General features: G+C 57.1%; 56 protein-coding genes, 3 tRNA genes, 1 pseudogene and 2 riboswitches (2 of these 62 running past the window's edge). Of the genes and pseudogenes, 51 read left to right on the top strand and 9 right to left on the bottom strand.

The window, feature by feature from the left end:
- The 13 genes from kdsB to C1713_RS11180 all read left to right on the top strand — a co-directional run.
- A protein-coding gene (gene kdsB / locus C1713_RS11245) for a 3-deoxy-manno-octulosonate cytidylyltransferase (RefSeq protein WP_102493962.1) crosses the window boundary here: on the top strand, window positions 1-645 show its 3' portion. The gene continues 90 nt to the left of window position 1, outside the view; only the last 645 of its 735 coding nucleotides appear in the window; its start codon lies off the left edge, out of view; its stop codon occupies window positions 643-645.
- 69 nt (window positions 646-714) lie between these two features.
- The gene (gene kdsA, locus C1713_RS11240; protein WP_039981088.1) at window positions 715-1542 is read left to right on the top strand and encodes a 3-deoxy-8-phosphooctulonate synthase; all 828 of its coding nucleotides are present in this window, start codon (window positions 715-717) and stop codon (window positions 1540-1542) included.
- Between the two features lie 9 nt (window positions 1543-1551).
- Window positions 1552-2532: a KpsF/GutQ family sugar-phosphate isomerase gene (locus C1713_RS11235; protein ID WP_009753020.1), complete on the top strand. Its 981-nt coding sequence runs from the start codon at window positions 1552-1554 to the stop codon at window positions 2530-2532.
- Window positions 2532-3089: a KdsC family phosphatase gene (locus tag C1713_RS11230; protein WP_102493961.1), complete on the top strand. Its 558-nt coding sequence runs from the start codon at window positions 2532-2534 to the stop codon at window positions 3087-3089. The genes C1713_RS11235 and C1713_RS11230 overlap by 1 nt, the downstream gene beginning before the upstream one ends.
- Window positions 3090-3106: 17 nt before the next feature.
- Window positions 3107-4024 carry a lysophospholipid acyltransferase family protein gene (locus tag C1713_RS11225; RefSeq protein WP_009753018.1) on the top strand — a complete coding sequence of 306 codons (918 nt, stop codon included), beginning with the start codon at window positions 3107-3109 and terminating at the stop codon, window positions 4022-4024.
- Window positions 4021-4569: an LPS export ABC transporter periplasmic protein LptC gene (gene lptC, locus C1713_RS11220; RefSeq protein ID WP_102493960.1), complete on the top strand. Its 549-nt coding sequence runs from the start codon at window positions 4021-4023 to the stop codon at window positions 4567-4569. The genes C1713_RS11225 and lptC overlap by 4 nt, the downstream gene beginning before the upstream one ends.
- Window positions 4566-5261 carry an LptA/OstA family protein gene (locus C1713_RS11215; protein ID WP_102493959.1) on the top strand — a complete coding sequence of 232 codons (696 nt, stop codon included), beginning with the start codon at window positions 4566-4568 and terminating at the stop codon, window positions 5259-5261. The genes lptC and C1713_RS11215 overlap by 4 nt, the downstream gene beginning before the upstream one ends.
- A gap of 12 nt (window positions 5262-5273) precedes the next feature.
- Window positions 5274-5993 (top strand): LPS export ABC transporter ATP-binding protein, encoded by a 720-nt coding sequence (gene lptB / locus C1713_RS11210; RefSeq protein ID WP_050342779.1) that lies wholly within the window; start codon window positions 5274-5276, stop codon window positions 5991-5993.
- A gap of 139 nt (window positions 5994-6132) precedes the next feature.
- Window positions 6133-7188, top strand: coding sequence for an extracellular solute-binding protein (locus tag C1713_RS11205; protein WP_009753014.1), 1056 nt, complete (start codon window positions 6133-6135; stop codon window positions 7186-7188).
- 80 nt (window positions 7189-7268) lie between these two features.
- Entirely contained in the window at window positions 7269-8369 is a 1101-nt protein-coding gene (locus C1713_RS11200) for an ABC transporter ATP-binding protein (protein WP_102493958.1), read from the top strand.
- The gene (locus C1713_RS11195; RefSeq protein ID WP_102493957.1) at window positions 8366-10030 is read left to right on the top strand and encodes an ABC transporter permease; all 1665 of its coding nucleotides are present in this window, start codon (window positions 8366-8368) and stop codon (window positions 10028-10030) included. Before C1713_RS11200 ends, C1713_RS11195 begins: the two co-directional genes overlap by 4 nt.
- Before the next feature lie 296 nt (window positions 10031-10326).
- Window positions 10327-12030: a sensor histidine kinase gene (locus tag C1713_RS11185; RefSeq protein ID WP_245871116.1), complete on the top strand. Its 1704-nt coding sequence runs from the start codon at window positions 10327-10329 to the stop codon at window positions 12028-12030.
- A complete protein-coding gene (locus tag C1713_RS11180; protein ID WP_102493954.1) occupies window positions 12023-12808 on the top strand; it encodes a response regulator transcription factor in 786 nt (261 codons plus the stop codon). Before C1713_RS11185 ends, C1713_RS11180 begins: the two co-directional genes overlap by 8 nt.
- 43 nt (window positions 12809-12851) lie before the next feature.
- On the opposite strand, the gene C1713_RS11175 is transcribed toward C1713_RS11180, so the two are convergent.
- Window positions 12852-13181: a hypothetical protein gene (locus C1713_RS11175; protein ID WP_102493953.1), complete on the bottom strand. Its 330-nt coding sequence runs from the start codon at window positions 13179-13181 to the stop codon at window positions 12852-12854.
- 180 nt (window positions 13182-13361) lie between these two features.
- On the opposite strand from C1713_RS11175, the gene C1713_RS11170 reads away from it, so the two are divergent.
- The 13 genes and pseudogenes from C1713_RS11170 to C1713_RS11100 all read left to right on the top strand — a co-directional run bounded on the left by C1713_RS11170 (window position 13362) and on the right by C1713_RS11100 (window position 27129).
- Window positions 13362-15080, top strand: a complete 1719-nt coding sequence (locus C1713_RS11170) for a HAMP domain-containing methyl-accepting chemotaxis protein (RefSeq protein WP_102493952.1) — start codon at window positions 13362-13364, stop codon at window positions 15078-15080.
- Window positions 15081-15257: 177 nt separating this feature from the next.
- Window positions 15258-15731: pseudogene (gene tnpA / locus C1713_RS11165) on the top strand (IS200/IS605 family transposase).
- 294 nt (window positions 15732-16025) lie between these two features.
- Window positions 16026-16100: transfer RNA gene (locus C1713_RS11160), tRNA-Gly, on the top strand.
- 4 nt (window positions 16101-16104) lie between these two features.
- Window positions 16105-16179, top strand: a tRNA-Gly gene (locus tag C1713_RS11155).
- A gap of 112 nt (window positions 16180-16291) precedes the next feature.
- Window positions 16292-16368: transfer RNA gene (locus C1713_RS11150), tRNA-Ile, on the top strand.
- A gap of 387 nt (window positions 16369-16755) precedes the next feature.
- The gene (locus C1713_RS11135; protein ID WP_102493950.1) at window positions 16756-17988 is read left to right on the top strand and encodes a tRNA nucleotidyltransferase/poly(A) polymerase-related protein; all 1233 of its coding nucleotides are present in this window, start codon (window positions 16756-16758) and stop codon (window positions 17986-17988) included.
- Between the two features lie 58 nt (window positions 17989-18046).
- Complete coding sequence (locus tag C1713_RS11130) at window positions 18047-18577, top strand: gamma carbonic anhydrase family protein (protein WP_009753006.1); 531 nt, start codon at window positions 18047-18049, stop codon at window positions 18575-18577.
- Window positions 18577-18990: a nucleoside-diphosphate kinase gene (gene ndk, locus C1713_RS11125; RefSeq protein WP_009753005.1), complete on the top strand. Its 414-nt coding sequence runs from the start codon at window positions 18577-18579 to the stop codon at window positions 18988-18990. Before C1713_RS11130 ends, ndk begins: the two co-directional genes overlap by 1 nt.
- Window positions 18991-19069: 79 nt before the next feature.
- A complete protein-coding gene (locus tag C1713_RS11120) occupies window positions 19070-19579 on the top strand; it encodes a cob(I)yrinic acid a,c-diamide adenosyltransferase (RefSeq protein WP_061944620.1) in 510 nt (169 codons plus the stop codon).
- Complete coding sequence (gene polA / locus C1713_RS11115; protein ID WP_102493949.1) at window positions 19576-22200, top strand: DNA polymerase I; 2625 nt, start codon at window positions 19576-19578, stop codon at window positions 22198-22200. The genes C1713_RS11120 and polA overlap by 4 nt, the downstream gene beginning before the upstream one ends.
- Window positions 22201-22203: 3 nt before the next feature.
- On the top strand, window positions 22204-22806 hold the full coding sequence (coaE, locus tag C1713_RS11110) for a dephospho-CoA kinase (protein ID WP_102493948.1): 603 nt from the start codon (window positions 22204-22206) through the stop codon (window positions 22804-22806).
- Window positions 22799-23368 (top strand): lytic transglycosylase domain-containing protein, encoded by a 570-nt coding sequence (locus C1713_RS11105; RefSeq protein ID WP_061944614.1) that lies wholly within the window; start codon window positions 22799-22801, stop codon window positions 23366-23368. Before coaE ends, C1713_RS11105 begins: the two co-directional genes overlap by 8 nt.
- Window positions 23365-27129, top strand: a complete 3765-nt coding sequence (locus C1713_RS11100) for a PolC-type DNA polymerase III (RefSeq protein WP_102493947.1) — start codon at window positions 23365-23367, stop codon at window positions 27127-27129. The genes C1713_RS11105 and C1713_RS11100 overlap by 4 nt, the downstream gene beginning before the upstream one ends.
- A 65-nt stretch (window positions 27130-27194) precedes the next feature.
- On the opposite strand, the gene C1713_RS11095 is transcribed toward C1713_RS11100, so the two are convergent.
- The gene (locus tag C1713_RS11095) at window positions 27195-28949 is read right to left on the bottom strand and encodes an Rqc2 family fibronectin-binding protein (protein WP_102493946.1); all 1755 of its coding nucleotides are present in this window, start codon (window positions 28947-28949) and stop codon (window positions 27195-27197) included.
- 372 nt (window positions 28950-29321) lie between these two features.
- On the opposite strand from C1713_RS11095, the gene dapF reads away from it, so the two are divergent.
- The 8 genes from dapF to C1713_RS11050 all read left to right on the top strand — a co-directional run bounded on the left by dapF (window position 29322) and on the right by C1713_RS11050 (window position 36538).
- Entirely contained in the window at window positions 29322-30161 is an 840-nt protein-coding gene (dapF, locus tag C1713_RS11085; RefSeq protein WP_102493945.1) for a diaminopimelate epimerase, read from the top strand.
- Complete coding sequence (locus C1713_RS11080; protein ID WP_102493944.1) at window positions 30158-31039, top strand: YicC/YloC family endoribonuclease; 882 nt, start codon at window positions 30158-30160, stop codon at window positions 31037-31039. The genes dapF and C1713_RS11080 overlap by 4 nt, the downstream gene beginning before the upstream one ends.
- Window positions 31040-31042: 3 nt before the next feature.
- Window positions 31043-31294 (top strand): DUF370 domain-containing protein, encoded by a 252-nt coding sequence (locus C1713_RS11075; RefSeq protein ID WP_009752995.1) that lies wholly within the window; start codon window positions 31043-31045, stop codon window positions 31292-31294.
- On the top strand, window positions 31291-31884 hold the full coding sequence (gmk, locus tag C1713_RS11070; RefSeq protein WP_102493943.1) for a guanylate kinase: 594 nt from the start codon (window positions 31291-31293) through the stop codon (window positions 31882-31884). The genes C1713_RS11075 and gmk overlap by 4 nt, the downstream gene beginning before the upstream one ends.
- 15 nt (window positions 31885-31899) lie before the next feature.
- On the top strand, window positions 31900-32130 hold the full coding sequence (rpoZ, locus tag C1713_RS11065) for a DNA-directed RNA polymerase subunit omega (protein ID WP_006690137.1): 231 nt from the start codon (window positions 31900-31902) through the stop codon (window positions 32128-32130).
- 1 nt (window position 32131) lies between these two features.
- Window positions 32132-33334, top strand: a complete 1203-nt coding sequence (gene coaBC, locus C1713_RS11060) for a bifunctional phosphopantothenoylcysteine decarboxylase/phosphopantothenate--cysteine ligase CoaBC (protein WP_102493942.1) — start codon at window positions 32132-32134, stop codon at window positions 33332-33334.
- A 59-nt stretch (window positions 33335-33393) separates the two neighbouring features.
- Window positions 33394-33500: riboswitch (SAM riboswitch) on the top strand.
- Between the two features lie 87 nt (window positions 33501-33587).
- Window positions 33588-34772 (top strand): methionine adenosyltransferase, encoded by a 1185-nt coding sequence (gene metK / locus C1713_RS11055; protein ID WP_102493941.1) that lies wholly within the window; start codon window positions 33588-33590, stop codon window positions 34770-34772.
- Window positions 34773-34918: 146 nt separating this feature from the next.
- The gene (locus C1713_RS11050) at window positions 34919-36538 is read left to right on the top strand and encodes a glycosyltransferase (RefSeq protein WP_102493940.1); all 1620 of its coding nucleotides are present in this window, start codon (window positions 34919-34921) and stop codon (window positions 36536-36538) included.
- Window positions 36539-36593: 55 nt separating this feature from the next.
- On the opposite strand, the gene C1713_RS11045 is transcribed toward C1713_RS11050, so the two are convergent.
- The 4 genes from C1713_RS11045 to C1713_RS11030 form a co-directional block, all read right to left on the bottom strand.
- On the bottom strand, window positions 36594-37730 hold the full coding sequence (locus C1713_RS11045; protein WP_102493939.1) for an acyltransferase: 1137 nt from the start codon (window positions 37728-37730) through the stop codon (window positions 36594-36596).
- Entirely contained in the window at window positions 37717-38451 is a 735-nt protein-coding gene (locus tag C1713_RS11040; protein ID WP_102493938.1) for an SIMPL domain-containing protein, read from the bottom strand. The genes C1713_RS11045 and C1713_RS11040 overlap by 14 nt, the downstream gene beginning before the upstream one ends.
- An 83-nt stretch (window positions 38452-38534) precedes the next feature.
- A complete protein-coding gene (locus tag C1713_RS11035) occupies window positions 38535-38837 on the bottom strand; it encodes a hypothetical protein (RefSeq protein ID WP_006690132.1) in 303 nt (100 codons plus the stop codon).
- 274 nt (window positions 38838-39111) lie between these two features.
- Window positions 39112-39480 (bottom strand): IS30 family transposase, encoded by a 369-nt coding sequence (locus tag C1713_RS11030; protein ID WP_245871129.1) that lies wholly within the window; start codon window positions 39478-39480, stop codon window positions 39112-39114.
- 102 nt (window positions 39481-39582) lie between these two features.
- Here C1713_RS11030 and C1713_RS11025 point away from each other — a divergent pair, with 102 nt between their 5' ends.
- The 5 genes from C1713_RS11025 (at window position 39583) to C1713_RS11005 (ending at window position 44615) form a co-directional block, all read left to right on the top strand.
- Complete coding sequence (locus C1713_RS11025) at window positions 39583-40299, top strand: transaldolase (RefSeq protein WP_102493936.1); 717 nt, start codon at window positions 39583-39585, stop codon at window positions 40297-40299.
- A 26-nt stretch (window positions 40300-40325) separates the two neighbouring features.
- Entirely contained in the window at window positions 40326-40784 is a 459-nt protein-coding gene (locus tag C1713_RS11020) for a PTS sugar transporter subunit IIA (RefSeq protein WP_102493935.1), read from the top strand.
- A gap of 34 nt (window positions 40785-40818) precedes the next feature.
- A complete protein-coding gene (locus C1713_RS11015; RefSeq protein WP_212669104.1) occupies window positions 40819-41094 on the top strand; it encodes a PTS sugar transporter subunit IIB in 276 nt (91 codons plus the stop codon).
- A gap of 27 nt (window positions 41095-41121) precedes the next feature.
- Window positions 41122-42486 carry a PTS ascorbate transporter subunit IIC gene (locus tag C1713_RS11010; protein WP_102493934.1) on the top strand — a complete coding sequence of 455 codons (1365 nt, stop codon included), beginning with the start codon at window positions 41122-41124 and terminating at the stop codon, window positions 42484-42486.
- A 77-nt stretch (window positions 42487-42563) separates the two neighbouring features.
- A complete protein-coding gene (locus tag C1713_RS11005; RefSeq protein WP_170950818.1) occupies window positions 42564-44615 on the top strand; it encodes a BglG family transcription antiterminator in 2052 nt (683 codons plus the stop codon).
- A 625-nt stretch (window positions 44616-45240) separates the two neighbouring features.
- On the opposite strand, the gene C1713_RS10995 is transcribed toward C1713_RS11005, so the two are convergent.
- Window positions 45241-45405, bottom strand: a complete 165-nt coding sequence (locus C1713_RS10995; protein WP_245871128.1) for an IS3 family transposase — start codon at window positions 45403-45405, stop codon at window positions 45241-45243.
- Between the two features lie 448 nt (window positions 45406-45853).
- Between C1713_RS10995 and htpG the strand changes: the two genes are divergently transcribed.
- From htpG to C1713_RS10940, 11 genes are all read left to right on the top strand, one after another.
- Window positions 45854-47803 (top strand): molecular chaperone HtpG, encoded by a 1950-nt coding sequence (gene htpG, locus C1713_RS10990; RefSeq protein WP_102493932.1) that lies wholly within the window; start codon window positions 45854-45856, stop codon window positions 47801-47803.
- 10 nt (window positions 47804-47813) lie between these two features.
- Window positions 47814-48485 carry a TerC family protein gene (locus tag C1713_RS10985; protein ID WP_006690130.1) on the top strand — a complete coding sequence of 224 codons (672 nt, stop codon included), beginning with the start codon at window positions 47814-47816 and terminating at the stop codon, window positions 48483-48485.
- Window position 48486: 1 nt separating this feature from the next.
- Window positions 48487-48873: a dihydroxyacetone kinase phosphoryl donor subunit DhaM gene (gene dhaM, locus C1713_RS10980; RefSeq protein ID WP_006690129.1), complete on the top strand. Its 387-nt coding sequence runs from the start codon at window positions 48487-48489 to the stop codon at window positions 48871-48873.
- Window positions 48874-48910: 37 nt separating this feature from the next.
- A riboswitch (FMN riboswitch) is annotated at window positions 48911-49051 on the top strand.
- Between the two features lie 110 nt (window positions 49052-49161).
- Window positions 49162-50265 carry a bifunctional diaminohydroxyphosphoribosylaminopyrimidine deaminase/5-amino-6-(5-phosphoribosylamino)uracil reductase RibD gene (gene ribD / locus C1713_RS10975; RefSeq protein ID WP_102494077.1) on the top strand — a complete coding sequence of 368 codons (1104 nt, stop codon included), beginning with the start codon at window positions 49162-49164 and terminating at the stop codon, window positions 50263-50265.
- Window positions 50266-50274: 9 nt separating this feature from the next.
- Entirely contained in the window at window positions 50275-50910 is a 636-nt protein-coding gene (locus tag C1713_RS10970; protein WP_102493931.1) for a riboflavin synthase, read from the top strand.
- A gap of 222 nt (window positions 50911-51132) precedes the next feature.
- On the top strand, window positions 51133-52347 hold the full coding sequence (locus C1713_RS10965) for a bifunctional 3,4-dihydroxy-2-butanone-4-phosphate synthase/GTP cyclohydrolase II (RefSeq protein WP_102493930.1): 1215 nt from the start codon (window positions 51133-51135) through the stop codon (window positions 52345-52347).
- A gap of 17 nt (window positions 52348-52364) precedes the next feature.
- Window positions 52365-52982 carry a DJ-1/PfpI family protein gene (locus C1713_RS10960; protein WP_102493929.1) on the top strand — a complete coding sequence of 206 codons (618 nt, stop codon included), beginning with the start codon at window positions 52365-52367 and terminating at the stop codon, window positions 52980-52982.
- 12 nt (window positions 52983-52994) lie between these two features.
- Window positions 52995-53459, top strand: a complete 465-nt coding sequence (gene ribH, locus C1713_RS10955) for a 6,7-dimethyl-8-ribityllumazine synthase (protein ID WP_050342840.1) — start codon at window positions 52995-52997, stop codon at window positions 53457-53459.
- A gap of 4 nt (window positions 53460-53463) precedes the next feature.
- A complete protein-coding gene (yfcE, locus tag C1713_RS10950) occupies window positions 53464-54027 on the top strand; it encodes a phosphodiesterase (protein WP_102493928.1) in 564 nt (187 codons plus the stop codon).
- Between the two features lie 6 nt (window positions 54028-54033).
- Window positions 54034-54939 carry an Hsp33 family molecular chaperone HslO gene (gene hslO / locus C1713_RS10945; protein WP_102493927.1) on the top strand — a complete coding sequence of 302 codons (906 nt, stop codon included), beginning with the start codon at window positions 54034-54036 and terminating at the stop codon, window positions 54937-54939.
- Window positions 54936-55670, top strand: coding sequence for a M48 family metallopeptidase (locus C1713_RS10940; RefSeq protein WP_102493926.1), 735 nt, complete (start codon window positions 54936-54938; stop codon window positions 55668-55670). The genes hslO and C1713_RS10940 overlap by 4 nt, the downstream gene beginning before the upstream one ends.
- A 42-nt stretch (window positions 55671-55712) precedes the next feature.
- Here the strand turns inward: C1713_RS10940 and C1713_RS10935 are convergent, their stop codons facing one another.
- The gene (locus C1713_RS10935; protein WP_102493925.1) at window positions 55713-56261 is read right to left on the bottom strand and encodes a beta-class carbonic anhydrase; all 549 of its coding nucleotides are present in this window, start codon (window positions 56259-56261) and stop codon (window positions 55713-55715) included.
- A 152-nt stretch (window positions 56262-56413) separates the two neighbouring features.
- Window positions 56414-56605 (bottom strand): 50S ribosomal protein L28, encoded by a 192-nt coding sequence (gene rpmB / locus C1713_RS10930; RefSeq protein WP_009752959.1) that lies wholly within the window; start codon window positions 56603-56605, stop codon window positions 56414-56416.
- 339 nt (window positions 56606-56944) lie between these two features.
- On the opposite strand from rpmB, the gene codY reads away from it, so the two are divergent.
- Window positions 56945-57671: the 5' portion of a GTP-sensing pleiotropic transcriptional regulator CodY gene (codY, locus tag C1713_RS10925; RefSeq protein WP_009443033.1), read on the top strand. Its footprint extends 104 nt past the window's final position; 727 of the gene's 831 nt are visible here — the first part of the coding sequence; the start codon lies at window positions 56945-56947; its stop codon lies off the right edge, out of view.

The following is a 57671-nucleotide window of genomic DNA, read 5'->3' as shown; positions in this document are numbered from 1 at the left end:
GTCCGTGTCTATGAGCGGGCGGTGCGGGCACAGCGTGTCCATGAGGTTGTCGTGGCGACAGATGATGAACGCATCCGTGCGGCGGTCGAGGAGCATGGCGGTCACGCCGTCATGACGCGCGCCAATCATGCAACGGGGACAGATCGTCTCGCCGAGGTTGCCGCACAGCGGCCGGACTGCGATCTCATCATCAACGTACAGGGCGATGAGCCGCTGATCGATCCCGCCGTGATCGATGCCCTTGTCGCTCCGTTTGAGCATGACGATGCGCTCATGATGGCGACGGCGAAAACGGAGATCACGGATGCGGCGGAGATGGAGAATCCGAACAATGTCAAGGTCGTTACCGACCGTACGGGGAATGCCCTCTACTTCTCCCGTGCGCGCATCCCCTATGCACGCAATATGGGCGCAAAGGTCTATAAGCACATCGGCATCTATGCCTACCGCAGGGATTTTCTGCTCGCCTATGCGAAGATGGCGCAGACGGAGCTGGAGTGCTCGGAGTCTCTGGAGCAGCTGCGTGCGCTCGAGAACGGGTACCGCATCCGCGTCGTGGAGACGGACGCGGTCTTTATCGGTGTTGACACGGAGGAGGATCTGGCGGCGGTCAATGCGGAGTATCGGCGACAGGGGATTGATTGACCTCGGGATATGAAGTATTTATAATAGGAACTATAGTGCAATACGAAGCAGCCGAAAGGAGCCCTGAAGATGAACAAAGTGAAGCTGGCGAATTTTGAGATTGGCGGCGGCGAGCCGCTCGTCCTTCTCGCGGGGCCATGCGTCCTGGAAGGGCTGGAACGCTCACTCATGATCGGACGCGGCATCAAAGAGATCACGGACCGGCTCGGCATCCCCTACGTGTTCAAGGCATCCTTTGACAAGGCAAATCGCTCCGCCTATCACAGTTTTCGTGGGCCGGGGCTCACGGACGGGTTGAAGATGCTGGGGCAGATCAAGAAGGAACTCGGAGTTCCCGTTGTGACCGATATCCATGAGTCGTGTCAGGCGGAACCGGCGGCGAAGGTCGTGGACATCCTCCAGATCCCCGCCTTTCTCTCGCGCCAGACCGATCTGCTGCACGCGGCAGCACAGACGGGTGCGGTCGTCAATGTGAAGAAGGGGCAGTTCCTCGCGCCGAACGATATGCGCAACGTCGTGGACAAGATCCACGAGAGCGGCAGCGAGCGCATCCTGCTGACAGAGCGCGGGGCGAGCTTCGGCTACAACAATCTCGTCGTCGATATGCGTGCTTTGCCCATCATGCGAAGCTTCGGTTATCCTGTGATCTTTGACGGAACGCACAGCGTACAGCTGCCGGGCGGCGCGGGGACGAGCTCCTCGGGGCAGCGCGAGTTCGTGGAGTATCTCGTGCGCGCTGCTGTTGGCGCGGGGGTCGATGGACTCTTTCTCGAGGTACATGACAATCCCGCCGAGGCACTTTCGGATGGGGCGAACATGGTCTATCTGGACAAACTCGAAGAGCTGCTGAAGGATGCCCTCGCCATCTATGAGGTCGTGCGTAAAAAGCTGAACTAGGAGAACGCTATGCAAGAGAGTACCATCCGACAGAAGGCAGTTGAGACGCTGAAACTGGAGGCAGACGCCGTCGCGCGTCTCACGGATCGCGTTGATGATGACTTTGAGGCAGCAGCAGAGGCGATCCTTGCATGCAAGGGGCGCGTCGTCGTGACAGGCATGGGAAAATCTGGTCACGTCGGACGAAAGATCGCGGCGACACTTGCGAGTACGGGAACGCCCGCCTTCTTCATGCATCCAGCGGAGGCGTTCCACGGGGATCTCGGCATGGTGACGGCGGACGACATCGTGATCGCCATCTCGAACAGCGGTGAGTCGAACGAAGTCGTCAACATTTTGTCGATTATCCATCGCATCGGCGCGCGCATCGTCGCTATGAGTGGACGGCGAAAGTCCCAGCTCGGCCGCAGTGCGGACTTTTACATTGACATCGGTGTCGAACGCGAGGCGTGTCCTTTGGGGCTCGCACCGACCGCATCGACGACGGCGACGCTTGCGATGGGGGATGCACTCGCAATGGCACTCATGGCGGCACGGGACTTCAAGAAGGAGGACTATGCGCTCTTTCATCCGGGTGGTGCGCTCGGGCGCAAGCTCCTGCTCACCGTGGCGAACGTCATGCATACGGGCGATGAGAATCCCGTCGTGCCGTATCATACGACGGCAAAGGATGCGCTCTTTGTCATGACGGACAAGGGGCTCGGGGCGGTCTCCGTAGTGGATGCGGACGGCAAGTTCATCGGGCTTGTCACGGACGGCATCATCCGCCGCGCGCTCGCGAAGGACTACACGTTCCTCGACAAGGACGTGGAGAGCATCATGTTCGCCACGCCGCTCACGATTGCACCGGACAAGATGGCGGCGGCGGCACTCTCCGTCATGGAAAAGCATCAGCCGCGCCCCGTCACAGTGCTGCCTGTCATTGACGATGCGGGTGTTCCCGTGGGAATTGTTCATCTGACGGATCTCTTGCGGCAGGGGGTGGTCTGATGCCGATACGAGAAGACGCGATTGCGCGTGCAAAGAAGATAAAATGTGTGATTCTCGATGTGGACGGTGTGCTGACGGACGGAGGGATCTACGTCGCACCAGACGGAAGCGAGCTATTTAAGCCGTTCTTTGCCCGTGACGGGCTTGCGATCACGCGTGCCCGCAAGGTGGGCCTGAAAACGGCGATCATTACGGGGCGCGCCTCGCCCATCGTCGCGAATCGTGCGAAAGAACTGCATATTGACCTCGTCTATCAGGGACGCCTCGATAAGCGCGAGGCGTATGCGGACATCAAGGCTCAGACAGGGCTCTCCGATGAGGCGTTTGCCTATGTCGGAGATGATCTCGTCGATCTGCCGATCCTGCGCCAGGTCGGTCTGCCCTGTGCCGTCGGGGACGCCGTCCCCGAGGTCAAGGAGATCGCACAGATCATCGCCGTGCAGCCCGGCGGACGCGGTGCGGTGCGCGAAGTCTATGAGATCATTTTGAAGACACAGGGGCTGTGGGATTGTGTTCTTGCAGGCTTTTATGAGGACGTTGATGGACTAGCACAGTAGAAAGAGGAGGTGTGGTCATGCTCTATCGCACGCTGATGTTGATGAGCCGCGTTGCCTGCCACACGCCGCGTCCCATTCTGCTGGCACTCGGCTGGGTGCTCGGTAACCTCTACTACCTCATCATCGCCAAGATGCGGCGGCGGGCCGTCGCGCACATGATGCCCGCGCTCGGTATCGACGAGGCAGCAGCGAAAAAACTTGTACGTGCCTCCTTTATCAATATGGCGCGAAATTTTCTCGATATTCTTGCGATGCCCATGCTGAACGAGCGCAATTTCAGAGACTACATCGAGATCGACCATCTTGAGCGCATGAAGGCGGCACTCGCCGAGGGACATGGCGTCGTCGTCCTCACGGGCCATATCGGCTGCTGGGAATGGCTCTCGGCAGCATTTACGCTGAATGGGATGCCCGTCAGTGCGATTGCCAAGCCACAGCCGAACATCCAGTATACGCGTGTGCTCGACGATCTGCGTGCAACGATTCACGTGGAGATCTTCTCGCGCGGAACGAGTGAGCTGATCACGGCGGCGCGTGCGCTGAAGCGCGGCAAACTGCTCGGCTTTCTTGCCGATCAGGACGGCGGCCCCGGCGGTGCCTTCATCGAGTTTCTCGGACGCACGGCATCGACCCCGCTCGGACCGGCGGTCTTTTCCCGCAAGTTCCGATCCCCCGTCGTGCCCGCATTCATCCTGCGGCAGCCGAATGGAAAGCATAAAGTCATTGTCGGGGAGATCATGCGCTGCCCGAATACGGGTGATAGTGACCGCGATCTCCATGAGTTTACCGTGCAGATGACCGCCATCGTCGAGCGGATCATCCGCGAGAATCCGACGCAGTGGATCTGGTTTCAAAAGCGATGGAATACGTCTCCAGAGGAGCAGAAGACAGGAAAGCATCATGTGTCGGCAGGGCAGGAGGAGAAGGTCGGATGACACGGAATAAAATCATCGGCGGCGTTCTGGCGGCTGCCTTCCTCGGGCTTGTCCTCTGGGCTGTGCTTTCCGTGCCGAAGCCGCCCGAACAGACGGATGAACAGCAGGGACCGCGCATCATGTCCTATGAGGACAACACGCTCCATGAGGAGCAGGATGGGCGCACGGTCTGGACGCTTACCGCACAGAATATGAGTGTGGATATCGATACGCAGGACACGACAATGAAGGGGATCGAGGGGACCTTCTACAGCGAGGACGGGAATACACTCTCGCTGAAAGCCGATACGGGGCACATGGACAGCACGACGCGTGACGTTGTCCTCACAGGCGGCATATATGCCGAGACCAGCAACGGAATCACCCTGCGCGCGAACGCCCTGCACTGGATCGCCGCGAAAAAAGAGCTGGCAGCGGAGGGGAGCGCCGTCCTCACACGTGATGATCTGTGCGCGAGCGGGGATCGTATTACGAGCGCGGATGAATTTGAGAAATTTGCCATCGAGGGGAATGCGCACATTATTAAGGGGAGGGACGTAAAATGACGAAGAGGACTATTTGCCGCGGGGGACTGCTCCTGCTTGCGGCAGGCGCGGTCTGCACGGCAGGACTGGCGGCACCGCAGAACGCAGATCCGACGAATCTCACGGCGGATCGTCTGACTTACGATACGCGAACGGGCGTGGTCACCGCCGAAGGCGGCGTACACGTGGATCAGGGCACGGGGAACATCGAGGGTGCACGTGCTACCTACAACACAAAGACGCAGGAGGGCACCATTGAGGGAAATGTTCGCGCACAGCGTGAGGACATGAACCTCTCCTGCGATCGCCTCCTTGCCGCAGGGCAGGAGCATTGGCAGGCGAGCGGCAGCGTCCACATGGCAAAGGCAGGCCGCACCTTTACGGGTCCTCTGGTGGACTATTATCCCACACAGGATGATCACATTGTCGCCTCCTCGGGCGGGACGATCACGAGCCCCGACGGTACACTCTCAGCGGATCATCTTGAGGGATGGCTGAAGCAGAGCCGCTTTACGGGGATCGGAAACGCGCATGTCACGAGTCCCGCGCGTGATCTTGAGGGCGGCGGCGACCGCATGGACTACTATGGTAATGACCCAAGACCCTACGTCGAGCTGGATGGGAATGCGTGGGTATATCAGGGCAACAATACAGCGCGCAGCAATCACATGACCGTCTACCTCGCCGATGACGGCACCGCTGTGACCCAGTGAGGAGCGAGTGCAATGCATCTTGAATCCCGCAGTCTCATCAAGAAGTTCGGCAGCCGTACCGTGGTCGACCGCATCTCTGTGCGCATCGACAAGGGCGAGATCGTCGGACTCCTCGGACCGAACGGCGCCGGCAAGACGACGACGTTCTACATGATCGTCGGTCTGGAGAAGCCGACGCACGGTGATGTCTATCTCTCCGATATCTGCATCACGGACTATCCTATGTACCGCCGTGCCGAACTCGGTATCAGCTACCTCACGCAGGAGCCGTCCATCTTTCGTAAGCTCACTGTCACGGAGAACATTGCCGCTATCTTGGAGACAACAAAGCTCTCGGCAGCGGAGCAGAAACACAAGCTGGATGCCCTCCTCGAAGAGTTCCACATCGGACACGTCCGCGACCGCCGCGGGACGGAGCTGTCGGGCGGCGAGCGGCGGCGCGTCGAGATCGCGCGCTGTCTTGCGCTCGAGCCGCAGTTCATCCTGCTCGATGAGCCGTTTGCGGGCGTCGATCCGCTTGCCGTTGCGGACATTCAGGAGATCATCGAATATCTGCGCCAGCGCGGCATGGGGATCCTCATCACCGACCACAACGTCCGTGAGACGCTCCACATCGTCGACCGTGTCTACCTCCTCAGCGAGGGCAAACTCCTCCTCGAAGGCGACAGCAAGACCATCGCCGAGAGCCCTATTGCACGTAAATTCTATCTCGGCGAGAATTTCAGCCTGTAAAAAATAACCAATCTGTGCATGCAGGTTGGTTTTTTTGTTTCGTATTTTGGATAGTGTTTTTGTTTTGTGGATATACAAATTCGTAGAATATGATAAAATCATAATTAACAGAATCTTACTGCTGTAAGGAGGAAGAAGAATGAAACGGATGAAGAAGTGGCTGTCCGTCTTGGCGGTGGCTGCAGTCGCGGGAACGATGCTTGCAGGCTGTGGTGGCGGCACGGACAAGAAGGCGGCAGGCGGCGAGGAGGAGAAGGTGCTCACGGTCTATACAGCACGCAGTGAGAGCCTAAACAATCTCGTCATCCCAAATTTTGAAAAGGACACGGGCATCAAGGTCAATGTCATTGTTGCAGGGACGGGACCGCTCCTCAAGCGCGTGGCTTCGGAGAAGGGGAACCCACAGGGGGATATTCTCTGGGCATCGGATCAGATGACGCTCGAGTCGCAGAAGGATCTCTTTATGGAGTATGTCTCCCCTGAGGATGCGAATATGATGGAGGCGTTTCGCAATAAGACGGGATACTTCTCTCCTGCCTTTGCTGATCCGACCGTCATGATCGTCAATAAGAATCTGGCGGGGGATATGAAGATCGACAGCTTTGAGGATCTTCTCAATCCTGCCTTGAAGGGGAAGATCGCCTTCGGTGATCCAGCAGCATCGAATTCGGCATTGCAGTCACTGATCGCCATGCTCTATGCCAAGGGGACGAACGGTGACCCTATGTCGGATACAGCATGGGCATACGTCGATCAGTTCATCGCAAATCTCGACGGTAAGATACTGAACAGCTCGGGCGGCGTCCACAAGGGTGTGGCGGACGGTGAGTATACGGTTGGTCTCACGTGGGAGGATCCTGCGGCAACCTATGTGAAAAATGGTGCTCCTGTGCGTGTGGTCTTCCCCAAGGAAGGTGCGATCTTCCCCGGTGAGTCAGTACAGATCATCAAGGACTGCAAGCATCCGGAAAATGCGAAGAAGTTCGTTGACTATATGCTCTCGCAGAAAATTCAGGAAGCAGCCGGCAAGGAGCTGACGGTGCGCCCCCTGCGCAAGGATGTGCCGCTCGCATCCTATATGACGCCGATGAAGGACATTGCACTCTTCCCAAACTATGACGAGGGATGGGTAGCACAGCATAAGAATGAGATCGTTGCGATGTGGAATAAGCATCTCGAGAATTTCAAACAGTAGCAGACAGCCTGACAGGAGCGAATTGCTGCCGCCGCAAGGCGTGTGCAATTCGCTTTTTTCAAAAAAAGGGGGGGAACACGGTGAGTGTATCCATTCATATTGACAATGTCGTAAAAAAATATGGCGATCACACCGTCATCGACGGGCTGTCTCTCGATGTTCGGCCAGGGGAGTTCTTTACCCTGCTCGGACCGTCGGGCTGCGGAAAGACGACGCTGCTCCGCATGATTATTGGCTTCAATTCGATTGAGGGCGGTGAAATACGGATCGGCGACCGTCGCATCAACGATGTCCCGCCGAATCAGCGCAACATGGGGATGGTGTTTCAGAACTACGCCATCTTCCCGCACATGTCAGTGCGCGATAATGTCGCATTTGGTCTGAAGATGCGCGGTGTCAGCGCAGAGGAGATCGACCGCCGCGTCGACGAGATTCTACGCGTGGTGAAGATCGATGCACTGCGTGACCGTATGCCGACGGCGCTCTCAGGGGGGCAGCAGCAGCGTGTCGCGCTCGCACGTGCCATTGTCATCGCACCAGAGGTTCTGCTCATGGATGAGCCGCTCTCCAATCTCGATGCGAAGCTGCGTGTGGAGATGCGCAACGCGATTAAGCAGATCCAGCGGCAGATCGACATAACGACCGTTTATGTTACACACGATCAGGAGGAAGCGCTTGCCGTCTCCGACCGTATCGCGGTCATGGAGGGCGGCGTTGTCCGCCAGATCGGCAGCCCGCAGCAGATCTACCGCCGTCCTGCCGATGTCTTTGTCTCGACCTTCATCGGCCTCTCGAATCTCTTTGACGGGGTCGTGCGGTCAGAGGCCGACCGCAAGTCAGTTGAGCTTCTGCCGGACTACCGCGTGCCAATGCAGAATCTTGCCGCTGAGGCGTTTGACGGACAAGCGGTGGTCGTCTCCGTTCGCCCGGAGGAATTTATCATAACGGAGGGCGAGGGGGATGGCATCCCCGCTGTTGTAAAGAGCAGTGTATTCCTTGGCCTGACGACGCACTATTTTCTCGAAACGGCGCAGGGGCGGGCAGTCGAAGCGATCCGCGGTCAGGAAGACGGTGCCTTGCTCGCCGACGGCACACGCGTTACCCTGCGCGTCAAGGCGGAGCGCATCAATGTTTTCCGCGCTGATGCGGAGACGACGTTGATCGAAGGTGATCTGTCATGAAGGGCGGCGCGGGAAAAAATCTATCGGTATGGTCGATCCTCAGTATTCTCATCCTCGCAGCATTTGGCATCTTCGTCCTCTATCCGCTTGTGCTTGTCCTCTATAAGAGTTTCGTCGATCCATTCTCCGGCGGGGTGACATGGGACTACTTTGCACGGTTCTTCACCAAGCGATTCTATTGGGAGACGATGGTGAACAGCCTCTGCGTCACGGTCTGTGCGACGCTGCTCTCGGCAGCACTCGGTCTGCCCATGGCATATTTGATGCGCAGTGTGAAAATACGTGGGAGCAGTTTTCTCAACATTCTCATCGTCATCTCCTATCTTTCGCCGCCGTTCATCGGCGCATACGCATGGATTCAGCTGCTCGGGCGCAATGGTGTCATAACGCAGCTGGTGAACAGTGCCTTCGGTCTTTCCTTTGACGGTGTGTACGGCTTTGCGGGGATCCTGCTCGTCTTTACGCTGCAGTCCTTCCCTCTCGTCTATATCTATGTCTCGGGCGCGCTGAAGAATATGGACAACTCGTTGAATGAGGCGGCGGAGAGCCTCGGCTGCGGGCGCATCGGGCGGATTCGCCGCATTATCGTGCCACTCGTGATGCCGACACTTCTCGCAAGCTCACTGCTCGTCTTTATGCGTGTTTTTGCCGACTTTGGTACGCCTATGCTGATCGGCGAGGGCTACAAGACGATGCCTGTCCTCGTCTATACACAGTTCATGGGAGAGGTCGGCGGCGACGATGGATTCGCCGCGGCGATCTGCGTCATCATGATCGGATTGACCCTTGCCATGTTCTTCGCTCAGCGGATACTGGCACGGCGGAGTACCTATGCCATGACGGCACTCAAGCCGATGAGTGCAGAGCGTGCGACGGGGCTGCGCAATATCGCCGCCCATGGCTTTGCCTATCTTGTAACAGGGCTTGCGATCCTGCCGCAGGTCGTCGTGATCTATACGTCGTTCCTCCGCAGCAACGGCGGGCAGGTGTTTACGGGCGGCTATGCGCTGCAGAGCTATGAGGCGACGCTCTTTGCGAAGGATAACGATGCGGTGCTGAACACCTATCTGCTTGGGATACTCAGCATTGCCGTCGTTGTCGTGATCGGTGTTCTCGTCGCCTATCTGAGCATGCGTAAGAGAAATGCGGTCAACAATGCGCTCGATACGATTACGATGTTTCCCTTTATCATCCCAGGATCGGTGCTCGGCATTGCCTTCCTCTTCGCGTTCAACAGTCCGCCGATTGTCATTAGCGGGACAATGCTCATCATGATCATCGCGTTCAGTGTACGACGGATGCCGTATACGGTGCGATCGAGTGCTGCTGCCCTCGGACAGATTAGCCCGAGCATCGAGGAGGCGGCGGTGTCGCTCGGCGCATCGGAGATGACGACGTTCGCGCGCGTGACCGTTCCAATGATGCTGCCGGGGGTCTGTGCGGGTGCGATCATGAGCTGGGTGACGATCATCAGTGAGCTGAGCTCGTCGATTATCCTCTATACTAATGCCAATCAAACACTGACTGTCTCGATCTATACGGAGGTCATACGCGGCAATTATGGGAATGCCTCCGCCTATGCGACCATCCTCACGGTCACGTCCATCCTCTCCCTGCTGCTCTTTTACAAAGTGACAGGGCGGCGCGATATCAGTATCTGATCCACTCTTTCTGATCGTGCCGGTCAGACGCCGGTGATACGATTGAAAACGAGAGCGTTGCATTTGCAGTGCTCTCGTTTTATAATATTTCGGAAAGACTGATAAGGAATCACTGATAAAATGAGGTCTGCCAGATTGGCGTAGATTTTTTCGTCCGAACGAGGTGGAAAACCGGACGCAGAGTGGTGCTCTGTGGAGGATTTTCCGCCGAAGTGCGGGCAAAAAAGATGCGTCAAAATGGTTGTACCGAATTTATCAGTGCTTCCATAATATTGGAAGAGAAGGTGAGAGGATACGTGGCACAGTCGGTCCGTTTTCGTGCGTATATCCGCCGCCTTTTCATGCGTTCCATCCTTGCCTTTATCGCACTGATGCTCGTCAGCTATGCTGTGTTTGTCGTTTTATACTATGAAGTCTGCGTTGTTCGTGAGACGGAGCAGGAATGCGCGGCGATCGCAGCGGTGGCGGATGCCGAGTGGCAGCGTTATGATGCGGGGGTACAGAGCCTTGCCCGCATGGAGGATGTACGCGGTGCGCTGGATGGGCAGACGGTTACAGAGGCATACCGCCGTCTCTATGCATTCTCGTTCGCAGGCCCTTTGCGCGCCGATTTTGCCTTGCTGCGGGAGGACGGGACAGTATGCGCGTCGAATCTTTACGCGGTAAACAGTGACAGTTTTGCCCGTCATGATGGTATCCGCAGGGAACTGTTGCGTTTGAACCGGACGCCGGATGCAGCAGTGAGCAGCACGGTGCTTTTGCCGCTTGCCTACGATCAGGGGGCAGTGTATGCCTTTTCTGCTGTTGTGCCTGGCGAGGACGGCGGAACGGCAGGCTATCTCGTCTTTGCCCTGCGGACCGAGGCGTTCCATGCACTCGCCATACGCGGCGGCGCCGACCAGGTTGTACTGATGGACCCCTTTGACCATGTGATTTTCGCAACGGATCGCCTGACAGAAAAGACGCTTGGAAAGTTTACGGCATCGGTGGAGGAGAGCGGCAGAACGGAAATAGATGGGCAGCCTGCCTATGCCGCTGTGCAGTCCTGTGCGCAGGGGCGTGTGCGCGTTGTCACGATGACCTCGCTCTTGCGGCAGCAGCAGCTTGCCGCGACGGGGGCAGTCTTTCTGCTCACGCTCAGTGTGTTGCTCCTTCTCTCCATGCCGGTGCTCACGCGCAGGGTGACGGAGCGCAGCCTGCGCTCTGTCGACGGGCTTCTGCGTGCAGTACGTGCGTGTCGGGACGGCGATATGGGACCGCAGGATCTGCCACAGAGCTTCTATGAGTTTGACGTCCTCTATGCAGACTATAATGCGATGCTTGCGCGCATCCGACGTCTGCTCGCACGCAATGCAGAGCTCGCCGAGCGCAAGCGCCGTATGGAGGTACGTCAGCTTAAGGGACAGTTCAATCCACATTTTGTCTTTAACGTAATGGAGGCACTGCGCTATGAGATCCTCATCGATCCAAAGCGCGCCTCAGAGATGGTTGTCGCCTTTGCCCGCCTGATGCGCTACGGCATTCGTGCGAGCGGGGACATGGCAGAGCTTGCCGTGGACATCCGCTATGTGGAGGATTATCTGACCCTCCAGAAGATGCGCTACGGCGATCGGCTGACCTACGACATCGTGCTCCCTGCGCAGCTGCGCAGCTGCCGTGTGCCAAAGCTGCTCCTTCAGCCGATCGTTGAAAACAGCATTGTCCATGGACTGGAGCAGACGCGTGAACTGCGCCTGCGCGTCGAGTGCCGCGCGGAGCAGGGAGATCTGCTGCTGTGCGTGATAGACGACGGTCCAGGCATGACCTTGGCAAAGTATACAGAGATCTGCGCTATGCTTGCGTCGGCGTCGGCCGAGCCGGAACACATCGGCCTCTACAACGTGCATCGGGTGCTCCGCCTGCTTTACGGCGGTGCCTATGGCGTGACGATTGCGGAGTATAGAAACGGGCTGAAGGTCATCCTGCGGATGCCGCTGCAGCAGAGGGAAGAACATGGATAAAGTTTTGCTCGTTGAGGATGAAGATATCATTCGTCGCGGACTCCTCTATGCGGTGGATTGGCTGAAGGAGGACTGTGTGGTTGTCGGCGAGGCAATGGACGGCATAGACGGACTGAAAAAAATCGATACACTCCGTCCGGATATTGTTATCACTGATGTGAAGATGCCGTACCTCGATGGGCTCGGGATGCTCGAGCAGAGCCGAGATCGCGGCTATGAGGCAATCATTCTTTCGGGGTACGATGAATTCAGCTATGCCAAACGCGCAATCTCTCTCGATGTCGCGGAATACCTGCTGAAGCCCGTGGACTTCGATGCGCTTCATGAGAGCCTTGTACGTGCGAAGGAGCGCCTGCGGAGGAGGGCAGAGACACGGCGACTGGCGCAGGAACATGCCGCATCTGCACCAGTGGAGATTTTTCCCTCGGCGGGGGCACCGGTCGGCAAATATACGGGAAAACTTCTGCGCCGCATTCGCGCGGACTATGCAGAACGACTGTCGCTGCGGGATATTTCCGCCGAGTACGGTGTGTCCGAGACATATCTGCAGAAGTGTTTCAAACAGGATACGAAGTACACCTTTAACGATTTCCTCAACCGCTACCGCATTCTGCGGGCGGCGGAATATCTTCGTGCGGGAGACGGGCGAATCTATGAGATCGGTGCACGCGTCGGGTTTCAGGACTATAAGTACTTTACGCTCGTGTTCAAGAAATACATGAACTGCACACCGGGACAATTTCGCACGCGAAGCGAACGGGATGCGGCAGATGAATAGAAAAAGCCCCGACCCAGTGCAGGGCGGGGCTTTCGCATCGGTTCTATGCGATGTAGCGATAGTAGGCATCCAGCAGAAACAGTGCGCCTGCGATGCCGATGGTGACCATGCTGCCGCGTGTGACGAGCATCATCTGTGTCTCAGTGAGGCGATCTGCCGCATGGCGGCGCGTGTATGTCAGCCCGAGTGAAAGCGTCAGCAGGATGTACATGGTGATCGTCAGCGTATCAAGAGTGTCCCATGCCGCGATGACGAGGATTACGGACATCGCCATCAGAATGAGGAGAACGTAGTCCTTGCCCGGCGGACGCTGTTGTTTTACTTCCTGTTGCGGCGCTGTCTTGCTTTGCAGCTTTTTTAACATTTTTGCCATAAGTATTCGTCCTCTTGTCTATTTATTTGCTGTAATAATGTTAGTATATCATAGAAAAATCTTTATTGCCATATGGTAATTCGGCAGGGATGATGCTATAATGAAAACCATCTGAGGAAGACCGTATCATTGGACACGGGGAGATGAGCCCTGTGCGGGTTTTGTGGAGGGGTTTGAGAAATGTCAGTAGCAAAGAAAATTGTGCTGAGCGTCGGATTCCTGGTGGTTATGTTTGCTGCCTACGGATTCTATGCGAATCATTCAAGCAGTACGCTGAATGAAAATACGGTCAGCGTATTCAAGTGGGCGCATGTTATCAATGTGGGCAGCCAGGTGCAGGCTCTCTCGGCCGACGGGCGTGAGTATGAGCTGATGCGCATTATGGCGCCGAACGAAGCAGAGCGTTCCCGTGCGGAAGGGCTCATATCCCAACTCACACCGAAGCTGAATAAGGCATACGAAGAGTATGAGCAGGCCATCCAGGAGGCACCGTTTCCGAACGAGTCGGATCGTTCACAGAAGCTTGCACGCATCAGCAAACTAAAGGATGAGCGCAAAGAATACGCCGATGTGCGTCAGCGTGCGACGGATCTTATGGATGCAGGCGATCATGATGCGGCAATCACTTTGGCTCTCAATGATCAGTCTGATGTTTATAAACGTATGACCGAACTCTTAGAAGAGGACAAGGCGGACAGCGTACGTCTCGCGCGCGCGGAGATGGCATACAGTGAGGATGTTTTCTCAGCGGTTAAGACGACGACACTGATTGCGCTCGTGATCGTTGTTATCCTGTCGGTTATTACCCTCGTCCTGCTCCTTCGCAGCATCAAGAGGTCGGTCGATACGATTCTGGATGGGGCACGTCATATTGCCGGCGGCGATCTTCGTTCGAAGATCGAGCTGGACGGCGATGATGAATTTGCACATATTGCACATCAGTTTAATACGATGGTCGAGAGCATGCAGAAGATGATCCGCAAGATCAAGACAACGGCAACGGATGTTGCCGGCTCGTCCGAGGAACTGACGGCGAATGCAAACCAGTCGGCACAGGTGACGCAGAGCGTGGCGCAGTCCATCACAGAGGTTGCAGAGGCGGCAGAGAAACAGGTGGACATTGTCCACAAGAGCCATGAGACGGTTGAAGAGTTCCAGAAGGGCCTCGAAGAGGCAATTACCAATCAGCGTCATGCACGTGAGCAGACACAGGCGACGGCAGAGAAGGCGGCAGAGGGAAATGCCTTTGTCCAGTCGACCGTCGAGCAGATGAACTCCATTGCACAGACGGTTCAGCAGACGAGTGAGATCGTCAGCAAGCTAGGTGAGCGTTCAAAGGAGATCGGCAACATCGTCGAAATCATCTCGAATATCTCGGGTCAGACAAACTTGCTTGCGCTCAATGCGGCGATTGAGGCGGCACGTGCCGGCGAGCATGGACGTGGATTTGCTGTTGTTGCCGAAGAGGTGCGCAAGCTCGCCGAGGAGTCGCAGAACGCATCGCAGAAGATCTCTGAGCTCATCCAAAGCATTCAGGATGAGACGGACCAGGCAGTCGCCTCGATGGAGGAAGGACGCCGTGAGGCCGAAAAGGGCAAGGAGAACGTCACGGCAACGGGCGAAAGTTTCTCCGAGATCCTGCAGATGGTGGAGGATGTCAAGAAGGCATCGCTTGTCGTCAGTGATCACGTGCTGCACCTGCGTGAGAATATGGGAACAATCATCAATGGCATGACTGAGGTGGATGCCTCGGCAAAGGGGATCGGCAGCGAGTCGCAGAACGTATCCGCCGCGACGGAGGAACAGGCGGCCGGCATGGAGGAGATCGCATCCTCGAGCCGCAGTCTTGCCAATATGGCAAATGATCTGCAGACAGAGACGGATCAGTTCAAGGTGTAAATGGATGAAGGGAATCCGCGCTGACTTTCAGCGCGGATTTTTTGTATAAAGAAAACCACGCGATAGTCGCGTGGTTGGAAAGAGCTTAAGCGGTGAACAGAAAATCCCCAGTGTGCTAAACTATGCGTAAGCCTGCCAGCCTAAAAATAGTAAAGACACTAGGGAGGAAACAGCATTATGTCGAAACAACAAAATGCCGATACGCATAGTTTAGCACACACAAAGTGGAATTGTAAGTATCACGTTGTGTTTGCACCGAAGTATCGACGAAAAGTATTCTACGAAGGGAAACGGCTGGAAATCCGGGAGATCCTAAGAAAGCTGTGCGCGTGGAAGGGTGTAGAGATCATTGAAGGGGAGATCTGTCCGGATCATATCCACCCGCTGTTAAGTATCCCGCCGAAGATCAGCATATCGAGCTTTATGGGATACCTAAAGGGCAAGAGTAGCTTAATGATATTCTAAAAGTATGGAAACATGAAGTTTGCATACAGAAATCGAGAATTTTGGTGCAAAGGGTATTATGTCGATACCGTAGGAAAGAACACCAAGGCGATTAAGGAGTACATAGCTGACCAGCTGAAGAAGGATCGGGAGCAGGATCAACTGAGCTTGTTTGACCCAAGAGACCCATTTATGGGTGGCAAGTAATCTGTGCATGGCTGGCAGGCCAATAAAAGGCGTACTTGTACGCCGCCAATTACATAAGGGCTATGTCCGAAAATGAAAAACCACCCGCTATGTGGGTGGATATTTATTGTGCAGCACATACGGCATGGCTGGGCTCGCTGTGAGGGAGAGGGGCGCAGCTTTGAGATTGTTTTGCGGGAAGAACTGCGCGAAGGGATGTGCTGCCCATACGATGACGGCAACTAAAATTATTTCTTGACAGAAAACCTGTCTCTTGTTAGAATAGTATCCGTTGATTGACAGCACTGTCAGGATGCGGAAGTAGCTCAGTGGTAGAGCACCACCTTGCCAAGGTGGGGGTCGCGAGTTCGAGCCTCGTTTTCCGCTCCATTCCGCGGAAGTAGCTCAGTGGTAGAGCACCACCTTGCCAAGGTGGGGGTCGCGAGTTCGAGCCTCGTTTTCCGCTCCATCGTTTTTATACCTGCGCTCTGCGCAGGTTTTTTTGAAAGTGAAGCGCAGAAGCTCTTGGGAGATCGCTGATGGAAGCAGTGTTTCCCGGACGGTATGCTCCACTTTGTTTGGGGCCTATAGCTCAGTTGGTTAGAGCAACCGGCTCATAACCGGTCGGTCCTTGGTTCAAGTCCAAGTGGGCCCACCAATCGACATGAGTGCATCACACAGGGAATCGCTGATACGATGAAGTCCGTCAGATTGGTTCAGATTTTTGTTCGGTCAAGAAGACGAATCGGACGCATAGCAAGAGCTATGTGGAGGATTTGTCGATAAAGACCGCGCGAAAAGATGTGCCAAGGCGGAGCCTCGCGTGTATCCGTACTTCTCTAAGTGGTGCTTTTTATTTTAGGAATCACTGATAAAATGAGGCCTGCCAGATTGGCGCAGATTTTTTCGTCCGAACGAGGTGGAAAACCGGACGCAGAGTGGTACTCTGTGGAGGATTTTCCGCCGAAGTGCGGGCAAAAAAGATGCGTCAAGATGGTTGTACCGAATTTATCAGTGCTTCCTTTATGTGCGAGGAGGTGAACGCATGACAGAGGGGGCGTTCGTGGCGGAGTTGCGCGGTGCAGGAGCGCATGTTTTCCGCGTTGGCGGCTGTGTCCGTGATGCCGTCCGCGGTGTGCCGCCGAAGGATGTGGACTATGTTGTCACGGGGCTGACGGAAGCGGAGTTCTGTGTGCTTTTCCCGCGGGCGGAGAAGATCGGCAAGGGGTTTCCCGTCTATCATGTGCGCATTGGCGGCGTACGTTCCGAGGTCGCCTTTGCACGCAGAGAGCGCAAGACGGGGGCGGGGTACCGCGGCTTTGACGTGACGTTTGATCCGACCGTGACCATCGAAGAGGATCTCTATCGCCGTGATACGACGATGAATGCGATGGCGGTGGAGCTGCCGGCGGGCACACTGCTCGATCCCTACGGCGGACAGGCAGATCTTGCGGCTGGGATCATCCGTGCCGTATCGCCGCATTTCTTAGAGGATCCCGTGCGTGCCCTGCGTGCGGCACGGCAGGCGGCGGAGTTCGGGTACACGGTGGAGGAGAAGACGCTGGCTCTGATGCGGGCCTGTGCGGAGGAGCTGCAGCATGAACCGTCTGAGCGTCTGATGGGGGAGCTGCGGCGCGCACTGATGACGCCGCGCCCCTCGGTGTTCTTCCGCGTGCTGCATGCGGCAGATCTCCTCACGGTGACGTTTCCGGAAATCGCGGCACTTGTCGGGCAGACGCAGCCGACGGAGTTTCATCCCGAGGGCGATGCCTATGCTCATACGATGGCGATGCTCGATGTTGTCGCGGAGAGGTCAGACAATATCATCGTTCGTTTCGCTGCGCTTGCGCATGATCTTGGCAAGGGGAGGACGCCGCAGGAGATGCTGCCGCATCACTACAGGCATGAAGAAACAGGGCTTGAGGCACTCGCATCATGGAATCAACGCATGACACTTCCCCATGATTGGAAAAAGGCGGCGGCGTTTGTGATCCGTCAGCACATGCGTGCGCCGCGCCTGACGCATCCCGGAAAGATCGTGGATCTCCTGTTTGGAATTGAATCATCAGGGCTCTCTGTCACGGACTTTAACGTTGTGATTCGTGCCGATCACGGCAGTCTGCCGCGGTATCTCCGCTGCGGAGAGGCATATCTTGCAGCGATGCGCACGGTTACGGGGCGTGACGCGCCGCCTGCATTGCGCGGTGCGAAAATTGGTGCATGGCTGCGTACGGCGCACATCGCCATCCTGAAAAAACTCTTGTTGGAGAAGGAATAAGCGTGTTATAATACGTTTGTATGATGCTGGATGATCTGTACGAAGGAGGCGCGTATAGGTGGACAAAATCATTCTGCCCTATCGCGGGAAGACTCCCGTTATCGATGAAACGGCGTTTATCGCGCCCACGGCGGCCGTGATCGGCGACGTGACCATCGGAGCCGGTTCGAGTGTCTGGTTTGGTGCTGTGGTGCGCGGAGATTTTCAGCCGATTACGATTGGAAAGAACACCAACATTCAAGAGAACGCGACGATCCATGTTATGGGAGATGCACCCGTACGGATCGACGATGGTGTCATCATCGGACACAATGCCGTGGTGCATGCACGCCACATTGGGGCTAATACGCTGGTCGGCATGGGCTCGATCATCATGGGCTACTCCGAGATCGGCGAAAACGTTGTGATCGGCGCGGGGACATTCCTCTCGCAGCATAAAAAGATTCCATCGAATTCTCTTGTGTTCGGCAATCCCGCACAGATCGTACGCGCCCTGCGCGACGATGAAATCGAGGCACTTCAGGCGGCGGCACTCAACTACGCCGACCTTGGAGAAGAGTATAAACGTATCATTGAGGAGATGAAGTAATGGAACGGACATTGGTTCTCATTAAGCCGGATGCTGTCGGTGCCCATCACATCGGGGACATTACGAAGGCGTACGAGGAGGCAGGGCTTGAGATCCGCGCGATGAAGATGATGCAGATGACGGACCGCATCGCACGCATCCACTATGCAGAGCATCTTGAAAAGCCGTTTTACGGAGAGCTCGCCGCGTTCATGACCTCGGCGCCGCTCGTGGCGATGGTACTCGCTGGGGACAATGCGATTGCGCGCGTGCGTGAGCTGCACGGCGCGACGAATCCTGCGAACGCGGCTGAGGGAACGATCCGCAAGCGCTTTGCGAAAAATGGGAGTGAGAACGCCGTTCACGCATCCGACAGTCCCGAGAGTGCGGCGCGCGAGGTGCATATCTTCTTCAGTGAGACGGAGATCTTCTAGAAATTAATTAATGATGTTTGCTGTACCCGATCATACACGGTATGATCGGGTGCATTTATCGGCAGAGGAGGAACATGCGATGAGTGTAACAACAAAAACCGGCGATCAGGGGATGACGAGCCTTTTTACGGGGGAGCGCATCGCGAAGGATGATATGCGCGTGGAGGTCTATGGAGCCGTGGACAGCCTCGGCTCGACCCTCGGAATGGCGCGTGCCTTCGTGACGAGCCCCGAGGTCAAGGAGCGTATCTACAATCTGCAGAAGCAGCTCGGTGTGCTAATGGCGGACTTCGCGAGCCGCAACAAGGCACCGCGCATCACAGAGGAAATGGTCACAGGCATCGAGAAGTCGATCGCGGACATTGAGGAGAGCCTGCCCGAGCTGCAGGAGTTCATCATCCCGGGCGACAAGAAGTCGAGTGCAATGCTCGATCTCGCGCGCACGACGGCACGGGCGGCGGAGCGTCATGCGTGGACCTTGGCGCGGCGCGGCTCTGTGGCAGAGATCGACCTGCGTTATCTCAACCGTCTCTCGGACTATATCTTCATCCTCATGCGCCTTGAGGATCAGGACAAGCCGAACCTGTGAGCAGCGGAATATTTGCCGTCATTGACGGGAGCAGCCTCTTCTTTCGCGCGTTCTATGCGCTGCAGCTCCCGCCGAATGCGCGCGGAATTCATACGAATGCAGTACATGGCTTTGCCATGATGCTCGTAAAGCTCCTGAAGGAGCTGTCGCCGACACAGATCGTCATCGCATTCGACAAGAGCCGTACGACATTTCGCACGGCTCTCTATCCCGACTACAAGGGAACGCGGGACAAAACGCCGGAAGAATTGATCGCCCAGATCCCGCTGCTGAAGGAGCTGGCGGAGGCACTCGGCATTTCGTTTCTCGAACTTGATGACTACGAGGCGGACGACATCATCGGCACGCTCGCGGTGCAGGCGGCGGCAGAGGGCGTGGAGACGCGCGTCATTACGGGCGACCGCGATGCCCTGCAGCTCATTCGCCCGCAGCTCACCGTCCTTTTGACCAAGAAGGGCATCAGCGAGACGAAGGCGTATGATACGGCAATATTCGAGGAGGAGTACGGCTTTCCGCCGATCCGCCTGATCGATATGAAGGGGCTGATGGGCGACAGCTCGGACAACATTCCGGGCGTGCCCGGTGTCGGCCCGAAGACGGCGACAAAGCTTCTGCTCGCCTATGAGAGCATCGAGAACGTTCTCGACCATGCCGCAGAGGTCAGCGGGAAAAAGCTCAGTACGTCGCTCGTGGAGTATCGCGAACAGGCACTGCTCTCCAAGCAGCTCGCCACGATCGAATGTCATGTGCCGGAGCTGCACTACGATGCGGAGGCCTTCCGCATGCAGCCGGATCGTGCTGCGCTCGAGGCATTCTGTCATGCCTATGAGCTGCGCACGGTCTGGCGTGCTCTGTCGGAGTACATAGGGGCGGCTGAGACACCGGCTTCCGCCGCAGCGCAGCAGTCGCTCTTTGGCGCGCCTGCACCTGCGGCTGACCTCACGGCAGCGGAATTTTGTGATGCCGATATGGAGCTGCTGCGCACGGCGGAAAAGGTCGCCGTCGGTGCTGTCTTTGCGGGTACGCCGCCCTTCGTGGAGGTCACGACACTCGCCCTCGTCATGGATGGGGAGCGGCGCATCCTGTCTGCATCGTCTCCGCATTTTGCCGCCATTTTGGCATGCTTGGCGGAGCGTTCCGTCGCACTCTGGAATGCGAAGCGCTACGTACAGGCAGGACTGCGGGGGACGGCACAGGTCTTTGATCTGGAGCTGGCGGACTATCTGCTGCACCCCGAGGAGAGCCGACGCGACATGGCACGCGCGGCGTTTGCGCTCCTTGGTACTGCGACCTCGGCGGAGGGGCTCTCCTCCGAGGCGTGCGCTGTCCGCGAGGCACTTCTTGGCGCACGCCTGCAGCCCGTCATGGAGACGGAGCTCGCCGCGCAGGGGCTGATGCAGCTCTACCGCACGGTGGAGCTGCCGCTTGTCCCTGTGCTTGCGGCGATGGAGCAGACGGGCGTATGCGTGAATCGCGCGGCACTTGAGCGCGAGCGTGCGGCAGCGACAGAGCGCATCGACGCACTGGCACGTGAGATTCATACACTCGCGGGGACGGAGTTCAACATCAGCTCCCCCAAGCAGCTCGGGGAGATCCTCTTTGAGCAGCTCGGGCTCGGCGACGGGAAGGTCAAAAAGACCAAGACGGGCTACTCGACCAATGCGGAGACCTTAGAGGGGCTGCGTGATCAGCATCCCATCATTGATAAGGTACTGACCTACCGTATGTGGACGAAGCTGCGCTCGACCTATCTCGACGGCATCGGCGCACTCATCCGCCCCGTCACGGGGCGCGTCCATACGAGCTTTAACCAAACCGTGACGGCGACGGGGCGGCTCTCGAGTTCTGACCCGAACCTCCAGAACATCCCCGTGCGGACGGAGGAGGGGCGCGCTGTACGCGCCCTCTTTACGCCGGGTGAGGGCTATGACGCACTGCTCTCGGCGGACTACTCGCAGATCGAGCTGCGCATCCTCGCGCACATGTCGGGCGATGCGACGCTGATCGATGCGTTCCGTCAGGGGCAGGACATCCATGCGCGCACGGCAGCGGAGGTGTTCGGCGTGCCGCTGGACGCGGTGACGCCGGAGCAGCGGCGCCGTGCCAAGGCGGTCAATTTCGGCATTGTCTACGGGCTCAGCGACTTTGGGCTGGCGCGTGATCTCGGCATCGGACGCAGGGAGGCCGGCGGCTATATCGACCGCTATTTTGAACGCTATCACGGCGTACGCACCTTCCTCGATAAAATTGTGGCGGATGCGCATGCAAACGGCTATGTGACGACGCTCTACGGGCGGCGGCGCGCTCTTCCCGCGCTCGCGAGCCGCAACTATATGCAGCGTTCCTTCGCGGAGCGCATGGCGATGAATACGCCGATCCAAGGGACAGCGGCCGACCTCATCAAGATCGCGATGGTGCGCGCCTACGACGCACTGCAGGCGGCGGGCGTAAAGAGCCGCATCCTGCTGCAGGTGCACGATGAGCTTGTCCTAGAGGTCACGACAGAGGAGACGGAGACGGTCACGGAGCTCCTGCGCACAGCGATGAGCGGGGCGGCAGAGCTGGCTGTGCCGCTTGCCGTCGATGTGCATAGTGGGAAGAACTGGGCGGAGGCAAAGTAACGCGTGAAGATCATCGGACTGACGGGCGGAATCGCCTGCGGAAAATCTACGGTCAGCAAGATGCTGAAGGACTGCGGCGCATGTATTGTGGATGCAGATGCGATAGCCCATGAACTCTCTCAGCCAAATCAGCCCATCTTTCACGCCTATGTGGAGCTCTTTGGGCCGGAGATTGTGACTCCCGAGGGGACGCTCGACCGCGCGGAGATCGCACGGCGTGTCTTTTCTGACACAGTACTGCGCGACAAGATGAACGCCCGCGTGCACCCGATCATCCGCGCGGCTGCAGAGGATCGTCTGGATGCCGCCCACATGGACGGCACTGCTGTTGTGGTGCTCGATGTGCCGCTCCTCTTTGAGGCGGGCTGGGATGCCCTCACGAACGATACGTGGGTGGTTACCCTCCCGCCCGAGGAGCAGCTGGCACGTCTCCTCGCGCGCGATCATACGATGGACGAGGCAGAGGCGCGTGCACGTATCGCTGCGCAGATGCCGCTCGCCGAGAAATGCATGCGGGCGGATGTGGTAATCGATAACAGTGGGACAAGGGAAGAGACGAAAGAGCGTGTGGAAAAACTATGGGAGACGTACCTCGGGCGTGCGTAATCTGCGGCTTCGGCTGTGGCTGCTGCTGCGTCTTGTTGTCGCAGCACTAATCGCCTTTGCCCTCGTTGGCGGCTGGACGATCGTCGAACGGACGTGGCTCTACCCCTATGACTACCGCAGCTACATCGAGACGAGTGCCGCGCAGCAGCGCACGGATCCATTCCTCGTTGCGGCTGTCATCAAGCACGAGAGCAAGTTTCAGACGACAGCGCGCTCGGACGGCGGTGCGGTTGGGCTGATGCAGCTCATGCCGCAGACCGCTGCATGGATCGCGGGGCAGCTCGGGGAACCGTTCACGGAGGACTACCTCTACGATCCCGCCCTTAACATCCGCTACGGGGTATGGTATCTTGCCGAACTGGAGCGCGAGTTCGGCGGCAACGACATTCTCGCGCTCGCAGCGTACAATGCGGGGCGCGGCAATGTGCGCGACTGGATGGAGCGCCGTCATTGGACCGATCAGTTCGACGAAATCGACGCGATTCCCTACCCCGAGACGCGGCTCTACGTGCGCCGCGTGCTTGAGGACAGGGAACAGTACAAGAGGCTGTACGACGAATGAAGACCTATCGAATCCTTTCATGTGCGGCAGATCTGCTGCTGCGCCTGCTGCATGGGCTCGCTCTTGACGATGAGGAGCGGGCTCTTTTGCGTGCCTGCGTCGTCCGTCATGTCGAGGTATGCGGCGATACGTGGGAGATTGTCGTCGGAACGCAGACGGTCATGGATGATGCTCTCATCGAGCGCATCGCGGCGCAGGTGGCGGCGAACTATCAGCTCTCGCAGGTGCTCATCCAGCAGAATCTCGTCGCGCTTGCCCCGGCGGTCGCGCCGCTCTGGGAGCAGATCGTCCGCGATGCTGCCGCGGGCGATGCCGTCCTCTATCATACGCTGCTGCAGGCGGACTACGCTGTGGACGGCAACGTCATCCGTATCTCTGCGCCCGGTGCATTCGGCGCAGAGCTCTTTGCGCAGAGCAGTACGGTAGGACGTATCGAGCATGCCGTGCGCACGCATGTCGGCTGCGCCTGCCGCGTCGTCTGCGAGGAGTCTGCGCTCAGTGGTGCACTCCCCAGCGCAGACTGGACACCGCCCGCCGTGCCTGCCGCTGCACCAACCAAGGCGACACCATCCGCCGCACTGGCGCGCGCGGCGAAGAACACCAAGGCGAAGGAGCTCCCCGCCAATGTCATTATGGGGCGCGGCGTCTCGGGCGAGGCACGCACGTTGGGCGTGATCGAGGACGAGGTCAAGAACGTCGTCCTCGAGGGCGAGGTCTTTGACCCGCAGGCGAACCAGCTGAAGTCCGGTGCCTATATCCTCACCATCAAATTTGCCGATGCGACGAACGGAATCAGCTGCAAGAAGTTTTTCTCCGCGCGCGGCAAGACGACGCAGGAGGAGATTGACGCCGAGGTCGAACGCATCATCAAGGCGATCGGCAAGGGCGGTGCGGTGCGCATCCAAGGGAAAATCGAATACGATAAATTCATCAGCGACTATGTGCTCTTCATCGACAGCATGGAGCGGCGCAGCGTCCCGCAGCGCGAGGATACAGCGGAGGAAAAACGCGTTGAGCTGCACGCGCATACGAAGATGAGCGCGCTCGATGCCGTCGTCCCGCCCAAGGTGCTCGTCGAGACGGCGGCGCGTTGGGGCTGGCCGGCGGTCGCCATCACCGACCACGGCGTCGTGCAGGCATTCCCCGAGGCGATGAATACGGCGCGCGCCCTCGCGAAGAAGGGCATCGACATCAAGATCATCTATGGCATGGAGGGCTATCTCGTCGACGGAGAGGACGACGCCCGTGCCTTTCACATCATCTTTTTGGCGAAAAATAAGACGGGGCTCTATAACCTCTATAAGCTCGTCTCGCTCTCGCATATTCGCTACTTCCGCGGGACAAAGAAGCGCGGTCGGCCGCGTGTGCCGCGTGCCGTCCTAGAGCAGTACCGCGAGGGGATCATCGTCGGCTCTGCCTGCGAGGCGGGCGAGCTGATCCGCGGCATCGTCGCCGGGCGTCCCGATGCGGAGCTGGAGGAGATGGCGAAGTTCTACGACTTCCTCGAGATCCAGCCCATTCACAACAATGACTTTTTGAAATTTGACGACCGCTTTCCCATGCAGACGGACGAGGATCTCAGGGACATCAACCGCAAGGTGGACGAGCTGGCACGCAAACTCGGCAAGCCGCTGATCGCGACCTGCGATGTGCATTTCCTCAATCCCGAGGATGCCGTCTACCGCGCCATGATCCAAAAGGCGAATGGCTACCGTGACGCCGAGCGTCAGCCGCCGCTCTATCTGCGCACGACGGAGGAGATGCTCGCGGAGTTCGACTATCTCGGTGCGGAGCGCGCCTACGAGTGCGTCGTAACGAATCCGCGCCGCATCGCGGAGGAGACGGAGCGCTTTCTCCCAATCCCCGATGAGCTCTATGCGCCGATGGTACCGGGCGCAGATCGCGAGATTCAGGAGATGTCCTACGCACGCGCGCGAAAACTCTACGGCGAGAATCTGCCGAAGATTGTCTCCGACCGTCTCGAGCTCGAGCTGAAGCCGATCCTGCGGCATGGATTTGCCGCGCTCTACATCATCGCCCAGCGCCTCGTGAAAAAATCCAACGATGACGGCTATCTCGTCGGCTCGCGCGGATCGGTCGGCTCCTCCTTTGTCGCGACGATGATCGGCGTCACCGAGGTCAACCCGCTGCCGCCGCACTATCGCTGCCCGCACTGTCAGTACAATCGGTTCATCGACGACGGCTCGGTTGGGAGCGGATTTGATCTGCCGTCCGAGGACTGTCCCGTCTGCGGCACGCCGCTCATCAAGGACGGACATAACATCCCGTTCGCCGTATTCCTCGGCTTTGACGGGGACAAGGTGCCCGATATCGATCTGAACTTTTCGGGCGACTATCAGCCCGTCGCACACAAGTACACGGAAGTCCTCTTCGGCAAGATGAATGTGTTCCGTGCGGGCACGATCGCAGGCCTGCAGAACAAGAATGCCTACGGCTACGCCATGCACTACTACGAGGATCAGGGCGAGGCAAAGGGGCGCCCCTACATCGAGCACATGATGCGTGGCTGCATGGGGGTCAAAGCGACGACGGGACAGCACGCGGGCGGCATCATGGTCGTGCCGCGCGACATGGACGTGCACTACTTCACGCCTATCCAGCGCCCTGCGAACAATATGGAGTCGGATACACTCACGACCCATTTCGATTACCATTCCATCAGTGAGCGTCTCGTCAAGCTCGATATTCTCGGACACGATGATCCGACGGTCATCAAGATGCTGGAGGAGCTGACGCACCGCGACCCCGAGACCATCCCGTTTGACGATCCCGCGACCATGTCCATCTTCACCTCGACCGACGCGCTTGGCATCACGCCTGAAGATCTCGGGGCGAATATGGGGACGTACGGCATCCCGGAGTTCCGCACGTCATTTACGCAGAAGATGATCGACGACTCGAACCCAGACTGTTTTGCCGATCTCGTGCGGATCTCGGGCTTTTCCCACGGGACGAACGTCTGGCTCGGCAACGCACAGGATCTCATCAAGGCGGGCACGAGTACGCTGAAGGACGCGATCTCCGCGCGTGACGACATCATGAACTACCTCATGCAGAACGGCATCGAGCCGCTGCTCTCGTTCAAGACCATGGAGAATGTGCGAAAGGGCAGAGGTATCGCGCCCGATGTCGTGGAGAAACTGCGCGCGGGCGGGATCCCCGAGTGGTATATCGAGTCCTGCCAGAAGATCAAATACCTCTTTCCGCGCGCCCATGCGACCGCGTATGTCATGATGGGCTACCGTATTGCGTTCTGCAAGGTGCACTATCCACTCGCATACTACGCCGCCTACTTCTCCATCCGCGCCGCAGAGTTCGATGCAAACATCATCTCGAAGGGCAAGGATGCCGTGCGTGCGGCAATCGACGCGCTCCTCGCTGAGGCGCGTGAGCACCGCGGCAAGCTGGACAACAAGAAGCAGGACACGCTCATTGTCCTGCAGCTCGCATGGGAGATGTACCTGCGCGGCTTCTCCTGTGAGCCCGTCGATCTCTACGCCTCCGATGCGGAGAAATTCATCCTGCATGAAAACTCCCTTTTGCCGCCCTTTACGGCGATCCCGGGCATGGGACAGAAGGCGGCGCAGGCGATTGTCGAAGCGCGGCGGGATGGACGCTTCATCTCCGTCGAGGATCTCGCGACGCGCGCCCATGTGCCCGCGCCTGCCATCGAGGTGCTGCGTACACACGGCTGCCTCGACGGCATGATGGAGAGCAATCAGGTTGAGCTGTTTGCGTAAAATTTCATAGAAAAAAGAAGGGGTCTGGTGCGAAGCGAGAAACTTCGTACCAGACCCCTTTTTTGTTATATTGCTGGATTCTGTGCGAGGATAGGTGCGAGAGCCTCCTCGTCCTCGGTGACGAAGAGCGTTTTCTCATGGGTAAAGCGGACGAAGCCGGGGACGGATCCCGAGGGCTTTTTGACGAAGCGGATGGCGGTGTAGTCGACGGGGACGGTCGAGGAGCCGCGTGCCTTGCTGAAATGCGCCGCAATCTGTGCGGCGAGGTGGAGCGTCTCCTCGCTCGGCGCCGCACCGCCCGTGCGCAGGATGACGTGTGAGCCGGGGATATCACGTACGTGCAGCCAGAGATCTGTCGGTGCGGCCGTCCGAAAGGTGAGCGCGTCGTTCTGCATGTTGTTCTTGCCGACGAGGATCGTCATGCCGTCGGGGGCGGTGAAGGAGAAGGGCTGCGCGCGGCGATCCTTGTTCTTCTTGGGCATCTTCTCGTGCAGATAGCCCGAGGCGATCAGCTCTTCCTGAATCTCCGCGATCTCAGCGAGCCGCGTGGAGGAGTCGAGCGATGCCTCGATGCTTTCGAGATGGCGGATGTTCGCACGGCACGCATCCTGCTGGACGGCGAGGAGCTTCTGCGCGCGCTTCAGCTTGTCGTACTTCTTATAGTAGGCCTGCATGTTTTGGATGATGTTCAGACGGCGGTCGAGCGGGATGGTGAGCGCTTCTCCTGTCTCGCTGTAGATGTTCGTGACCGTGACCGCATCGTCGGCATGATCCGCATAGTTGTACTGATAGGTCATGAGGTTGTCGGCGGCGATCTTCTGCTCCTCGGCGTTTTCGGCGGCGGCGATCTCCGCGCCGAGCTTTTCATATTTCTCTCGCGCACGGGAGAGCTCCGTGCGCACGAGGCGGCGAAAGCGCTCGCGGTCGGGGATGACGTAGCTGCCAAGGCGCCGATCCGCGTCGATCATGAGAGCACTGACCGTGGGATAGGAGAGGAGTGTCGTTTTCGGCAGAGCGCTGAGCGGGAACGCCGCCATCGCCGTGACTTTGCCGTTTTCGTCAAGGCGCAGAGAGGGGGCGGGCTTTTCCATCCATGTGCGCAGTTCGACCAGTGCATCTGCGAGCGCGGCGAAGTCCGCATCGTCCAGCTGAGCGACAGGGATATTCGGCGTGAGTCCGGCGAGAAAGGCCGCTTCCTTTGCCGAGACGGGGCCGAAGCCGAGGACGGCGCCGATGAGTGCCTGAAAGAGTTTTGCCTCCCCCGCTGCACGGACGCGCGTGAGAATCTCCGCTGTGTCTGCCGTGAGGAGGTCGCATTTTTCCTGTGCGGGCGGGAGAACATAGGGGAGCCCCTTGTAGACGGTGCGCACGCGGCTCGTGTTCTCGCCGATGCGCCGCAGTGCCTCGGTGATGATGCCGTCCTCGTGGAGGATGATGTTGCTGTACTTGCCGATGAGCTCGAGTGTGAGCGTGCGCGTGACGATGCGGCCGCCGCCCGCGATGACGTCGATGTCGAGGTGGATGATGCGGTCACGCCCCTCCTGCCGCACGGCGGCGATGCGCCCTGTCTCAAGCTGCTTGCGCAGGAGCATGACGAAGGTCGGCGGCTCAGCCGGGTTCTCGGGAGCCGTATCGATGAGGTGCGCCGAGGGGTTGCCCGCATTTGTATTGATATAGAGCAGCAGGTTCTGTCCCGGCTGGCGGATGCCGAGGACGATGGACTGCTTGTTCGGCTGATTGATCTTGTCGATGCGTCCGCCCGTGAGAGCGCTTGCGAGCTCACGCACGAGGGCGGACATGGAGAATCCGTCGAGGCTCATCGTATCACCTTTCTTTCGCTTGGTCTGATGAGGAAAATTATAGGAAGCACTGATAAATTCGGTACAACCATCTTGACGCATCTTTTTTGCCCGCACTTCGGCGGAAAATCCTCCACAGAGCACCACTCTGCGTCCGGTTTTCCACCTCGTTCGGACGAAAAATCTACGCCAATCTGGCAGACCTCATTTTATCAGTGATTCCTATACACGTCAAAAAAATGATGTGCAAGTCGGCGAATTTCATTTTATCGGGGCTTTCCTAGGTGGCATGCTGTCCCCGCAATTATCGCAGAAAGGGCAGGCTGCGTGCCTTGCGCACAGAGGTCATTCATACTATAATGGGGGATATCATACGATAAGGAAAGGGACTTTATGAAATTCAGCAAATGGCAGGGCTGCGGCAATGATTTTGTGATTGTGGATTTTCTTGATCATGAACCAGTGGACTTCGCTGTCCTCGCGCGCGAGATGTGCGACCGTCATTTCGGCGTCGGTGCGGACGGCCTGATGGCGGCGTGCCCCTCGGAGACGGCGGATGTGCGGATGCGCGAGTTCAACCCCGACGGGACGGAGCCGGAGATGTGCGGAAACGGCATCCGCTGTTTTTCGCGCTGGCTCTACGAAGAGGGGTACGTGACGAAGGACGAGTTCACCGTCGAGACGTTGGCGGGGACGATGGTGCCGCGCGTCATTGTGCAGGACGGCACCGTGTCGGCGGTCGCTGTGGATATGGGTATTCCCGTGCTTGAGGGGGCGCGTATCCCCGTGGCGGGCTTCGGTACGGAGCGCGTTGTGGCGCAGCCCATCACGGTCGCGGGCAAGGAATACGCGATGACCTGTGTCTCGATGGGCAACCCGCACTGCGTGGTCTTTGTGGATGATGCAGACGGCTTTCCTCTGGAAAAGCTCGGTGCGCAGTTTGAGCATCATGCGGCGTTTCCGAATAGGATCAATACGGAGTTTGTCGAGGTGCGCGACCGCCGCCATGCACGCATGCGCGTCTGGGAACGCGGCGCAGGCATTACGCTCGCCTGCGGGACAGGGACGTGTGCGACGCTGACGGCGGGCGTGCTGAATGATGTACTCGACCGTGAGGCGGCGATTGAGGTGGATGGCGGCGTGATCCATGTGGCATGGCGCGAGGACGGACATATTGTGATGACGGGGCCTGCCGAGCAGGTGTTCACGGGCGAGTGGCCGGGGGTACGATGAGTACGCAGCGCAGGAGTATGACGGGCTACGGTGCGGGGACGGCGGAGACGGCGGACTATCGTGTCGTGGTCGAGATGAAGGCGGTCAATCAGCGTTTTCTTGAGATCGCACCGCACATGCCGCGTGCCTTTGGCGCATGGGAAGGCGATCTGCGGGAGCTCATCCGTACGCGCGTGGCGCGCGGCAAGCTCGATGTCTACGTCAGCTTTGAGGATCGCAGTGAGAAACGCTATGCCGTTCATGTCAACGAGGGGCTCGCCCGCGCCTATTACGCGGCGCTCGGCCGTGTGGCGCATGCCGTGGATGCACCGCTGTCGGACGGCATGCGCATGACGGCGGCGTACGAGGGCGTCATCACGATCAGCGAGGATGCAGATCTTTCGGGAGCGCGCACGGTCTTTCTGGATGCTGCCGCACGCGCCCTCGACGCGCTCGATGTCATGCGCCTCGCTGAGGGTGCGCATATCGTGCGCGACTTTGAGAAGCGTCTCGCGCGCCTCGAGGAGCAGCGCGAAGAGGTGAAGCGGCATGCGCCGCAGATCGTGGCGGACTACCGTGCCCATCTCACGGAGGTGCTGGCGGAGTTTCGCACCGTTACGCCCGATGAGACGCGCATCATGCAGGAGGCGGCACTCTATGCCGACCGCGTGAATGTGACGGAGGAGCTCGTTCGGCTGGCGAGTCACTTTGCCCAGTTCCGCACGATTCTCGCAGAGGAGGAGCCTGTCGGACGGCGGCTCGATTTCCTGCTGCAGGAGATCAACCGCGAGACGAACACGATCGGCGCTAAAGTGAACAGCGCAGCCATTCAGCAGGTGGTCGTCGCGATGAAGAACGAGGTGGAGAAGCTGCGCGAGCAGGTGCAGAATTTGGAGTGACAGATGGAGACGGTCAATGTTGGATTCGGCGACATCGTCCTGACGGGACGCATGGTCGCCATCGTCGCGCCGACCTCCATGTCCGCCAAGCGCATGGTGCAGGATGCGCGCGACGCGGGACGGCTGATCGATGCGACATACAAGCGGCGGACGCGTGCTGTCGTCGTCATGGACAGCGGGCACATCGTCCTCTCGGCGCTTTTGCCGGAGACGATTGCAGGACGCATGGGAACGCGAAAGGAGGAGGAGACATGAAAAAAGGGCTGCTGATTGTGATCTCGGGGGCATCGGGCACAGGCAAGGGGACGGTCTGCAAGGAGCTTCTTGCGCGGGCGCGCGGCGTCGCCTTTTCGGTCTCTGCCACGTCGCGCGCCCCGCGCGAGGGGGAGCAGGACGGACGCGAGTATTATTTCCGCACGCGTGCGGAGTTCGAGGCGATGATTGCGGAGGGGGCGTTTCTCGAGTACGCGGATGTGTACGGAAACTACTACGGCACGCCGCTCGCTCCGATTGAGGCACGCCGCAGTGCAGGCGAGGACATCCTGCTTGAGATCGACACGCAGGGCGCGCTGAATGTGATGGAGCGCTGCCCCGACGGCACGTTCATCTTCCTCCTGCCGCCCTCCCTTGAGGAGCTGCGCCGCCGCATTACGGGGCGCGGCACAGAATCCGAGGAGAGCCTTGCGCGGCGCCTTGCGGCGGCACGCGACGAAATCCGACTCGGCAGGCGCTACCGTTACGCCGTACTCAATGATACAGTGGAGAATGCGGCGGCACGGATACAGACCATCCTTGCGGCGGAGCGCCTGCGTGCAGATATGAACCCAACCCAGTTTGATATGTGAAAGGCAGAAAACACAATGAAGACGAATGTAGAAATCGGCATGGTCAATCCCTCGACGGATGAGCTGATGACGAAGGTGGACAGCCGCTACGGCATGGTGGTGCTCGCAGCAAAGCGCGCGCGCCAGATTCTTGAGGGAGATCCCATCAAGTCTGAGCGTGCACGCTCGACGAAAAATGTCACGAACGCATTTGAGGAGATTGCCGAGGGCAAGATCAGCTACAACCTCTGCATGGAGAGTGTCTGACATGGGCGCGCTCGCAGAACGGCGCATCGTTCTCGGCGTGACGGGCGGGATCGCCGCCTTTAAGGCGGTCGAGGTCGCGAGCCTTCTGCGCAAGGAAGGGGCGGAGCTGCGCGTCGTTATGACGCGGGCGGCAGCCTCCTTCGTCACGCCGCTCACCTTCCGTGAGGTCGCCAATGCACCCGTGGCAGAGACCATGTGGGGGGCGCCGCAGCATCACGTGGCGCATATCTCTCTGGCGTCCTTTGCCGAGATGGTGCTCGTCGCGCCCGCCACGGCAAATTTTCTCTCGAAGGCGGCGGCGGGCATTGCCGACGACATGTTGACGACGACGCTGCTCGCGACGCGTGCTCCTCTTCTCTTTGCTCCTGCGATGAATACCGTCATGTGGGAGAATCCTGTGACGCAGGAGAATGTGCGGCGGCTCGCTGCGCGCGGTGTCCAGATCATCCCTCCCGCCATAGGGATGCTTGCCTGCGGCACGACGGGCGCAGGGCGCCTGCCCGAGCCGGAGGAGATCGTACGCGTCGTCAAGGAGTACTTTGCGCGTGGGCAGAGCCTCGCAGGGCGGCGCATCCTCGTGACCGCAGCGGGGACGGAGGAGCCGCTCGATCCCGTGCGCTACCTCGGCAACCGCTCGACGGGACGTATGGGCTACGCCATTGCGGCAGAGGCAGCACAGCGCGGCGCAGAGGTCATCCTTGTCTCCGGTCCCACGCCGCTCGAAACGCCCGCAGGTGTACGGCGCGTGGACGTGCGTACGGCGCGCGAGATGTATGCGGCAGTGCTCGCCGACTATGACAGAGTGGATGCGGTCATCAAGGCGGCGGCGGTTGCTGACTATCGTCCTGCAGAGATGGCAGAGCAGAAGATCAAGAAATCGGAGGGCACACTGACGCTCACACTGACGCGCAACCCCGATATCCTCTATGAGCTGGGACAGAAAAAGACGCATCAGGTGCTCGTCGGCTTTGCGGCAGAGACGCAGAACATCGAGGCGTATGCACGTGCCAAACTCCAGAAGAAGAACCTTGACTTCATCGTGGCGAACAACGTCGCGGAGCAGAATGCAGGCTTTGGCACGCCGACGAATCATGCCCAGATCTTCTACGCAGATGGACGCATGGAGGAGTGCCCCATGATGGCAAAGTCCGCGCTCGCGGGCGTGATCCTCGATCGACTGGAGGAAGCAATCTGCACGCCGTGAAATTCGTCCTTGACAAAGTGAATGGCGTTCACTATAATACATTACATAGAAATGAATATACCTCATCCAGAGCAGTGGAGGGAATGGCCCGATGAAGCTGCGGCAACCATGGCAATGTGTGCCAACGGTGCCAATTCCTATAGGCGGAGCGCCTATGAGATGAGAGCGGCAGAAATCACAGCCTCCCACATCTCAGCGGGAGGCTTTTCTTATGGGATATGGAGAGGGAGTTACGAATTAGGGGAGGTTCTACATGAAGAAAATGCTCTTTACGTCCGAGTCCGTCACCGAAGGACATCCGGACAAACTCGCCGACCAGATCTCGGACAGCATCCTCGACGCGATCCTTGCACAGGATCCGATGGGACGTGTTGCCTGTGAGACGCTCGTCACGACGGGACAGGCACACGTCGTTGGTGAGATCTCGACCTCGTGCTATGTCGATATCCCGAAGATCATCCGTCAGACCGTGCGCGAGATCGGCTACACGAACGCCAGCTATGGCTTTGACGCTGACACCTGCGGCATCCTCGTTTCGCTCGATGAGCAGTCGCCGGATATTGCACAGGGCGTTGACCGCGCGATTGAGTCGCGTGAGGGCGATATGGACGCGGCAGAGGCGATCGGCGCCGGCGATCAGGGCATGATGTTCGGCTACGCGACGAACGAGACGCCCGAGTATATGCCGCTCACGACCGTGCTCGCTCACAAGCTGGCACGCCGCCTGACCGAGGTGCGCAAGAACGGGATGCTCCCGTATCTGCGTCCCGACGGAAAGACGCAGGTCACCGTCGCCTATGAGGACGGCAAGCCCGTCTATGTCGATACGGTCGTCATCTCGACCCAGCACGACGAGGCCGTTGATCTCGCAACGATCCGCAAGGACATGATCGAGAAGGTCATCAAGGAGATCATCCCGGCAGAACTCCTGCGCGCAGAGACGAAGTACTTCGTCAATCCGACGGGCAAGTTCGTCATCGGCGGACCGCACGGCGACTCGGGGCTCACGGGGCGCAAGATCATCGTCGATACCTACGGCGGATGGGCGCGCCATGGCGGCGGTGCTTTCTCGGGCAAGGATCCCACGAAGGTAGATCGCAGTGCGGCGTATGCGGCGCGCTACGTGGCGAAGAACATCGTCGCGGCAGGGCTCGCTGACCGCGTGGAGATCCAGCTCGCCTACGCCATCGGCGTGGCACATCCCGTCTCCATCATGGTCGAGACATTCGGTACGGGCAAGGTTGATGAGGAGAAAATCGTCGAGCTCGTCAAGAAAACCTTTGACTTGCGCCCTGCGGGCATCATCAAGATGCTCGACCTGCGCCGTCCTATCTATCGTCAGACGGCGGCGTACGGACACTTCGGGCGCACGGACGTCGATCTGCCGTGGGAACAGACGGACAAGGCGGCGGCGTTGAAGAAAGAAGCCGGGCTGTAAGCTAAGGAATCGCTGATAAAATGAAGTCCGTCAGATTGGCGGTGCTGAATTTATCAGTGCTTCCCTAACTGCACAATGGGGGCTGCTATACGAAGGAGAAATTCGTACAGCAGCCCTTTCCGTCATCATGAGGTGTGTCCAACATAATGAACGACAAAAAAATCGCTGTAATCGCGTTGTGTGATCCCGATGAACCTGCTGCCATCCGTCCATATCTCGATGCGCTTGATGTACCACATGGCTGCGAGGTGGAGCTGATCGAGGTGTGTGCGGAGGGAAGCACGGCAGCGGCCTGCCAGCAGGCGATGGAGAAAACGGATGCGAAGTATAAGGTATATCTGGCGCCCGGAAGTATTCTGATTCGGCTGACCTTTTTTCAGGAGATGCTCTGTCTCTTTGCGAAAGATCCTGCGATTGGCATCATTGGCCTGATCGGTACGCCGCAGCTTTCGACAACGGGGGAACTTGTCATGTCTCCCCACATCGTGGGGAACGTCCTCTATACCGATGATACATCCTTTCATGGTGAACCCATCGAAGGAGAGATGGAGAATGTCATGGCGGTCAGTGACTATCTGATTGCCACACAATATGACATTCCATGGCGCAGCGATCTTTTCCACGAGGATAGTTTTTGGGCAGAGGCACAGTGCATCGAGTTCCGTCGGCGGGGCTATCGGACGGTTGTACCACGACAGAAAGAGGTGTGGCTGATCGCAGAGCCGAGAGAGGTCTGCTGCGATGAAGCGAGCCGCAGCGTGTTTCTCGATACCTATTCAAAGGATATTTATCCGCTGGTATCCATCATTATGCTCACGTATCAGCGGCCAAACTATTTTCGGACGGCCCTGGAAAGCGTGCTCACGCAGACCTACCGAAACTTGGATATTTTCATCACGGATGATTCACATGACACGGTGACGGCAGAGATGATGCAGCGTGACTTTTCGGATGATCCGCGCATCCATTACGAGCATCATCCAACGTACGGCGCGGCTGAGAACTGGACGCGGGCAATGCAGTATAATCATCCGCACGCACTATATGTGAACTGGCTGATGGATGATGATCTCTTCATGCCTGATAAAATTGCGGTTATGATGGACTGTTTCTTTGCCCATCCGGATCTCAGCCTCGTCACATCGTATCGTGAATGTATTGATGCTGATGGCAACAGGATGCCGACCCCTGACTATGCAAAGCCGATATGCTCGGAGCCTACAAAATTTGACGGAGCATCTGTTGGTATGAAAATTCTCCTCCAGACCGCAAACTTCATCGGTGAACCGACGACGGTTCTAGCAAAGAAGTCGTTGATGCTGGATGGATATCGCCTGGGCTTCACAGGCGAAGAGGGGAAATACCTCGTGCCGGACTTTCCTACATGGCTGCACCTTCTTGCACGAGGCAATATGATGTACCTAACGGAGTCGCTCAGCCAATTCCGCATTCATGAAGGGAATGACACGTGGAACCCCGCTACCTTCGTTCGAGGGATCATCGGCTGGGCCATTTGTATTCGTGCGGCGATCGAGCAGGATGTGTTTCTTCGCGATAACGGCACACGTAGGGCTGCCATAGTAGCATGGATGGATATGGCATCCGTCGCGCGGGAAAAACTAGGGCATCTCCTAGAGGCGGGAAAAGAATCCGCGTTTAGAGATTTTCAGATCGTTTTTAATGCCATGTCCGAGGCGCTAAAGAGTGACGGCCATATTGTGTTTTCCATCGATACGACACTTGAACTGTTGCCGATGGATGACTGAGAGCAGGAAAAATACAGCAAATCCCCCGTTGAAGTCGGTTTCAACGGGGGATTCCTTAATTTTTCTGCTTCATCCCGATGGTCAGTTCATTCACCAGCGGGATATGCTCCCCGATGCGCCGCATGATGACTGCGCCGCACAGCGACAGCAGAAGCGCTGCCGCATACATGGCGAGGGCGAGCGGGGCGGTCAGTACGTGTCCTGTCCGATGAAGGACGGCGAGCAGATAGGTGATCGCCATCGGGTGGGCGAGATAGATGAAGTAGGAGTGCTTTCCGAGGATCTGAAACGCACGCCCCAGCATAGTCTCTGTCCCCAGCCGTGTGAAGAACGCAAAGAGTGCGAGCGATGCGCCGATGGTGTAGAAGATGCCGAGCGGTGAAAGCTGATGTGCGGTATAGATTCCCTCAAGCGGGGTATAGCCGTCCACGAGGAGCAGTTTGTAGTACCATGCGAGGAGGGCGATGAGGCTCAGAATACCGAACGCATAGAGCTGACCCGCTCGGTGCAGCATCCACGTACGGAATGTCTCCCAGTGGAGGGCGATATAGCCGCCGAGAAGGAAGATAAAGACGTAATGCACGACCCAATAGTTCAGCCGATAAAAGAGCAATGCACGCAGAAGCGATCCCTCGGGCAGTCCGTAGACGTAGAGGTTGAACGCCGTATCGAAGCTTGACCAGTAGTCAAAGGCAATCTGGAGAGCGAGGATGCCCATGAGCAGCGGCAGCGTCATGCGGCGCAGGAGGGTGCGCCAGAGCGGCATCAAGAGGTAGAACCAGATCAGAATGACCATGAAGTAAAGCTGATACTTTGCATTGCCGAAAAAGAGAATCCCCGGAATGGACAGAAGAGGCGGAAAGCCGACACCGTAGTGCCATGCGTCATGAAGAAGATAAAAGAGCGACCAGATGAGGTAGGGGATGACGACAGCATGGGTACGGCGCCTGAGGAAATCCCGATAGGAAAACGGAGCGGATGGGGATTTTCCATAGAACAGACCGAACGCCGAGATAAAGAAAAAAATCGGCACGCTAAAGCGCGTGCCGATGTCGAAAAGCGCTACCAGATGAATGTTTGGCGATGGGTTGGCGAGATACTCCGCGCCGATGTGGATGCCGATCACGCCCATCATAGAGATGCCGCGAATTGCCTCGACAGCAGATACGCGCGGGCGCTTACTCGACGACATAGGTCACGTTGACCGTAGCAGCGACCGAGAGTTCGCCTGGTGCGATCGGCGTCGCTGCGGCCGATGCGCCCTTCGCCATCATCATCGGCATATAGTTTTCGTTGCGCGGCATGTCTGCCTGTGTGTCGGCGTAGACATTTGCGATGCGGACGAGGCGGGCGCCAAGTGCACTGGCGACCGCCTGTGCCTTCTCTTTTGCGCCGTGTACCGCATCTGTGAGAGCCTCATTTTTGGCGGCGCTCGTATCGCTCGCCGTGAAGTTCAGCGAGTCGATGCGGTTCGCCCCATTTGCAAGTGCTGCGTCGATGATCTTGCCGACATTGTTGAGGTCCCGCACGGTGATGACGACGGAGTTCTGTGCGGTATAGCCGATGACTTCGCTGCGGCTGCCGTCGCGCATATCGTAACGCTGTGAAAAATCATAGTGCACGGTCTGAATGTCGCGGTCGGCGACACCGAGTGCGCGGACGGCATTGTGGACACGTGCCGTCTGTGCGGCGTTCTCTGCGTGCGTGCGTGCAGCATCCGCCTCCTCCGTGACAACGCCGACAGTGATCTCCGCCGTATCGGGGGCAACGTAGGCGGTGCCCGTTCCCCCGATCGTGATCGTCGCGGGCGTGGGTGCCGTGGTCTCGGCAGCGGATGCCGCTCCCATTGGCAGGGCAAGTGCGAGTGCGAGCACAGAGGTGCGCGCGAGCGAAGTGAACGAAATCTGCTTCATGAAAATCCTCCGTTCTTTAGAGCAATACGCCTAAAACTGTGTTCATTATAGCATAATCTCGCAGAGGTTCAATGAAATCAGCATTAACCGAGTTCGGCGTATAGCTGCTCATTATATTTCTTTGCCGCCACGTATGCCCAGATCGCGCAGATCGGCCATGTAAGGAACACACCAAATCCGAGTGTGAAGATTCCGATGACAATGTTGACGAGAAACATGATGAGTGCACCCTTAAGTGTCGAGTAGCACATGCCAAGCGGACCAAAGAAGAATCCGAGACCCGCGGCAAGCCCAACATTTTTCGTCGACTTTACAATGATCGTCTGCGGCCTCTGCGGCGTGTTTTGTTCTTGCTGCGGCTGCTGTGTGTTCTGCTCCTGATCCATGGTACATCTCCTTTTCAATAAAGAACTGCCTATAAAAATCACTTTAGAGTATACCGAAAAAAGCCGTGGATTGCAAACAGGAAAATATGACCGGAGGCTTGCATGATGAGGTGGATTGCAAGAATAAGTTGCACGGTCAGAAAGACTAGCAGAGCGAAGCCTTGCGGCACTCATTCAGGAAACATTCCTGTGCAGTGTGGTAACCGAGTTTCTTTCGTGGCAGGTCTCTGAGTCATTGTTGTATCGCCATGATCTCATCAGCAGAGCAATCCTCTCAACGCTTTTCCTTTGGGATAGAACCTCGTATGATGTGGTTCATGTTCTCGATCATCTCTTTGTCACTCGGACAATATGGATGCGCGTAATAGATGCGTAGACGACGTCCCTCTTCGAGTTTGGGAAGACGGGAAAACTCCGTCCCATTATCCGTCGTAATCGTCTCAAAAAGTTCTTCGAAAGAGGCACCGAACTCTTCTTGAATGCAGCGCAGCGCCTTCATGATGGAAACGCTCTTTTTGTCCTTCACTTTGCGCAAACATGGGAATCGGCTCTTGCGCTCAGCAATGGCAAGAAGAGCTTCCCTTCCTCCGCATCCACCAAGTATTCGGTCGGTTTCCCAAAGCCGGATTGAAAACCTGTCCATAAAACCACTTTTGCAGAAAAAGAACCGCAAGTTTTCCGTATTTACACATAACCTTTGTAAATTATATAATAATTTCAAGGCAACTCTAGAAAGGAGCATCCTATGAAATTACAGGATTTAAACATCAAGATTTTCGCCGACGGTGCAAATCTGGAGGACATGCTCAGCGTCTATCACAAGGGGGTCGTCCGCGGCTTCACCACCAATCCGTCCCTGATGAAGAAGGCTGGCGTCAAGGATTACAAAGCATATGCCCGCGAGGTTCTGCAGCACATCCCGGATGATCCTGTGTCCTTCGAAGTCTTTTCCGATGATTTCGTCACAATGGAGAAGGAAGCGAACACAATTGCCGCATTGGGTGACAATGTGTATGTCAAAATTCCGGTGACGAACACGAAGGGCGAATCCTCCGCACCGCTCATTCAAAAGCTGTCCGCAAAAGGCTGCAAGCTCAATGTCACGGCGATCTTCACGCTGGAGCAGACACAAACAGTGGTCGATGCGCTGTCAGCAGATACACCTGCCATTGTCTCGGTGTTTGCAGGCCGCATTGCCGACGCCGGCGCCAATGCCGCCGCGCTGATGAAAGAGGCTGCTGCAATCTGCGCAGCAAAGCCGAAGGCAGAACTCCTGTGGGCAAGCTGCCGCGAATTCTACAATATCATCGAAGCCGAAAAATGCGGTTGCCACATCATCACTGTACCGAATGACATCTTGGCAAAGAGCAAGAACTATGGCAAGGATCTGGAGGCATACTCACTCGAAACGGTACAGGGCTTCTATAAGGATGCGTCCGGACTCGGATTTACGATTTTGTAAGGCCGACAGGCTGTAGGTGATATGGCATGATTGAAAATTTGTTTACCGAACAGACGGTGGCTGTCAATGTGGCAGCAAAAGACTGGGAGGAAGCAGTTCGCTATGGCGGAGTAATGTTTGAAGCCGTCGGCAACACGACGGCGGAATACGCAGATGCCATGGTAAATACGGTCAAAGAGATCGGGAGTTATATCGTCATTGCCCCGGGAATTGCAATGCCGCATGCGCGTCCGGAGTACGGTGTGAAGAAGCTGGGCATGGGATTCGTGCGGCTCGCATCTCCTGTTCCCTTCGGCAACGAGGAATACGACCCCGTGGATTTGCTGATCTTCCTCTGTGCGACCGATCACAATTCCCACATCTCCGCGCTGGCAGAGCTCATGCAGCTCCTCGAAGACGAAACGTTCTTGGAACGCGTGCGTGCCGGCATGACAAAGAAAGAGATCCTTTCCTACATCCATAGCGGAGCTTTTAAAGAAGCATAAAGGATCCTGTTATGTAAACAAAGGAGTCAATCGTATGAAATTGAAGATATTGACGGTATGCGGCAACGGCATCGGCAGCAGCCTCATGCTGGCAATGAAGATACAGGAAATCTGTGCAGAGGAGGCCATTGACGCGGATGTCGAGTCCTGCGATTTTAATTCCGCGCAGGGGCGCCCTGCTGACCTCATTGTCACAGTCAAGGAACTGGCACAGCAGTTTGAGGGGCGCAATGTAGCCGTCATCCGCAGCTATGTAAACAAGAAGAAGATCAAAGAGGATGTGCTCGACGCCTTGCTCGCTCTGAAATAACACCGACAAGACAGGAGGTAGTTTCATATGGAGTTCTTGGAATTTTTACGCGACGTGCTGCAACAGCCGGCGCTCCTGATTGGTATTGTATCCCTTGTGGGTCTGGTCGCACTGAAAAAGCCATTCTATAAGATTATGACCGGCACGCTGAAGCCGATCCTCGGATATCTAATGCTCGCTGCCGGCGCAGGTTTCATCGTAGAAAATCTGGATCCCCTCGGAAAGATGATTCAGGAGGGCTTCCATATCACCGGCGTTGTCCCGAACAACGAAGCGATCGTGTCCGTGGCACAGCAGGTCCTCGGCGTAGAGACGATGTCCATCCTTGTTGTCGGTCTGGTCGTCAACCTCTTGATCGCCCGCTTCACAAAGTTCAAGTATGTCTTCCTTACAGGACATCACAGCTTCTTCATGGCGTGCCTCCTCTCCGCGGTACTCGGCACAGCCGGCATGAAGGGCATGGAGCTCATCTTGAGCGGCGGTTTCCTGCTCGGTGCTTGGAGTGCGATTTCGCCTGCAATCGGTCAGGGCTATACGAATCGTGTCACAGAACATGACGGTATCGCCATGGGGCATTTCGGCAGTCTGGCATATTACATCTCGGCTTGGGTCGGTTCCAAGGTAGGCAATGCAAAGGACAGCACGGAAAATATCGAGATTCCGGAGAAATGGGGATTCCTGCGGGATACCACCGTCTCCACCGCCATTACCATGACGTTCTTCTATCTGCTCGCAGCCATTGCAGCCGGTCCGACCTATGTCGGCACACTGTCCGGCGGCATGTCCCCATTCCTCTTTGCGATCATGGCAGGCCTGAAATTCGCCGTCGGCGTCACAGTCGTCTACTCCGGCGTTCGCATGATTCTCGGCGATCTGATCCCGGCATTTGAGGGTATCGCAACGCGCGTCATCCCGAACGCAGTTCCTGCGGTTGACTGCGCAGTCTTCTTCACCTATGCGCCCACAGCTGTGGTCATTGGCTTTGTTGCATCGTTCATCGGCGGCATCGTCGGTATGCTGCTCCTCGGTGTTGCTGGCAGCGTGCTCATCATCCCCGGCCTTGTTCCCCACTTCTTCTGCGGCGCTACGGCCGGTATCTTTGGAAATGCCACCGGCGGGCGCAGAGGTGCGGCGATCGGCGCATTTGTCAACGGACTTCTCATCAGCTTCACGCCAGCCCTTCTGCTTCCCGTCTTGGGGTCGCTGGGCTTCCAGAATACCACATTCGGTGATTTCGACTTCGGCGTTCTCGGCATTGTCATCGGCTCTCTTGCGAATGCATTGGGAGAAACGGGGATCTTTATTATCCTCGGACTCTTCTTGGTCGTCTTGTTGGTGCCAAACTTCATCCAGACCAAAGGAAAAGTCATCAACAATCCTGACGAAGAATAATATGTCACGTCAGTTCCATGGGAAGTGCCTGCTGAGGCACTTCCCATGTTTCCATTCTCCCAAAAGGCGGTGATCTTTTGCTGAACGAACGCTGTGGTGAAATCCTGCGCCGTATTCTACAGAACAAAACAGCTCTGAGAGTCGAGATGTTAGCGAAGGATCTTGGCATAAGCGAGCGTACGATTCGCTATGACCTGAATCGCATCGATGACTATCTGAACGAGCAGGGGCTCCCTCCCCTATCTCGGAAGTCGCGCGAGGGCATTTCCCTCCATCTCACGGCAGCGCAGGTGTCACGCTTTCAATCCGGTGCCTATAAAGAAGAACCCTATCGTTATGTGCTCTCGCAAAAAGAGCGCATTGCCGCAATCGCCTATACACTCCTGTCTCATAACGACTATATTCCAGTACAACTATTGGCAGACAACCTGCACGTCAGCAAGACGACAATCTACGCCGATATACAGGAATTCAAAGAGCAGCTTGATCCGACGGGCAGATACGTCAAGACAGCAAAAGGAAAAGGAGTCCTTCTGACGGGGAATGAATCTGCTCTGCGAAATCTGGTGCTGCACAGCCTTTTGATGAACTCTGATGAACTGAATTTCTCCGATGTTTCCTATCTTGAAATGTTTCACCTTATCTCGTTGGAACGATTGCAGGATTTTGTCAAAGAGGCAGAAACGCAGCTGAATAAGTTTTTCTCTGATTATGCCCTGCGTAATATGGTGCTTCATCTGGCGATCGCCGTGAAGCGGATTCAGCTCGGAAGAACAGTGGAAATGGTGCACGAAGAGCTCAGCCACCTGATCAAAGCACCGGAATTTTCCGTTGCAGCAGGGATTGCCGCACGCCTTGAGGAAACGTGCGCTATTCACATTCCCGAGTCCGAGATTGCCTATATTACAATTCATCTGCTGGGCAGCAGCTTCTCCACGGAAACACAAGCACAGGATATTTACCTTCAGATGGTGGTTTCCACATTGATTGCGCGCATGTGTCAGGAATGCGGTATCCCATTCGATCGCGATGAACAGCTGTATGAGAATCTGGGCGAGCATATGGGACCGGCCATCTATCGGTTCCGCCATGGGATCAATATCAACAATCCATTGATCGACGAAATTAAGGCGGACTATCCCCATATTTTCGGATGTGTACGGCGGGCGATGTCACAGTTGGAAAAGGAGTGGAACATCCAACTCAGCGATGCAGAATGCGGTTATCTCTCCATTCACTTTCTGGCTTCCAGAGAACGCATGCAGAGGAGGCATAAGAGAAAAGCACGCGTCCTTCTCATCTGTGACGCAGGCATCGGTACATCGCAGCTTATTCTTTTGCGTTTGCATTCCATTTTTGACTTTGAAACCGTGGGGACAATGCCTGCGCATGTAGCTCCGGAGCAGCTGCGAAAAAATGACCTCGATCTTGTTGTCACAACGATCCCTCTGTCGAACTGCCCCGTTCACTGCATTCAGGTCACACCGTTTCTGACAGAAAAAAACATCAGCGATCTCAGCATCTTCTTCTCCCAATACGATCGAAGTGCGGACATGGCGCCCACCGAGGATCTTTCGGATCGCGTGCTTCGGGAGATCAGTCCCTTTTGTGTGATTAAACAGCCCGTGGAGCTGCGCAGCGCACTGGAGCGAATCTTAGGGAGCCGGCGAACCGTGCGTCCCTCCCTGCGGGAGCTGCTGAGCCCGCGCCGTATTCTCCTGAATGCTACGGCGCAAGATTGGCGTGAGGCGGTGCGCCTCGGAGGTGACCTGCTCCTGTGCGACGGCTGCATCACAGAACACTATATTCAGGCAATGCAGGAGAACATTGAAAAGCTGGGCAACTATATGATTCTTTTCCCATATATTGCAATGCCACACGCGCGTCCGGACGAGGGGGCTCTGTGCAGTGCATTCAGCATTGTGGTCTTGCAGTCTCCCATTCCATTTGGCTCCGATGCACAGGTACAGATCATCATCACCCTCTCGGCGATCGATTACGAAACGCATACACAGGCGCTCAAGGATCTGATGTATCTCTTGGAAAACACACCATTTTATGACGGACTGATTCGTGCGTCATCTGCCTCCGATGTACTGGAGCTCTGCACGATCAGAGAAACAATATAGGGGCTGTTGCACAATATGGGTCTTGTACTGAAAGAATTCCGTATGTCTCCATATTCACTCGAAGGTATCCATAGGCGGTCATGGAGATCTCCTCTTCTTCTGGGCAACAAAATTTCCTGCCACGCGTAAATCCTACGTGAATATGGAGTTCCTTCATGGAAGTTTTCTCTTTCGAGGGAAGGAACTCAGCACGTTCCACACGTCAAGGTTCCTCAAGATTCAACGCGGCAGAAAACAAAAGGAAATCGCTGATAAAATAAAGCCCGTCAGATTGGCGTAGATTTTTTCGTCCGAACAAGGAGGGAACCCAGACGCATAGCCAAAGCGATGTGGAGAATTTGCCGACAAAGTGCGGGCAAAAAAGATGCGTTAATTGGGGAATTATTATATCATGCGTGCCTATCGCCGTAATCTTTTTTGTCGTAAAGAATCAAAACCACCAGTTGAACTGGTGGTTTGAACAGGCCCTATAAGGCCAAAATGCTTGTGGCAGCACCTTAAAAGGTACATCGGATTGCACTAATCAACAAAAACTGGACACAAAAATCTAAAAATTATCCATGGAATTTTGAATACTATACAACGCCATCGAAGATATGATACCCAGAATACCGATAGCTATCTTTCAAACGTTACCTGCGATGGCCTGAGCAGCACTTTCGCGCTTTGACACAAACCGTTCCCGATACTGCTTCGGCGTAAGGTATCCAAGTGTGTACGCTGGGCGTTCTTCGTTAAAGAAGCGGATGTAATCCGATACCTGTTCCGGGACGTTCTCCGGTAAGGTAATATGAAAATCCGTAAAGAGCAATCGCTTGATAATACTTGATGTCCTGTGTTATGCTTTTCATGAGAATGCCTCCTTTGTGTGTAGTTTGTTTTGGTAGATAGAGCATAACACAAATTGGCTTTCTTTTTTTATTTACTTGTGTAACATCTCTATTGTAATCCTACAGACTCTTTCCTCGAATGTGAGATGTGCCCCTTTGCGATGCGACGAGTTTGTGGTACACTTTAGTTGTTCCATAGCGGATCTCCTTTGGTAGATGGGTCTGTTCAACTCTATTTTACCAGATGGCTTCCGCTATGGAGCTTTTTATATGTGCAACTTAATTTTACAATCGACCGGCTTGCATGATGATGAGAAAGAATTTGACTTTTTGTCATTTTTCGTGTACGATAGGCATAGTTTTGCATCACCTTTATTTAGTGGTGCGTAGAAACAGGGGGAACGATATATGGCAAAAGAGACATTTGAGTTTCAGGCAGAGACAAAACAGCTTCTCGAGCTGATGATCCACTCGATCTATACAAACCGCGAGATTTTTCTGCGCGAGTTGATTTCAAATGCGTCAGATGCGATCGACAAGCTCCACTTTGAGAGCCTGACGAACCGCGACATCCTTGAGGGCAACGAAAACTATGAGATTTTCCTCGTCCCGGATAAGGACAGCAAGACGCTGACGATCTCCGATAACGGCATCGGTATGTCGCGTGCAGAGGTCGTGGAGAACATCGGAACGATTGCAAAGTCGGGCACGAAGGCATTCATGGAGCAGCTGGCAAAGGCGAAGGAGGAAAGCGGCGGCGCACCGGACAAGGATCTGATCGGACAGTTCGGCGTGGGCTTCTACTCTGCGTTCATGGTCGCAGAGCGCGTGACGATCGTGACGCGCCGTGCCGGTGAGACGCAGGCAACGCGTTGGGAGTCGGCGGGCGACGGCAGCTATACGATTGAGGATGCAGAGAAGGAGTCGCGCGGCACGACGGTGACGATCCACCTCGCGAAGGAGTTCACGGAGGGCGAGACGGACTACACGGATACGTTTGTGCTCGAGAGCCTTGTAAAGAAGTACTCCGACTACGTGCGCTATCCGATCCGCATGAACGTGACGACGGAGGAGATGCCGCGCGATGATGAGGGAAAGATCATCGAGGGTGCGGAGAAGATCAAGAAGACGGAGCTGCGCACGCTGAACTCGATGCAGCCGCTCTGGACGCGCGCGAAGTCCGAGATCAAGCCTGAGGAGTACAACGATTTCTTCCGCGACCAGTTCCACGAGTGGGAAGCGCCGATGGAGGTGTTCCACACGAAGGCGGAGGGAACGGTGGAGTATACGGCGCTCCTCGAGATCCCGGCGCGAGCTCCGTTCAATCTCTATCAGGCGGACTATGAGCCCGGCATTCAGCTCTACTCGCGCCATGTTTTCATCATGGACAAATGCAAGGATCTGCTGCCGGACTATCTGCGCTTTGTCAAGGGCCTCGTTGACTCGCCCGATCTCTCACTGAACATCTCGCGTGAGCTGCTGCAGCAGAGCCGTGAGCTGAAGACCATCGGACGCGCACTGGAGAAGAACATTCTCAAGGCACTGGGCAAAAAGCTCGACAAGAACCGCGAGGACTACGAAAAGTTCTGGGAGCAGTACGGCCGCGCACTGAAGATCGGCATCTACAACAGCATGTACTCCGGCCGCGATACGGTGGACAAGCTGAAGGATCTCCTGCTCTTCCACAGTTCGAAGGAGGGTAAGCTTGTTTCGCTGAAGGAATACGCTGAGCGGATGCCCGAGGGCCAGAAGAGCATCTACTACGCAACGGCAAAGGATCAGACGACGATTGAGCAGCTGCCGCAGATGGAACAGCTGCGTGAGCGCGGCTTCGAGGTGCTCTTTCTGCTCGACCCGGTGGATGAGTTCGCCATTGAGACTGTGCGCGAGTATGACGGAAAGAACTTCCACTCGATCAGCCGCGGCGACCTCGATCTTGGTGATGCGGAGAGCGAGGCGGCGAAGAAGGAAACGGAAGACATCGCCAAGGCGAACGACGATCTCATCAAGGACGTAAAAGAAGCCATCGGTGACAAGGTCGCTGAGGTGAAGATATCACAGCGTCTGCGGTCGAGTGCCGTCTGTCTTGTCGCGGATGAGGCGGGCCCGTCGCTCTCAATGGAGCAGATCTTTGCCGAGATGAATAATCCGATGTTCAAGGCGCGGCGCATTCTTGAGATCAATCCGCATCATGAGCTTTTTGCAAAACTGCAGCAGGTGCACGCGGCAGGCAAGGACAGCGAGGAGTTCAAAGACTACTGTGATCTGCTCTACACGCAGGCGCTGCTCATCGAGGGGATTCTGCCGGAGAACCCCGTCGCCTTTGCACAGAAGCTTGCCAAGATGATGGCGAAGTAAAGGAGAAGCTGTGGAAGTCGAACTCTTCTCATCGCAGTTCTTTGTGGCACTCTTCTCGATCATTGTACTTGATCTCGTGCTCGCAGGGGACAATGCCGTCGTGATTGCGATGGCGTCCAACCGCCTTCCTGCGCATCTTCGAAAGCGCGCCATCTATGTCGGGACGGCGGGCGCGATTGTCGTACGTCTCATCATGACGTTCTTTGCGGTGCAGCTGCTCTCTGTGCCGTACTTACAGGCACTCGGCGGGCTGGTGCTGCTGCCGATTGCCGTGAAGCTCCTGCGCCCTGCCCACGGCGAGGAGCATATCGAGGCGGCGGAGACGTTCGCAGGGGCAGTCAAGACGATCATCATCGCCGATGCGGCGATGGGGATCGACAACGTGATTGCCATCGCGGGCGCGTCTCACGGCGACTTCCTGCTCGTGGTGCTTGGGCTGCTCATCAGCGTTCCGATTGTCGTCAGCGGCAGTCAGCTCATCGGAAAGCTGATGGAAAAGTATCCCGTGCTCGTTGTGCTCGGTGCGGCGATTCTGGGCTGGACAGGCGGCTCGATGATTGTGCACGACCGTACGGTTGGTGTGATGATTCTGGCGGCACTGCCGCAGGCGGCATATCTCCTGCCGGCGATACTCGCGGGAGCGGTGTGCGGCATTGGGGCATGGACACGGCGGAGAGGCTGATATGGTCGGACTTGTGATTGTAACGCACAGTGCCGTGCTCGCGCATGGCATCGCGGAGACGTGCCGCATGATGGCAAAGGATGCGCATATCGCAACGGCGGGCGGCATGGAGGACGGCGGCTTTGGGACGAGTTATGCGCGCATTACGGCAGCGATCGACAGCGTCTGCAGCGCTGACGGCGTCGTTGTGCTCGCGGATGCGGGCAGTTCTGTGCTGACGGCGGAGACGATCATCGAGGAGATGCGCAGCAGCCGCGTGCGCATGGCGGACTGCCCCATCGTTGAGGGCAGTGTGGTCGCCGCGATTGCCGCGGTCTGCGGGGCGGATCTCGATGAGGTCGTGCGCCGCGCTGAGGAGACACGCGGCACGTGCAAGATTTACAATTGACAGTCCAAATACAGAATGATACAATAGCATATGAATGATGCTCTTTGAGGCGGGGTGAGAATCCCCACCGGCGGTACAGCCCGCAAGCTGCTTGTGAGAGCGGCATGATTCGGTGTAATTCCGGAGCCGACAGTGAAGAAGGCAGATGCTTTCGCAGTCTGGATGAGAAAAGGCGCGTCTTATGATAGGAACATGGATATGCAATATCTGTGACTTCTTGGGACGATTTATGTGCCGCCGGAGGAGATTCTTCCGGCGGCTTTTTTGTTTTTTTATGAATGGACGGTTATGAACGAAACGGACGAATCCTATATGCGCGAGGCTCTGCATCTGGCAGAGTTTGCGCGCGGGCGCACGTCGCCGAATCCGCTCGTGGGGGCGCTCATCGTACGTGACGGGATCGTCGCTGCGAGCGGCTGGCACCGTGCGGCGGGCGAGCCGCACGCGGAGATTCACGCGCTCCGCATGGCAGGGGAGTTGGCACGCGGTGCGACGCTCTATGTGACGCTCGAGCCGTGTGCGCATCAGGGGCGGACGGGCCCCTGTGCCAAGGCGGTGATCGCCGCAGGGATCACGCGCGTCGTGGTGGCGCTCCGTGACCCGAATCCGCTTGTCGCAGGGCGCGGAATCGCGATGCTTGAGGCGGCGGGCATCGAGGTCGTGACGGGCGTCTGCGCGGCGGAAGCGCGGCGGCAGAACGCTGCGTTTCTCACGTGGGTGACAACGAAGCGCCCCCTCGTCACGCTCAAGACGGCGATGACGCTCGACGGGAAGATCGCAAGTCATACGGGGGCGTCGCGCTGGATTACGGGCGAGGAGGCACGTCTGCGCGTGCATGAGATGCGCGATGCGAGCGACGCGATTCTCGTCGGCATCGGCAGTGTGCTCGCGGATGACCCGAGCCTGACAACGCGACTGCCGCATCGTGCGGGGAAGAATCCGCTGCGCGTCGTACTGGATTCGGCGGCGCGCACACCGCATGATGCGAGACTGGTGACGGACGGAGCGGCTCCGACGGTGATCGCCGTGAGTGAGCGTGCCGATCCGCAGCGTGTGGATCGCCTCCGCGCATGCGGCGCAGAGGTGGTGACACTCGGGGCGGAGCGCGTGGAGCTCCTGCGCCTGCTCGACTGGCTCGGCGCGCGTGACTGCACGTCCCTCCTCGTCGAGGGCGGTGCTGCGGTGAATTGGTCATTTCTTGCGGGCGGCTATGTGGATCGGATCTGCGCCTTTATCGCCCCTATGCTGATGGGCGGCGGGGAGGCACCGACACCCGTCGGCGGTGTGGGCTTTGACGCGCCGCAGGAGGCACTGCACCTCTATGATATGCACGTTGAACAGGTCGGTGCGGATCTCCTCGTGACGGGCAGTCTGCACACACCGGCGGAGTGAGGTGAGGATATGTTTACAGGAATCATCGAGGAGGTCGGTACATTTGCCCGCCTCTCGGGCGGCGTGCTCTCGATCGGTGCACATCTCGTCCAGTCGGATGCGCACATCGGCGACAGCATCGCCGTGAACGGCATCTGCCTCACGGTCACCTCATTCGATGCACAGGGCTTTTCTGCCGACGTGATGCCCGAGACGGTGCGGCGCACCTCGCTCGCGGAGCTGACACGCGGCGCACCGCTCAATCTGGAGCGGGCACTGCTGCCGACGACGCGCATGGGCGGACATTTCGTCAGCGGGCACATCGACGGCGTGGGGAAGATACGAGCCATGCGCGAGGAGGGAAATGCAACTCTCATGACGGTCGCCGCCGATGCAGACATTCTGCGCGGGATTGTCGAGAAGGGCTCGGTTGCCCTCGACGGCATCAGCCTCACCGTGGCGGCAGTCGGCGCGGCGGACTTTACCGTCAGCCTCATCCCGCACACGCGCACGGTGACGAATCTCGGCGCGAAGCGCATCGGCAGTCTGCTCAACATCGAGACGGACATCCTCGGAAAATATGCGCTGAAGCTGCTCGGGGGTGAAAGTTCTGCTGCGGGGAAGACGGGGCTGACGCGGGAATATCTGATGCAGCATGGGTTTTAGTGTGGTAGATGTGGGGTGCGATGTCCCTAAGCGAACCCTAGTGAAGCAAGCGGGGAAAGCATGCGTTCTGTCCCCGGCGTGCTTCTTTCGTTTAAGCGCAGCGCGTTTAAGAAGTGCGCCGGTATTTAGACAGATAAGCATGCGACCGCTTGCGTAACGAGGTGTTCGCGTGGGACTCGCAGCACAGAGATGTCATATTCACAATACTTTAGGAGAAATAGCATGTCAGATTTTGCAACGATTGAACAGGCGATTGAGGATATCAAAAATGGAAAGATGCTCGTCGTCGTGGACGATGAGGACAGGGAGAACGAGGGCGACCTCATCGTTGCGGCAGAGAAGATGACGCCGGAGCACATGAACTTCATGGCGACGCATGCACGCGGGCTGATCTGTACGCCGATCATCGGCAGCCGTCTCGACGAGCTTGAGATCGGTCAGATGGTGGAGAACAACACGGACAACCACGAGACTGCCTTCACCGTCAGTGTCGATGCGTACGACACGACGACGGGCATCTCTGCGTACGAGCGGTGCCACACGGTCAAGATGCTGCTCGATCCTGCGGCAAAGCCAGCGAATTTCCGCCGCCCGGGGCACGTCTTCCCTCTGCGTACGGTCGAGGGCGGCGTCCTGCGCCGTGCGGGACACACCGAGGCGACGACCGACCTTGCGCGGATGGCAGGACTGTTCCCCGCGGGGCTCTGCTGTGAGATCATGGCGGATGACGGCCACATGATGCGCACGCCCGAGCTGAAGGCGTTTGCGAAACAGCATGGGCTGAACATCATCACTATCAAGGATCTCATCGAGTACCGCAAGCATACGGAGAACTTTGTCCATCGGATTTCGGAGGTGGACTTCCCGAGCAAGTATGGGCATTTCAAACTGATCGCCTACGAGAACACGCTCAATAAGCGCTGTGACCTCGCCGTCGTCAAGGGGGATGTGCGCGGCAAGGAAAATGTTCTCGTGCGCGTACACTCGGAGTGTCTGACGGGGGATGCGCTCGGCTCGATGCGCTGTGACTGCGGCGATCAGCTCACAACGGCAATGCGCCGCATCGAGGCGGAGGGCGAGGGCGTCGTCCTCTACGTGCGGCAGGAGGGACGCGGCATCGGGCTTGCGAACAAGATGCGCGCTTACGCACTGCAGGACCAGGGGCGCGATACCGTCGAAGCGAACGTCGAGCTCGGCTTTGCGCCGGATCTCCGCGACTACGGCATCGGCGCACAGATCCTTGCCGATCTCGGGCTTTCGACCATCCGTCTCTTGACGAACAATCCCGCAAAGCGTGCGGGGCTTGAGGGCTATGGGCTGACGATCGTCGAGCGCGTACCGCTCGTCATCCATCCGAATGAGCATGACCGTCGTTACATGGAGACGAAGAAGGAAAAGATGGGACATATCCTCAGCGATGAGGAATTGGGGAAATGAGTGCGAGGGCGTGAGAGATGAAGACGGTTTTACTGGCACTTCTTGAACAGTATGCAGACTGGGAAGCTGCGTACGTGTCGACAGCAATTCACATGCTTGGTCAGGGAAAATTTGAGGTCAAGACAGTCTCCCTCTCGAAAGAACCTATAACCTCCATTGGCGGCATTCATGCGGCGGCGGATTATACAGTGGATTCTGCACCGAAGAATTACGATGCTCTGCTCCTCATCGGCGGTATGAGATGGCGCGAAGAGCGTGCACAGAAGATGATCCCATTGGTCGAGCATTGTGTGAAAAACGGCAAGATACTTGGCGGGATTTGCGATGCGGCGGCGTTTTTAGCATCCATCGGTGTGCTCGATTCGGTCAAACATACGGGCAATCGTTTGTCTGCACTGGAGGAATGGCAGGGGACGAAGTACAAGGGAGCGGAGAACTTTCAAGCGCGACAAGCCATCTGCGATAAGAATATCATTACGGCAAACGGGGCTGCACCTCTGGAATTTGCCAGAGAAGTTCTGACTGCGCTCCATGCTGCGGAGGAAACTCTGATCGAGGATTGGTACAGCCTGCATAAATTGGGGTATTATAATGCATCATCACACAATCAATTTGTGAAGATGATGGAGGAGTAAGGAGAAAATAATATGGCAAACATCATCGAAGGCTACATCAGCGGCAAGGGGCTGAAATTCGGCATTGTTGCCGCGCGTTTCAACGAGTTTATTGTGAGTAAGCTGGTTGGCGGTGCACTCGATACGCTGCATCGTCACGAAACGGCGGATGGCGACATTGACGTGGCGTGGGTGCCGGGTGCGTTCGAGATCCCTCTTGCGGCGAAGAAGATGGCGGCGAGCGGAAAGTACGATGCGGTGCTCTGCCTCGGGGCGGTCATTCGCGGCTCGACGACGCACTACGACTACGTCTGCAGCGAGGTGTCGAAGGGCGTCGCACAGGTCGGCCTCCAGACGGGCGTGCCGACGATCTTCGGCGTCGTGACGACGGAGAACATCGAGCAGGCGATTGAGCGCGCGGGCACGAAGGCAGGCAACAAGGGCGCCGATGCCGCGATGGCGGCGATGGAGATGGCAAGTCTCCTCGGAAAGCTGTGATGCGATGAAGATTGGCATCATCAGCGATACGCACGGACATGAGGGCGCATGGACGCGCGCGTGCGAGAAATTTTTCACGGGAGCAGACCTCATCCTCCATGCGGGAGACGTTGCCTATCATGGCCCGCGCAATCCGATGAAGGCGGACTACAACCCGATGAGACTGATCGAGCGCATCAACGCCTCGGAGATCCCCGTCATCATTGCCAAGGGAAACTGTGACTCGGATGTGGATGCGAGCTGTCTCACACTTCCCGTTCTGTCTCCCTACGCCTACGTCTTTTGGGAGGGGCGGCGCATCATCGTCACGCACGGCGATGCCGTTATGACGGATGCGGAGAAAGATGAAATGGCGCAGCATCTGCGCGCTGATCTCTTTATCAGCGGGCATGTGCACGTCACCGTTCTCGAAAAGCGCGGCAATACGGTGTTTCTCAACCCCGGTTCGGCAGCGCTCTCGAAGCGCCCCGACGGGCGCAATACCGTCGCTGTCCTCGAGGACGGCACGATTCGGATTTTTGATATTGATACGGGCGATGTTCTGCATGAGCGTGCGCTCGACTGGTAAGACGATATGGATCAACTGGTAAAAGCAACGGCGGTAAACGGACAGCTGCGCGTATTTGCGGCGGTGACGACGGATGTGGTCGCCGAGGCAATGCGGCGGCATGACTGTTGGCCCGTTGCGGCAGCGGCACTCGGACGCACGATGACGGGCGCGCTCCTCTTTGCCGCAAATCTCAAGAACAAGGAATCCGTTACGATCAAATTCAAGGGAGACGGACCTCTCGGCACGGTGACGGCGGATGCGACGGCGGATGGCTCGGTGCGCGGCTGTGTCGATCATCCGCATGTGCATCTGCCGCTGAATGCGCACGGCAAGATCGATGTCGGCGGCGGCATTGGGCAGGGCATCCTTTCCGTCACGCGCTTCACGGGGCTGAAAGAGCCCGTGACGGGCAGCGTCAATATCGTCAGCGGAGAGATCGCCGACGATCTCATCCACTACCTCTACACCTCGGAGCAGACACCGTCCTCGATCGGGCTCGGTGTCCTCGTCAGTCCCGAGCTGCAGTGCCTCGGCGCGGGCGGCTTCTTCGTCCAGCCTCTGCCGGGCGCATCGGATGCAGTGATTGACCGCCTTGAGGCGAACCTGAAGGGGATTTCCTCTGTCTCTCACATGGTGGAGGGCGGCCTGGATGCGGAGGGCATCATCCGCAGCGTCCTCGGCGGGTTTGACGATGTAAAGATCCTTTCCCATACCGATCTTGCCTTTCGCTGCAACTGTTCGAAGAACTACATCACCGACCGTCTGCTGACCCTTGGTGAGGCAGATCTGCGCGCACTCCGCGACGATGGGACGGCAGAGGTGAAATGCCACTTCTGCGGTGCAGTCTATACCTTCGATCAGGAAGAACTCGACGCCATGTATAACGTCGCGCAGAAGATGCGTGCGATGCGTACAGGACATGAAAAATGAAGGGGCACGGGCGCATCCTGCGCGAGGTGGAGCGGACACTGGCGGGGATTCCTGCCGTCATCCGCTACAAGAACATCAAGAACCTCTACCTCCGCGTCAGTGCGGATGGCAGCCGCATCGAACTCAGTGTGCCGCGCCGCACATTGCTGTGCGATATGGAGGACTTCGTCAGGCACAGGCGTGCGTGGATTGAGGCGCGCCTGCGTTCTATGCGTGCAAAAAAGCCCCCGTCGCTTTATGCGGCGGGGGATATTGTGCATCTTTGGGGCAGGGGATATCCTATTGTCGATGCTCCGCTGGTACAGGGGAAGGCGTATGTCGAATGTGTCGGCGGGATGATTTTGCTCCACGCGCCTGCGGACGCGGATGCACAAACGCGCCGTGCGGCAGTCGATGCACTCTGCCGTCGTGAACTCACAGCGGCGATTGAACGGGAAGCACCGCACTGTGAGGCAATTGTCGGAAAACATGCCGAACGTTGGCGCATCCGCGCGATGAAGACACGCTGGGGCAGCTGCAATGTGCGGACGGCTTACATCACGCTCAATCTGCAGCTGGTACAGTATGACGTGCGTGCTCTGCGCTATGTCATGATGCACGAACTCACGCACCTATGGGTGCGTGGGCACAACGCGCAGTTCTACGCCCGCATGGATCGCTGTTTCCCCGACTGGCGTGAAGTAAAGAAGGTACTAAATACTTGGGCTCGGGAAAACAGTGAGATGCAATAAAAAACGCTCCATTCGGAGCATTTTTTATTGTGCTGCTTTATCTTATTTTGCCGCGCCGATCTTCTCCGCTTCCTCCGTGACGATCAGGCGTCCCGTGTGCACATCGTAGATGTAGCCGTGGATCACGATGGATGCGGGGACGAGCGGATGCGTGCGCAGACGGCGCACATCGCGGGCGAGATTCTCCTCGAGCTCTCCTGCAATCGGCATAAAGTCAATGTAGTGTGCCTCGACGGCATCGCCGCCGTGCGCGGCAGCATCCTCCTCAAAGCGCGCGCATACCGCCTCGTTGGTGAGGCCCTGCATCCCGCAGTGCGTGTGTTGGATTACGAACCACTCGTTCGTGCCGAGCATCTTGTAGGAAATCAGCAGCGAGCGGATCACATCGTCCGATACGCGTCCACCCGCGTTGCGGATCACGTGCGCATCGCCCTCCGCGATCCCCGCAAATTTTGCCGGGTCGAGACGGCAGTCCATGCACGTGACGACGGCAAACCGCCGCGTTGGATCGTGTGATAGCCCTCCTTTGTCGCCGAATGTGGCGACGTAGCGCTCATTTGCTGCACGGATCTCTGTGACATTTGTTCCCATTGGCGAACCCCTTCTCTCTCCGATATCGCTGCAATTTCTTATAAAAAAACCGCCCGAATTAAGAAAACACGGATAAATTTAGCATGCTAATTGGGCACATCTCATTTATCAGCGATTTCTTAAACAGACGGATTTTCTATGCGCGTATTCGCTCAAACGGCACGCTCGACGCTGCCGGAACGCAGGCAGCGCGTGCATACATTGACACGCTTGACCTCACCCTTGACCAGGGCGCGGACGCGCTGAATGTTCGGCTTCCACTTACGCTTCGTCTTTACATGGGAGTGGCTCACATTGTTGCCGCTCATCATCCCTTTGCCGCAGACCTCGCATACACTTGCCATTGTTACACCTCCTCAACGTGGGCTTCACTCAAGCCGCACGCAAACACCGTGTCATTATACTATGATTCTCTCCGTTAAGCAAGGTGTCATAGAAAAAATTCTAAGAGATTCTTGATCGAATGAACTCCACTCCAAATAAGACAGATTTTTCGAAATTATCACACTGAACTATAAAGAGATAGAATAATTTTATCAATGGAAGAGGGAAAACATTCAAGTATTTCTTGAAATTTTACAAAAATGTAGTATGATAAATATGAAGGAAAAATGTATCTTGCGGGGTGTGGTTATCGTTTCGCAGAGCTGTAAGGGTGCAGCTCGGGAAAGAGGGGGATACAGATGATTACATTGCTGGGAAAGACGCGGCAAATCAATCGTCTGCTCCAACGTTCGGAAAGCGTTGAGTATGACGGGATTTCACGTGTATTGAGTAACGTCCTTGAGGCAAACGTTTATATCACCGACGAAGGAGGACGCATCTGCGGCTATGCGTTCTATGATGATAATGACGACCTCATGACAAATGAGGCGATTGAGCTGGGACAGTTCCCGCGCAAGTTCGTGGACTGGCTCAACCGACTTGAGGAGACGCGTTCCAACATCCGTGTGGGAACGGATGGCGCGTCCTTCGAGAAAGAGATGGCAGAACTGTTCCATGAACAGAACATTGTCGTTACACCGATCTATGGACCGCGCCGTCGTCTCGGGACGCTCGTTGTGTCGAATGCCAAGAAGGAGTTCGGCGACCCTGATCTCCTGCTCAGCGAGTACGGTGCGACCGTCGTCGGCATGGAGATGCTGCGCGACACGGCACAGAAGAACGAGATCGAAGCACGTCAGCGCGAGGCGGTACGGATTGCGGTGGAGACACTCTCGTACTCTGAGCGCAAGGCGGCACATGCGATTCTGCAGGAGCTCGCGAGCCAAGGGAAGTTCGAGGGCAGGCTCATCGCATCGCGGATCGCCGACGAGGCAAAGATCACGCGCTCAGTCATCGTCAATGCACTCCGCAAGTTCGAGTCCGCCGGTGTCATCGAGTCGAAGTCGCTCGGCATGAAGGGCACCT

The organism is Centipeda felix (assembly GCF_900186465.1).
Lineage (GTDB): Bacteria > Bacillota > Negativicutes > Selenomonadales > Selenomonadaceae > Centipeda > Centipeda felix.
Note: the sequence above shows the minus strand (reverse complement) of the source record. Positions and strands in the feature narration are given on the sequence as shown.

Bases quoted from the DNA above. Each gene is read 5' to 3' on its own strand.
- C1713_RS11235 (WP_009753020.1), top strand. From the start codon at position 1,552: ATGCAAGAGAGTACCATCCGACAGAAGGCAGTTGAGACGCTGAAACTG.
- C1713_RS11025 (WP_102493936.1), top strand. From the start codon at position 39,583: ATGAAATTACAGGATTTAAACATCAAGATTTTCGCCGACGGTGCAAAT.
- C1713_RS11050 (WP_102493940.1), top strand. From the start codon at position 34,919: ATGAACGACAAAAAAATCGCTGTAATCGCGTTGTGTGATCCCGATGAA.
- C1713_RS11135 (WP_102493950.1), top strand. From the start codon at position 16,756: ATGACAGAGGGGGCGTTCGTGGCGGAGTTGCGCGGTGCAGGAGCGCAT.
- rpoZ (WP_006690137.1), top strand. From the start codon at position 31,900: ATGAAGACGAATGTAGAAATCGGCATGGTCAATCCCTCGACGGATGAG.
- ribD (WP_102494077.1), top strand. From the start codon at position 49,162: ATGAACGAAACGGACGAATCCTATATGCGCGAGGCTCTGCATCTGGCA.
- hslO (WP_102493927.1), top strand. From the start codon at position 54,034: ATGGATCAACTGGTAAAAGCAACGGCGGTAAACGGACAGCTGCGCGTA.
- C1713_RS11010 (WP_102493934.1), top strand. From the start codon at position 41,122: ATGGAGTTCTTGGAATTTTTACGCGACGTGCTGCAACAGCCGGCGCTC.
- ndk (WP_009753005.1), top strand. From the start codon at position 18,577: ATGGAACGGACATTGGTTCTCATTAAGCCGGATGCTGTCGGTGCCCAT.
- C1713_RS11080 (WP_102493944.1), top strand. From the start codon at position 30,158: ATGAGTACGCAGCGCAGGAGTATGACGGGCTACGGTGCGGGGACGGCG.
- C1713_RS11225 (WP_009753018.1), top strand. From the start codon at position 3,107: ATGCTCTATCGCACGCTGATGTTGATGAGCCGCGTTGCCTGCCACACG.
- metK (WP_102493941.1), top strand. From the start codon at position 33,588: ATGAAGAAAATGCTCTTTACGTCCGAGTCCGTCACCGAAGGACATCCG.
- C1713_RS11180 (WP_102493954.1), top strand. From the start codon at position 12,023: ATGGATAAAGTTTTGCTCGTTGAGGATGAAGATATCATTCGTCGCGGA.
- kdsA (WP_039981088.1), top strand. From the start codon at position 715: ATGAACAAAGTGAAGCTGGCGAATTTTGAGATTGGCGGCGGCGAGCCG.
- gmk (WP_102493943.1), top strand. From the start codon at position 31,291: ATGAAAAAAGGGCTGCTGATTGTGATCTCGGGGGCATCGGGCACAGGC.
- C1713_RS10965 (WP_102493930.1), top strand. From the start codon at position 51,133: ATGTCAGATTTTGCAACGATTGAACAGGCGATTGAGGATATCAAAAAT.
- C1713_RS11120 (WP_061944620.1), top strand. From the start codon at position 19,070: ATGAGTGTAACAACAAAAACCGGCGATCAGGGGATGACGAGCCTTTTT.
- C1713_RS11230 (WP_102493961.1), top strand. From the start codon at position 2,532: ATGCCGATACGAGAAGACGCGATTGCGCGTGCAAAGAAGATAAAATGT.
- C1713_RS11170 (WP_102493952.1), top strand. From the start codon at position 13,362: ATGTCAGTAGCAAAGAAAATTGTGCTGAGCGTCGGATTCCTGGTGGTT.
- C1713_RS11095 (WP_102493946.1), bottom strand. From the start codon at position 28,949: ATGAGCCTCGACGGATTCTCCATGTCCGCCCTCGTGCGTGAGCTCGCA.
- ribH (WP_050342840.1), top strand. From the start codon at position 52,995: ATGGCAAACATCATCGAAGGCTACATCAGCGGCAAGGGGCTGAAATTC.
- dapF (WP_102493945.1), top strand. From the start codon at position 29,322: ATGAAATTCAGCAAATGGCAGGGCTGCGGCAATGATTTTGTGATTGTG.
- C1713_RS11040 (WP_102493938.1), bottom strand. From the start codon at position 38,451: ATGAAGCAGATTTCGTTCACTTCGCTCGCGCGCACCTCTGTGCTCGCA.
- C1713_RS10935 (WP_102493925.1), bottom strand. From the start codon at position 56,261: ATGGGAACAAATGTCACAGAGATCCGTGCAGCAAATGAGCGCTACGTC.
- C1713_RS11035 (WP_006690132.1), bottom strand. From the start codon at position 38,837: ATGGATCAGGAGCAGAACACACAGCAGCCGCAGCAAGAACAAAACACG.
- C1713_RS11020 (WP_102493935.1), top strand. From the start codon at position 40,326: ATGATTGAAAATTTGTTTACCGAACAGACGGTGGCTGTCAATGTGGCA.
- C1713_RS11015 (WP_212669104.1), top strand. From the start codon at position 40,819: ATGAAATTGAAGATATTGACGGTATGCGGCAACGGCATCGGCAGCAGC.
- C1713_RS11215 (WP_102493959.1), top strand. From the start codon at position 4,566: ATGACGAAGAGGACTATTTGCCGCGGGGGACTGCTCCTGCTTGCGGCA.
- yfcE (WP_102493928.1), top strand. From the start codon at position 53,464: ATGAAGATTGGCATCATCAGCGATACGCACGGACATGAGGGCGCATGG.
- lptC (WP_102493960.1), top strand. From the start codon at position 4,021: ATGACACGGAATAAAATCATCGGCGGCGTTCTGGCGGCTGCCTTCCTC.
- htpG (WP_102493932.1), top strand. From the start codon at position 45,854: ATGGCAAAAGAGACATTTGAGTTTCAGGCAGAGACAAAACAGCTTCTC.
- C1713_RS10960 (WP_102493929.1), top strand. From the start codon at position 52,365: ATGAAGACGGTTTTACTGGCACTTCTTGAACAGTATGCAGACTGGGAA.
- C1713_RS11175 (WP_102493953.1), bottom strand. From the start codon at position 13,181: ATGGCAAAAATGTTAAAAAAGCTGCAAAGCAAGACAGCGCCGCAACAG.
- C1713_RS11100 (WP_102493947.1), top strand. From the start codon at position 23,365: ATGAAGACCTATCGAATCCTTTCATGTGCGGCAGATCTGCTGCTGCGC.
- C1713_RS10970 (WP_102493931.1), top strand. From the start codon at position 50,275: ATGTTTACAGGAATCATCGAGGAGGTCGGTACATTTGCCCGCCTCTCG.
- C1713_RS11075 (WP_009752995.1), top strand. From the start codon at position 31,043: ATGGAGACGGTCAATGTTGGATTCGGCGACATCGTCCTGACGGGACGC.
- rpmB (WP_009752959.1), bottom strand. From the start codon at position 56,605: ATGGCAAGTGTATGCGAGGTCTGCGGCAAAGGGATGATGAGCGGCAAC.
- C1713_RS11205 (WP_009753014.1), top strand. From the start codon at position 6,133: ATGAAACGGATGAAGAAGTGGCTGTCCGTCTTGGCGGTGGCTGCAGTC.
- lptB (WP_050342779.1), top strand. From the start codon at position 5,274: ATGCATCTTGAATCCCGCAGTCTCATCAAGAAGTTCGGCAGCCGTACC.
- C1713_RS11195 (WP_102493957.1), top strand. From the start codon at position 8,366: ATGAAGGGCGGCGCGGGAAAAAATCTATCGGTATGGTCGATCCTCAGT.
- dhaM (WP_006690129.1), top strand. From the start codon at position 48,487: ATGGTCGGACTTGTGATTGTAACGCACAGTGCCGTGCTCGCGCATGGC.
- coaBC (WP_102493942.1), top strand. From the start codon at position 32,132: ATGGGCGCGCTCGCAGAACGGCGCATCGTTCTCGGCGTGACGGGCGGG.
- C1713_RS11030 (WP_245871129.1), bottom strand. From the start codon at position 39,480: ATGGACAGGTTTTCAATCCGGCTTTGGGAAACCGACCGAATACTTGGT.
- C1713_RS11045 (WP_102493939.1), bottom strand. From the start codon at position 37,730: ATGTCGTCGAGTAAGCGCCCGCGCGTATCTGCTGTCGAGGCAATTCGC.
- C1713_RS10940 (WP_102493926.1), top strand. From the start codon at position 54,936: ATGAAGGGGCACGGGCGCATCCTGCGCGAGGTGGAGCGGACACTGGCG.